40 protein-coding genes (1 of these 40 only partly in view) are annotated in these 41,471 nt (G+C 64.7%); 23 read left to right on the forward strand and 17 right to left on the reverse strand.

What is annotated here, in order from left to right; translation table 11 throughout:
* Window positions 1–79, reverse strand: the beginning of a protein-coding gene (locus BM118_RS32820; RefSeq protein WP_092191070.1) for a phasin. It extends 263 nt beyond the left edge of the window; only the first 79 of its 342 coding nucleotides appear in the window; it begins with the start codon at window positions 77–79; its stop codon lies beyond the left edge, outside the window.
* Window positions 80–218: 139 nt separating this feature from the next.
* Complete coding sequence (locus BM118_RS41870; RefSeq protein ID WP_007601490.1) at window positions 219–404, reverse strand: hypothetical protein; 186 nt, start codon at window positions 402–404, stop codon at window positions 219–221.
* 768 nt (window positions 405–1,172) lie between these two features.
* Between BM118_RS41870 and BM118_RS32835 the strand changes: the two genes are divergently transcribed.
* Window positions 1,173–1,529, forward strand: a complete 357-nt coding sequence (locus BM118_RS32835) for a hypothetical protein (RefSeq protein WP_177234902.1) — start codon at window positions 1,173–1,175, stop codon at window positions 1,527–1,529.
* A gap of 46 nt (window positions 1,530–1,575) precedes the next feature.
* On the opposite strand, the gene BM118_RS32840 is transcribed toward BM118_RS32835, so the two are convergent.
* Window positions 1,576–2,151, reverse strand: coding sequence for a hypothetical protein (locus tag BM118_RS32840; RefSeq protein ID WP_092191074.1), 576 nt, complete (start codon window positions 2,149–2,151; stop codon window positions 1,576–1,578).
* Window positions 2,152–2,197: 46 nt separating this feature from the next.
* Window positions 2,198–2,719, reverse strand: coding sequence for a GcrA family cell cycle regulator (locus tag BM118_RS32845; protein WP_092191076.1), 522 nt, complete (start codon window positions 2,717–2,719; stop codon window positions 2,198–2,200).
* 166 nt (window positions 2,720–2,885) lie between these two features.
* On the opposite strand from BM118_RS32845, the gene BM118_RS32850 reads away from it, so the two are divergent.
* Window positions 2,886–3,494, forward strand: coding sequence for a S24 family peptidase (locus tag BM118_RS32850; protein ID WP_027545883.1), 609 nt, complete (start codon window positions 2,886–2,888; stop codon window positions 3,492–3,494).
* 101 nt (window positions 3,495–3,595) lie between these two features.
* The gene (locus BM118_RS32855; RefSeq protein WP_092191078.1) at window positions 3,596–3,871 is read left to right on the forward strand and encodes a hypothetical protein; all 276 of its coding nucleotides are present in this window, start codon (window positions 3,596–3,598) and stop codon (window positions 3,869–3,871) included.
* A gap of 39 nt (window positions 3,872–3,910) precedes the next feature.
* Here BM118_RS32855 and BM118_RS32860 read toward each other — a convergent pair whose 3' ends face one another.
* The gene (locus BM118_RS32860; protein ID WP_011088878.1) at window positions 3,911–4,885 is read right to left on the reverse strand and encodes a quinone oxidoreductase family protein; all 975 of its coding nucleotides are present in this window, start codon (window positions 4,883–4,885) and stop codon (window positions 3,911–3,913) included.
* A gap of 223 nt (window positions 4,886–5,108) precedes the next feature.
* On the opposite strand from BM118_RS32860, the gene BM118_RS32865 reads away from it, so the two are divergent.
* From BM118_RS32865 to BM118_RS32875, 3 genes are all read left to right on the forward strand, one after another.
* A complete protein-coding gene (locus BM118_RS32865) occupies window positions 5,109–5,309 on the forward strand; it encodes a hypothetical protein (RefSeq protein ID WP_027545881.1) in 201 nt (66 codons plus the stop codon).
* Between the two features lie 148 nt (window positions 5,310–5,457).
* Window positions 5,458–6,405: an AAA family ATPase gene (locus tag BM118_RS32870; RefSeq protein ID WP_025576438.1), complete on the forward strand. Its 948-nt coding sequence runs from the start codon at window positions 5,458–5,460 to the stop codon at window positions 6,403–6,405.
* A gap of 5 nt (window positions 6,406–6,410) precedes the next feature.
* Window positions 6,411–7,787, forward strand: coding sequence for a vWA domain-containing protein (locus BM118_RS32875; protein WP_092191080.1), 1,377 nt, complete (start codon window positions 6,411–6,413; stop codon window positions 7,785–7,787).
* Between the two features lie 26 nt (window positions 7,788–7,813).
* Here the strand turns inward: BM118_RS32875 and BM118_RS41875 are convergent, their stop codons facing one another.
* Window positions 7,814–7,996, reverse strand: coding sequence for a hypothetical protein (locus BM118_RS41875; protein ID WP_027545878.1), 183 nt, complete (start codon window positions 7,994–7,996; stop codon window positions 7,814–7,816).
* A gap of 351 nt (window positions 7,997–8,347) precedes the next feature.
* On the opposite strand from BM118_RS41875, the gene BM118_RS32885 reads away from it, so the two are divergent.
* Window positions 8,348–8,569 (forward strand): hypothetical protein, encoded by a 222-nt coding sequence (locus BM118_RS32885; protein WP_092191082.1) that lies wholly within the window; start codon window positions 8,348–8,350, stop codon window positions 8,567–8,569.
* 8 nt (window positions 8,570–8,577) lie between these two features.
* On the opposite strand, the gene BM118_RS32890 is transcribed toward BM118_RS32885, so the two are convergent.
* The 3 genes from BM118_RS32890 to BM118_RS32900 are packed head-to-tail and all read right to left on the reverse strand — an operon-like array spanning window position 8,578 to window position 12,525.
* Entirely contained in the window at window positions 8,578–9,969 is a 1,392-nt protein-coding gene (locus BM118_RS32890) for an NCS2 family permease (protein WP_092191084.1), read from the reverse strand.
* 13 nt (window positions 9,970–9,982) lie between these two features.
* Entirely contained in the window at window positions 9,983–11,848 is a 1,866-nt protein-coding gene (locus BM118_RS32895) for an adenine deaminase (RefSeq protein ID WP_177234903.1), read from the reverse strand.
* Between the two features lie 8 nt (window positions 11,849–11,856).
* Complete coding sequence (locus BM118_RS32900) at window positions 11,857–12,525, reverse strand: TetR/AcrR family transcriptional regulator (RefSeq protein ID WP_092191088.1); 669 nt, start codon at window positions 12,523–12,525, stop codon at window positions 11,857–11,859.
* 232 nt (window positions 12,526–12,757) lie between these two features.
* Here BM118_RS32900 and BM118_RS32905 point away from each other — a divergent pair, with 232 nt between their 5' ends.
* Both BM118_RS32905 and BM118_RS32910 read left to right on the forward strand, forming a co-directional pair.
* Window positions 12,758–13,771, forward strand: coding sequence for a formamidase (locus BM118_RS32905; protein ID WP_092191090.1), 1,014 nt, complete (start codon window positions 12,758–12,760; stop codon window positions 13,769–13,771).
* A gap of 85 nt (window positions 13,772–13,856) precedes the next feature.
* Window positions 13,857–15,176: a dicarboxylate/amino acid:cation symporter gene (locus tag BM118_RS32910; RefSeq protein ID WP_092191092.1), complete on the forward strand. Its 1,320-nt coding sequence runs from the start codon at window positions 13,857–13,859 to the stop codon at window positions 15,174–15,176.
* A 9-nt stretch (window positions 15,177–15,185) separates the two neighbouring features.
* On the opposite strand, the gene BM118_RS32915 is transcribed toward BM118_RS32910, so the two are convergent.
* Both BM118_RS32915 and BM118_RS32920 read right to left on the reverse strand, forming a co-directional pair.
* A complete protein-coding gene (locus BM118_RS32915) occupies window positions 15,186–16,559 on the reverse strand; it encodes a hypothetical protein (protein ID WP_092191094.1) in 1,374 nt (457 codons plus the stop codon).
* A gap of 125 nt (window positions 16,560–16,684) precedes the next feature.
* The gene (locus tag BM118_RS32920; protein WP_177234904.1) at window positions 16,685–17,944 is read right to left on the reverse strand and encodes an allantoate amidohydrolase; all 1,260 of its coding nucleotides are present in this window, start codon (window positions 17,942–17,944) and stop codon (window positions 16,685–16,687) included.
* Between the two features lie 409 nt (window positions 17,945–18,353).
* On the opposite strand from BM118_RS32920, the gene BM118_RS32925 reads away from it, so the two are divergent.
* From BM118_RS32925 to BM118_RS32950, 6 genes are all read left to right on the forward strand, one after another.
* A complete protein-coding gene (locus tag BM118_RS32925; protein WP_092191098.1) occupies window positions 18,354–19,466 on the forward strand; it encodes a BMP family ABC transporter substrate-binding protein in 1,113 nt (370 codons plus the stop codon).
* Window positions 19,463–20,575 (forward strand): ABC transporter permease, encoded by a 1,113-nt coding sequence (locus BM118_RS32930; protein WP_092191100.1) that lies wholly within the window; start codon window positions 19,463–19,465, stop codon window positions 20,573–20,575. Before BM118_RS32925 ends, BM118_RS32930 begins: the two co-directional genes overlap by 4 nt.
* Window positions 20,575–21,501 (forward strand): ABC transporter permease, encoded by a 927-nt coding sequence (locus tag BM118_RS32935; protein WP_007612833.1) that lies wholly within the window; start codon window positions 20,575–20,577, stop codon window positions 21,499–21,501. Before BM118_RS32930 ends, BM118_RS32935 begins: the two co-directional genes overlap by 1 nt.
* 11 nt (window positions 21,502–21,512) lie before the next feature.
* Entirely contained in the window at window positions 21,513–22,196 is a 684-nt protein-coding gene (gene biuH / locus BM118_RS32940) for a biuret amidohydrolase (RefSeq protein ID WP_092191102.1), read from the forward strand.
* On the forward strand, window positions 22,193–23,725 hold the full coding sequence (locus tag BM118_RS32945) for an ABC transporter ATP-binding protein (RefSeq protein WP_092191104.1): 1,533 nt from the start codon (window positions 22,193–22,195) through the stop codon (window positions 23,723–23,725). Before biuH ends, BM118_RS32945 begins: the two co-directional genes overlap by 4 nt.
* 70 nt (window positions 23,726–23,795) lie before the next feature.
* Window positions 23,796–24,281, forward strand: coding sequence for a nucleoside deaminase (locus BM118_RS32950; RefSeq protein WP_092191106.1), 486 nt, complete (start codon window positions 23,796–23,798; stop codon window positions 24,279–24,281).
* 189 nt (window positions 24,282–24,470) lie between these two features.
* On the opposite strand, the gene BM118_RS32955 is transcribed toward BM118_RS32950, so the two are convergent.
* Window positions 24,471–25,577, reverse strand: coding sequence for a hypothetical protein (locus BM118_RS32955; protein WP_092191108.1), 1,107 nt, complete (start codon window positions 25,575–25,577; stop codon window positions 24,471–24,473).
* Window positions 25,578–26,160: 583 nt separating this feature from the next.
* Between BM118_RS32955 and BM118_RS32960 the strand changes: the two genes are divergently transcribed.
* The 4 genes from BM118_RS32960 to BM118_RS32975 all read left to right on the forward strand — a co-directional run bounded on the left by BM118_RS32960 (window position 26,161) and on the right by BM118_RS32975 (window position 30,866).
* Complete coding sequence (locus tag BM118_RS32960; RefSeq protein ID WP_092191110.1) at window positions 26,161–27,732, forward strand: ABC transporter ATP-binding protein; 1,572 nt, start codon at window positions 26,161–26,163, stop codon at window positions 27,730–27,732.
* A complete protein-coding gene (locus BM118_RS32965) occupies window positions 27,716–28,807 on the forward strand; it encodes an ABC transporter permease (RefSeq protein ID WP_092191112.1) in 1,092 nt (363 codons plus the stop codon). The genes BM118_RS32960 and BM118_RS32965 overlap by 17 nt, the downstream gene beginning before the upstream one ends.
* Complete coding sequence (locus tag BM118_RS32970; RefSeq protein WP_092191114.1) at window positions 28,794–29,711, forward strand: ABC transporter permease; 918 nt, start codon at window positions 28,794–28,796, stop codon at window positions 29,709–29,711. Before BM118_RS32965 ends, BM118_RS32970 begins: the two co-directional genes overlap by 14 nt.
* Window positions 29,712–29,789: 78 nt before the next feature.
* Window positions 29,790–30,866 carry a BMP family ABC transporter substrate-binding protein gene (locus BM118_RS32975; protein WP_028174403.1) on the forward strand — a complete coding sequence of 359 codons (1,077 nt, stop codon included), beginning with the start codon at window positions 29,790–29,792 and terminating at the stop codon, window positions 30,864–30,866.
* Between the two features lie 106 nt (window positions 30,867–30,972).
* On the opposite strand, the gene BM118_RS32980 is transcribed toward BM118_RS32975, so the two are convergent.
* Window positions 30,973–32,322, reverse strand: a complete 1,350-nt coding sequence (locus BM118_RS32980) for an 8-oxoguanine deaminase (RefSeq protein ID WP_177234905.1) — start codon at window positions 32,320–32,322, stop codon at window positions 30,973–30,975.
* A gap of 153 nt (window positions 32,323–32,475) precedes the next feature.
* On the opposite strand from BM118_RS32980, the gene BM118_RS32985 reads away from it, so the two are divergent.
* From BM118_RS32985 to BM118_RS32995, 3 genes are read left to right on the forward strand one after another with little or no spacing between them, the layout of a single operon-like run.
* On the forward strand, window positions 32,476–33,303 hold the full coding sequence (locus BM118_RS32985; protein ID WP_092191118.1) for an FAD binding domain-containing protein: 828 nt from the start codon (window positions 32,476–32,478) through the stop codon (window positions 33,301–33,303).
* Window positions 33,300–36,023 (forward strand): molybdopterin-dependent oxidoreductase, encoded by a 2,724-nt coding sequence (locus tag BM118_RS32990; protein WP_092191120.1) that lies wholly within the window; start codon window positions 33,300–33,302, stop codon window positions 36,021–36,023. Before BM118_RS32985 ends, BM118_RS32990 begins: the two co-directional genes overlap by 4 nt.
* A gap of 22 nt (window positions 36,024–36,045) precedes the next feature.
* Entirely contained in the window at window positions 36,046–37,443 is a 1,398-nt protein-coding gene (locus BM118_RS32995; RefSeq protein ID WP_092191122.1) for a nucleobase:cation symporter-2 family protein, read from the forward strand.
* On the opposite strand, the gene uraD is transcribed toward BM118_RS32995, so the two are convergent.
* The 4 genes from uraD to BM118_RS33015 form a co-directional block, all read right to left on the reverse strand.
* The gene (gene uraD / locus BM118_RS33000) at window positions 37,444–38,331 is read right to left on the reverse strand and encodes a 2-oxo-4-hydroxy-4-carboxy-5-ureidoimidazoline decarboxylase (RefSeq protein WP_092191124.1); all 888 of its coding nucleotides are present in this window, start codon (window positions 38,329–38,331) and stop codon (window positions 37,444–37,446) included.
* Between the two features lie 6 nt (window positions 38,332–38,337).
* Window positions 38,338–39,273, reverse strand: a complete 936-nt coding sequence (gene puuE, locus BM118_RS33005; RefSeq protein WP_092191126.1) for an allantoinase PuuE — start codon at window positions 39,271–39,273, stop codon at window positions 38,338–38,340.
* A complete protein-coding gene (locus BM118_RS33010) occupies window positions 39,274–39,687 on the reverse strand; it encodes a DUF3830 family protein (protein ID WP_008134648.1) in 414 nt (137 codons plus the stop codon).
* A gap of 90 nt (window positions 39,688–39,777) precedes the next feature.
* On the reverse strand, window positions 39,778–40,056 hold the full coding sequence (locus BM118_RS33015; RefSeq protein ID WP_177234906.1) for a hypothetical protein: 279 nt from the start codon (window positions 40,054–40,056) through the stop codon (window positions 39,778–39,780).
* Window positions 40,057–40,058: 2 nt separating this feature from the next.
* On the opposite strand from BM118_RS33015, the gene BM118_RS42475 reads away from it, so the two are divergent.
* Window positions 40,059–40,496 carry a hypothetical protein gene (locus BM118_RS42475; protein ID WP_244550289.1) on the forward strand — a complete coding sequence of 146 codons (438 nt, stop codon included), beginning with the start codon at window positions 40,059–40,061 and terminating at the stop codon, window positions 40,494–40,496.
* The last annotated feature ends 975 nt before the right edge of the window (window positions 40,497–41,471 follow it).

Here is a 41,471-nt window from a genome sequence, read left to right on the forward strand (position 1 = left end):
ATGCCTTTTCCGCCTGGTCGATCGTCTTCTCGGCCAGGTCGCGCAGTTCGGCCGGAACTTCGAGCTTCGGTTCGATCATGGTCACACTCCTCCCTTTTTCTTAGCTGAATACCACACTTGCCCGACCGCCTTCCAGCGGCGAACCCGGGGGCAAACGTCCCCCGGCGGTCCGGCTTGGGCAGGAAAACGAAGGAAAAGGCGTAAGACGTGCGGCCGGCTCAGGACAGGGGGTGTTCGGGAAGGGCTTCTTCGGTGGCGAGGTCTTCAACGAGCTTGATGACCTCGAAACGCTGGCGAGGCGCGAGCTTCAAAAAAGCGCGGAGCAGGCGCAGGCTTTCGACCGTGCCGCTCGCAGGCGCGCCGAGCTTGAGGTGCAGTTCAGCCGCGAAATTGAGGTTCTTCATCTCGCACCTATGACAAGCATCGGTCTTCCTGATCGTCCCACTCGAGAGCCGAACACCATAAGCGGGGTGCCATGGCGAGGACGAACTTTCGGCTGGGCCCCCCGGCGGGTTAGCACACTCGGCTCAACCGAACAGGTTGTACTTATGCCAAGAAACAACCCTTCCGGCAAGCCCGACCAACAGCTTAGCGATGCTTCGTCTGCATCGCACCACCGCAATTCCGGATAACAGGAATATGGACCGTCGTCACCCACCTGCGTCAAGAAGCGGCATCAGTCACGCATACGGCCCTGACTGCTGTCAACGGGCACAGCATTTCGCCTTGTTTCCGGTATGAACGGGCATTGACGCAGGCGACCTAACGCTTCTTCAGCGTATACACGTAATTGTTGAGTCCCACCTCGGCGGTTGTATCGCCGACGAAATGAACGTCGATCTAGCAGCCGGTCTCCAAAGTCCTGATCGGGGCGCCCCCGAAGCCGAGGCGGCAAGCGCCTTGGGATCGGCCTTCTTGTCAGCGCGTTGCATCTCGTCGGAGGCGCCCTGGAAGATCATGTCGGGGCCATGATCCGTCACCTTGTCCTGCGGTCTGGCGCGGGCAAAGGGGCGCGTCCCCGAGATTTCCTTCGCCTTCAGGACGACTGCCGCCGATGAACCGTTGTTCAAGATCGGACGACCAAGCGTTGCGATACGGCCACGCAGATCACGGGCGCCATGGCTGACGGACTCAACCGATTCGGGCGCGCGCCAGCACCAAAGGACGACGGCATGCTTTCTCGCTGCGATCTCATCAAGGGCGCCGCGGTTGCGCTTTTCACCCTCTCGATACAAGGCGCATGGGCGCAGGAGACCAAGATGAATCTGTTCAAGATCGTCACCATCAAGGACGAAATCGTCGTCGGACTGTCGGCGGAGGAACTTCAGGCGCTCGGCAGCAATGACGCGAGCGCGGTTGCGCACGCGCTGGCGCAGAAGGGTGACCTCACCGTCTGGCAATACAACGTGCATCGCGGCCCGAACGGCGAATTGCAGCAGGCGCCGACCGCCAGGATCGGGCTTTTGGCCAACGCCTCGCTCCGTGTCGAGCCCTACACGACGACTTACCAGATTGTGCCGCATCCGTGAGCCGCAGACCGGCACGCCGGCGGCCGAAACCGCCGGCGTGCCGCAATCATCTGCGCTGGTCTGCACGCTGCGCCCCCGCCTCCGTCGCAAAGCCGTAGATCAGTGCCAACCGGTCCAGGCATTCGCGAAACCGCCGCGCGAAATAGTCGTTCCAGCGCTGCGTACGGACCGCGCGACGCTGCCCGATCTGATCCATGGTCAGCCCCAGCACCAGCACGTCGTGCACCAGCGCGGCGCCGTCGGTGCCGAGTTCGCGCTCGACCCGGTTCAACCGCAGCACCGCCTGTCGCTGGCTCTCGGTGACAGGCTCGCGCGTGCGGGCGCCATCGACATATTCACGGGTTGGGTCCATCGCCTGAGGGCCCCGCTCCGCCCGCTCCCAATCGTTCTGGAAGGCGCGCCCGCCGCGGTATTGGGCCTCGTCGATCTGGTGGTGCGAGTGCAGGCGGCCGAGCGGATCGCTGCGGATCGACCGGATCGCCATGATCTTCTCGCCGGGGTCGAGCGCCAGCGGATTGTCGATCTCGACCTCCGCCACTTCCGCATTGAATGGCACCTCGCGCGACCGCCGGTCGTAGATCTGTGGCAATTTGTAGGATCTGTTGCGTCGGACACGTCCCACTCGGATACTCCTTGCAAGATTGACGATTGAACGGGCGAGCGCACTTTCAGGCGGCGGAGACCAGCCTCAGCACGACGGGACCCGCGACACGGGCGGACGCAGCCCCGGAGCGGCGCGTCAGGCGCGCATGCGGCGCGCAATAGCTGGAGCCCGGCTGGCGCCGGTGGCCGCAGAAGGCGATCTCCTCCCCGTCCTTGTCACCGCCATAGGGGTAGCGGCAGTCGGCCGGCGCAAGATCGACCAGCTGGACGAGGCGCGGCTGGACGCCGACACAGCGCAACTTGACCCGCGCGGGCTTCAGTGCAGACTTCGGCGGCAGATTTAACGCCGGCCGGCGCGGCGAAAGGTGACCGGCCTCGCCCGGCAGCGACGGCACGATCGACGGGCTCGTCACCCGTTCCGGCGCAACGAGCCCGAGCCGCTTGGCGCGGCCGGCCACCGCGCTGCGCGTGTAAGCCGTTCCAAACCTTGCGTTAATCCGTCTTCCGATCTCCGCATAAGATATTCCCTTGAGAAAATAGTCGCGAAGCGCGTCGGAGTGCTCCGACGGCCAATGCCCCGGTTCCATGCTGCTGTCCTGTGATGCACCTCCTCCGATCGCACGACCGGGAGGCGAAACACACATTCCGGTATTCCGAAGCTAGAGTCAAGCCGTAATTCTGATATTCATAATTGCATCAATTCCGAATTTCGGATTACAAGAGGCGAGACGATGGGCAATCGAGGGAATCACCATGTTGGACGTTGCAATGATCGAGCGGGGCCTGGAGAAGACAGGCAAAAGCAAGGGGGGCCTGGCGGCAGCGATGGGCGTGCGCCCCGGCGCGGTCTCGGAGATTCTTGGTGGCGAGCGCCTGGTGAAGGCCTCGGAGATCATTCCGATCATGGAATATCTCGAGCTCAATCTCGCGCCGATCATGGGTCGCGTGGGTGCCGGCGCCGTGATTGAGCCGGATTATGAGCAGGTTCCTCCGGAGGGTCTCGGCGACATCGCGCTGCCCTTCCCGATCATGGAAGAAACCATTGCATTCGAGATCGTCGGCGATTCGATGCTGCCCAAATACGAGAGCGGCGACGTGATCGTGGTCTACAAGGACCAGCGTCATCCGCTGTCGAGCTTCTACGGCGAAGAGGCCGTGGTCCGGCTCAAGACCGGCGAACGCTATTTGAAGACCATCGAGCGGGGCAAATCCCCTTCGGTCGTCAATCTCACCAGCTTCAACGCCAAGCCGATCGTCGGCGTCAAGCTCGACTGGGTCGGCGAGATCTGCCTCTCCATGCCCAAGGGTCAGCTCGAACGGCTGCGCGCCAAGTCGGCGCGCCCCCGCAAGAAGGGCAAATAGGCCACCGATTTCCGATTTTTGGAAATCGCACTTGACTTAATTCTGCTTTTCGGAAATACTCTGCCGCGCTCCCGACCATTGGGGCGCGGCAGGATCGTCTCATGCAGTATTTCGTCGTGATGATCGACTACGGGCGGCGCGGCCGCGAGGCCGTCGTCGATCCTGAAATCACGAGGCGCGAGGTCGTCTCCCGCATTGCCTCGGGTGAATACCAGAACATCTCGTTCATCCACGAGATCGCGGAGAGCTCGGTCGAGGACGTCACCGAGGCCATCCTGGCCGAGGCCGCCCTTCCCCACGTTCCGCCTGAAGATGTCGACCTCCAGGCAATCCGCCTCGATCACGTCCGCGACCTGCGCAAGCACGAACGGACGTGACGCAGGCCCGGGCAGTCTGCGCCAGCGTCCGGCAGAACATCACACCAGAAGCACGGTCGATCCCGTCGTCTTGCGCGCGGCAAGATCGGCATGCGCCTTGGCCGCGTCCTTCAGCGGATAGGTCTGGTGCACCTCGATCTTGACCGCGCCGGACTTGACGACGTCGAACAGCTCGCCCGCCATCGCCACCAGGCTCTCGCGCTTGGCGGCATAGGTGAACAGCGTCGGACGGGTGACGTAGAGCGAGCCCTTCTGGGCGAGCAAGCCGAGATTGAGTGGCTCGACCGCGCCGGAGGACTGGCCGAACAGCGCAGCGACGCCGAGCGGCGCGAGGCAGTCCAGCGATTTCAGGAACGTGTCCTTGCCGACGGAGTCGTAGACCACCGGCACCTTCTTGCCGCCGGTGATCTCGTCGACGCGCTTCACGAAATCCTCGCGCGTGTAGATGATGACGTGGTCGCAGCCATGCGCCTTGGCCAGCTTTGCCTTCTCGTCGTTGCTGACGGTGCCGATCACGGTCGCGCCGAGATGCTTGGCCCATTGGCTCAGGATCAGGCCAACACCACCGGCCGCGGCATGGAGCAGGATCGTGTCGCCCGCTTTCACCCGATAGGTCTGCCGGATCAGATATTGCGTCGTCAGCCCCTTCAGCATCATCGCCGCCGCCGTCTTGTCGTCGACGCCGTCAGGCAGCTTCAGCAGACGGTCGGCGGGGATCAGCCGCGCCTCGGAATAGGCGCCAAGCGGCGAAGCGCCATAGGCGACGCGATCGCCCGGCTTCAGGTCGGTGACACCTGGCCCGATCTCCTCGACGATGCCCGCCGCCTCGCTGCCGAGCCCGCTCGGCAGCTGCGCCGGATAGAGACCCGAACGGTTGTAGATGTCGACGAAGTTGAGACCGACGGCGGTGTGGCGGATGCGCGCTTCGCCCGGTCCGGGCTTGCCGACACTGACCTCCTCCCAGACCAGGACTTCCGGCCCGCCGGTCTTGTGAAAGCGAATGGCATGCGTCATGGGGTTGCTCCCTTATCGTTGCAGTGAAGGTCCGAGAACCGGATCGGCCTGTGAAATAGGCATTTGATCTGCCCGTTACAGTACAGAGACGTAACAAGAATGTCACAGCGAACGACAAATGCCCGCCGTTCCGCCTCTGTTCGAAAGAGTTGATGACGGCCTTGCGGCAACCGGCAGTAGCCTTTGCGCGGGGTTTGGTGGTCGCCTGCGAAGGAGAACCGAGATGCCGGCTTATGTACAGCATCATCAGGATGTCGAGATCGCGCCTGTGAATTGCCCCACCTGCATGGGGTTCCTGCCGATGTATGTGCGCGAGGTCGAACCACATTGGAGTCTTGCCAAGATCGACTTCGTCTATGAATGCGCCGATTGCGGCGCCGAGGTCCGGCAGACGATCCGGAAGCCGGAGCTGCTGCGGCACTGACCGCGCGATCGGCAAACCGCTCAAGTATTTGCGTTAAGCGGAAAAAACGCCGTTCACGCGGGTCTGATGTCTCCCAAACGAGGCTTGTTCTTTGCCTGGAACGCAGGCAGAACAAGCCTTAAGCAAGGACCTTTGGGAGCGCCCATTCGTGGCTGAACAGAAGCCCTCGACCGCGATCGAGGCAGTGGAGAGCGGCCTCGCCGCGCAGGGTTACATCGCCAGCCGGCAGATCGCGACCGCCGTCTATTTGTCGCAGCAGATCGAGAAGCCGATCCTGGTCGAGGGCCCTGCGGGCGTCGGCAAGACCGAGCTTGCCAAGGCGATCGCCGCCTGGCGCGGCATGAAGATGATCCGCCTGCAATGCTACGAGGGCCTCGATGAGGCCAAGGCGCTCTATGAGTGGAAATACGCCAAGCAGCTTCTTTATACGCAGATCCTCAAGGACAAGCTCGGCGAAGTGCTCGGCGGCGCGCAGACGCTGCACGCTGCGCTCGATCAGCTCCACGATTTCGGCGACGTGTTCTTCTCCAAGGAGTTCGTCGAGCCGCGGCCGCTGCTCCAGGCGCTGGAGCAGCCGGGCGGCTGCGTGCTGCTGATCGACGAGATCGACAAGTCGGACGCCGAGTTTGAATCGCTGCTGCTGGAAATCCTCTCGGACTTCCAGGTCACGATCCCCGAACTCGGCACCGTCTCCGCCATCACACCGCCGACGGTGATCCTCACCTCCAACAGCGAGCGCGACCTGGGCGATGCCCTGAAGCGGCGCTGCCTGCATCTGCATATCGGCTTCCCCGAGCAGCGGCTGGAGGAGCGCATCGTCGAGAGCCGCGTGCCCGGCATCTCGCAGACGCTGCGCCGGCAGATGGTCGGATTCATCCACGAGATCCGGTCGCTGGATTTGAAGAAGCTGCCCTCGGTCAGCGAGACCATCGACTGGGCGCGCGTGCTGGTGCTGCTTCAGGCCTCCGAGCTCGACACCGAGATCGTCAAGGACACGCTCAACGTGCTCCTGAAATACGAAGCCGATATCGAGGCGGCCCAGCCCCAGATCACGACCTTCATTGCCAAGGCAGCACGATCCAACGTCTTCGGTTGACGCCGATGCGCGAGAACATCCATCGTTTCTTTCGGGCAGCACGTGGCGCGGGCGTACACGTCTCGCCCGCCGAGAGCATCGATGCGATGCGTGCGGTTGCGCAGGTCGGCTTTTCAGACCGAACCATCCTGCGCGACACCCTGCTTCTGACGCTCGCCAAATCGCAGGACGAGAAACTCGCGCTCGGCGACTGCTTTGATCTGTTCTTCAGCCAGCCGGAGCCGCGGCAGGAGCAGCGTGAGGGCACTGACGAGGATGCGTCGCAGGATACGGATCAAGCTCCCTCTTCCGGCGCGGCCAGTGATGCGGGCGGCGGTTCGCCGCAAGAGGAACTAGGCCCGCTCGCGCAGATGCTGCTGTCGCAGGATCGCAATGCGACCGCGGCCGCGATCGCCAGCGCGGCCGGCGCCGCTTCCCTGTCCGACATCCGCTATTCCACGCAGCGCGGCATCTTCTCCAGCCGCATCCTCGACGCCATAGGCCTTCAGCGCCTGCGCGACGACCTCGACCAGCTGACCGCAACCAATCCCGCGCTGGCCGCGCGCCTGCGCGCCGCGCTCGACGCCTTGCGCGAAGCGGTCCGCGACACCGTCTCGCAGGGGCTTGCGCTTTATGCCCGCGAAGAGGCCGAGAACCTGCGCAACGAGATCCTGCGCAATGCGCCGCTTGCGCGCATCGAGCGGCGCCAGGTCGCCGAGATGCGCGCCCTCATCCGCCAGATCGCGCGCCGCCTGCGCGAGCGCTATTCCAAGCCACGCAAGCGCCAGCGCCGCGGGCATCTCGACGTCCGCCGCACGCTGCGCCGCAACGCGGCCTGGGGTGGCGTACCCTTCCTCACCGCATGGAAGCGCAAGCATCGCGACCGGCCGAAAATCGTCGCACTCTGCGACGTCTCCGGCTCGGTGGCGCAGGTCTCCGATTTCTTCCTGCTCCTGATCCACTCGCTGCACGAGGTGGTCGACGACGTCCGCTCCTTCGCCTTCTCCTCGCACCTGATCGAGGTCAGCGACATCCTGGAATCGAAATCGCCGGAAGAGGCGATGGCCGAGATCATGTCCAAAGTCGGCTTCGGCTCATCCGACTACGGCTCGTCGCTGGTCGATTTCGAGAAGGATTTCATGAGCGCACTGACGCCGCAGACGACGGTGATCGTGCTCGGCGACGCCCGCAGCAACAATCTCGATCCGCGCGCCGACATTCTGCGCCGGATCTCCGAGCGCTCGAAGCGGCTGGTCTGGCTCAATCCCGAGGGGCGGCTCGCCTGGGGCTTTGGCGATTCCGAGATGCCGCGCTATGCGACCTTTTGCAGCGTGGTGCGCCAATGCGCCACCGCACAGCAGCTCGAGCGCGCAGTGTCCGACATCGTGGCGACTTATCAGTAGACGGCGATCACGTCCGTCGTCTGGCCTCAGGCGGCTGCCAATTCGGCCCGGACGAGGTTGCACTCCCGAAAGTGGTACGCAATTTCGTCGAGCGCGCGCTGCTCCCATTCCTGGGCCTGCGCGAGCCAGAACACCCGGCGCTCCGAATCCAGCGCGGCGCGCTCCCGGCACAGGAATTCCTGACTGCGAATTTCCACCAGCCTGTTCATGCACTCACACTCCTGTCGTGTGAAGCCAATCCCCTGCGAATCAACGTAGCAAACTCCCGCACCCCCCTCGCCTCACGATTTGTGTGCATATCGCGACGCAGAATGGGACAGCAATACTTCCCGTGCACTGCGGTAGCTCCGCACGATCAAGAGCCAATCATCAATTAGTGATCGCAGATCAGGACGATATTCGTGCGCGAACGATCTTAACTCTTGTGGCGCAACGAAGTGCGGCAATTCGTGAAGAGAAGTTCTAAACCGCCTACCGAATTCCCGACTCATTGTCGTCGCATGGTCTTCATGCAGCGCCGTTAACAGAGGCGCGCGAACGGAACGATCGCTTGAGGCAAGATGAGCAACGATTTCGACTTCGATCTTTCACCCGACCAGTGGGAAGCGCTGAAGGCGCTTCGCAACCCGGTGTCGAACGGTCGCCTCCCGAAGGCTTATGTCGTCGAAAGCCTCGTCAAGCTCGGCCTCGTCGTCGTCGATGACGGCGCGCCCGCGATGACACCGGCCGGCCGCAAGGCGCTGGTGCGCGGATCGTGCAAATTGCTGGATCTCGCGGCGTAGCGCGCGCGTTAAAAGATCTGGGCGATCACGATCGCGTAAGCGATGAACACGACACCGAGCCCCCACACCATCGCCGGAATCTGCGACCGCCGGCCGACAGCCACTTCCAGGGCGATGTAGCTCAGTGTGCCCAAGGCCATTCCGTTGATGAGGTTGTTGGTCAGCACGGTGACGAGCAGCGTCAGCACGATCGAAACCGCGTTGACGAGATCGGTCATGTCGATACGGGCAAGCCCCTGCATCATCAACACACCGACGAGCACCAGCGCGGGCGCAGTCGCTTGTGGCGGGATGATGACGAAGATCGGCCAGAAGAACAGCGCGAGAAAGAAGAGTCCCGCAACGGTCAGCGAAGTCAGTCCCGTGCGGCCACCAGCCTGCACGCCGGTGATGGACTCGATGTACGCCGTGACGACGGAGGTGCCGAGCAGCGGGCCGACGATGGATGCCGTCGCGTCGGTTGCAAACGCGGCGGTGGCGTTCGGGATCGAGCCATCGGGCTTGCGCAAATTGGCGGCGCCCGTGACGCCGATCAGCGTGCCCAGCGTCGAGAAGAATTCGGCACACAGGAAATAGAACAGCAGCGGCAGCGCCACCACGAAATGGCTGAAGAGATAGCCGACGTCGAGCGCCATGAAGGTGCTGGTTGGCCAGCGGGGCCATGACATGATCGCCGAAGGCACCGACGTCACCATCTTGCCGTTGCCGCCGGGAACGAAGAAGCCGATCAGGGTGAGTACCGCGATCGACAGGATCAGCGCCGCCGGCACCCGGCGCGCCACCAGCACCGGCGTGAGCAGGAGGCCAAACAGCGTCAGCAGCACCGGCGGGCTGCGCAGCGATCCCATCGCGATATAGGTCGACGGGTTCTGGACCACGAAGCCGGCGCCGCGCAGCGCAATGAAGACGATGAGCGTGCCGACGGCCGCCTGAATGCCGATCTTCAGTGCCTCCGGAACGTCCTTCGCGACTTTCTCGCGCAGCTTCGACAGGCTGAGGATCAGGAACAGAACGCCGGTGAAGGCAACCATGGCGAGCGCGCCCTGCCAGGGCATGCCCATCTGCTTGACGATGACATAGGTGAAGATGACGTTCGATCCCATCGCCGGCGCAACAGCGAGCGGCAGATTGGCCCACAGCCCCATCATCACCGAGCCGACAATCGCGGCGAGTGCCGTGGCGCTGACGAGATCGGCACGATCCATTCCGGCGTTGGACATGATGGCCGGGTTCACGGCGATGATATAGGCCATCGCGGCGAACGTCGTCGCGCCGGCCATCACCTCGCGGCCGACGCTCGTGCCACGTTCGGTGAGGCCGAAGATGCGATCGAGCGGTCCAGCGGCTGCGCGCGGCGCCGGCTCCGTGGAGGCGGCCTGCGGCTTCGTCATCTCGTTCATGCCAATTCTCCCCCTACCAGACCACCGGGTGTGCTTCGCCGGTCTGCACGTTGATGAAGCCGAGCGGCGCCTGCTCACACGGCGCCACCAGCACCCAGCTCCAGGGCGCGCAGGTCAGCGTCGCGAACATCAGCCGCTCGGGGAATCCCGGATACCAGCGTGGCCGGTAGGTCGGCTCATACATCCAGTCGACCTTGCGCCCCTCCGCGTAGAGCGCCTGCATCTCGGCATCGAGCGCCTGCGCCGAGCGGCAGCTCATCAGCCCGCCGACCTCGAAGCGCACGGTTGCAACGAGCTCGCCCTCGCGCACCAGCGCCCATCCGCCCTGGAGTTCGATGAGCGCGTTCACCGCCTTCGCCATCGCCGCGTCGGACGAGCCGACCACCCAGATGTTGTGCTTGTCGTGCGCCACCGAGCAGGCGACTGCCGTCTCCGGCGTGCGCGGTCCACAACCGCGCCAAAACATCTTGGCGATGCGCCCGTCGCCCGAAAAGCGGTCGACGATCGCAAATTTGGTGATGGCCTCGCTCTCGTCGCGCTGCACGGCACCGTCGCGCACCGGCAGTTCGAGGGTGTAGAATTCGGGATGCCAATGGAAGGGACGAATCACGGCCGCCTTCATCGTGGTACGGCCGGGCTCGGCCCGCAGCTCGAAATCCTGAGGCTTGATCGAGCGCTTGATGTTGACCGTCTTCGTTGCCCAGTCCGGCCAGAGGATCTCGGGCACTTGGCTGACGTAGCGCTTGCCTTCGGAGATCTGGGCGCCATCGGCCCACACTTCGGCGATCGTGAGTTTGGCAACATCCGACAGCAGCACCACGTCGCCAAAACGGCCTGGAGCCAGACTGCCGACGAACGGCGTGAGGCGCATGTGGCGCGCCGGATTGATGGTGAGACACTGGATGGCAGTCTCCGGCGCAAGGCCAGCCTCGATCGCGACCCGCGCATTATGGTCGCTGGCGCCGAGCTCGAGCGTGTGGCTGGCACTGCGGTCATCCGTCGTGAACGCGATCTGCGACCAGTCCTGGAGGCCCTTCGCGAGCAGCCATTTGACGATCTCGTCCATCGCGTAGACACGCAGCTCGATGAACAGGCCGCGCGTGAGCTTGTCCCAGGTCTCCTCCGGAGTCTGCACTTCGTGGTCGGACGCGAGCCCGGCCGCGGCGAAGGCGTTGATGGAGGGCAGATCGCGCAAGCCAGAGGCATGGCCTTCGACGACGCCGCGCGCCGCGAACGTCGCCTCGATCATGCCCCAGAGCCGCTTGTAGGAGGGATTGTCGGGATTCCATACTGCCGGCCAATCCATGACTTCGTCGAGCCCGGTGACCATCAGGCTCTCGCCCATGAAGCGCGCCTGCTCGTCGTGGCCGTACCAACCGCCACCCCACTCATAGGCCGTCGGCGGCACGGCCGAACCCGGCTGCGGAAAGATTTTTAGCGGCGAGCCGCGGCGGCGCGCCTCGAACCAGAATTCGAGATTGCGCGCGCCGTTGACGTTGGAGAACTCATGGCTCGCCTCGCAGGTCCAGGTATTGCCATGCGGCAGCACCAGCGCGGCCTCCCATTCCGGCGTCAGATGCGAGCTTTCGATATGCTTGTGCACCTCGCCGAAGCCGGGCACGGCGGCAAGATCCGGCCGATGCACGCGCTCGCGGACCTCGCCGGGATAGTCGCCGGCAGGCCCGACCCAGGCAATACGCCGGCCCTTGAAGACGATCTCCTGATCCTCGCTCCAGGTGCGGCTATGCACATCGAGCAACCTGCCGACCCGCAAGGAGCGATCGGCCGGGCGGTGTCCGAGCGCCGTCAGCACCAGATCCTGGCGGATGCGAACCTCATCGGGCGCGTTGATCAGGAGATCGTCGGGGATCGCATTCATGGCCTGCCTCACTCTACGCCGGTGCTTTCGCGCGCCGTGGTTCGCTTGCGCGGCGATTTGCCGGCCTTGCCGCTGCGCGCCGCGGCGGCATCGCGCTGACGGACGTCCTTCAGAAGGGTCGTGAGCGCCCACTCGATCGCATCGGCGATCTCGCCGCTGGACATGCCAAAATCCTCGCGCATCGCATTCCAGGCCAGCACGTTGTTGAGATAGGACGCGAGCGCCTCCGCCTGACGGACCTCCTTCGCAGGGAGATGCTGCACCAGCGGCGCCATCGCCTTGCGATGCTGGTCGATCAGATGCCGCCGGAAGCCAGCGCGTACCCGGCGGCCGGCCCGCGTCATCGCAATGGCGCGCGCCAGATGCGGATGGCGGTCGAACCGCTTGCACAGCTTGCGGAAAATCTCCGGCAGCTCGTCGGGCGAGGTGAAGGGAATGTAGCTGAAGACGTTGTCCTCGATCCACTCGCCGGCCGCAGCAAACAGTTCCGCGCGGGTCTTGAAGTGCCGATAGATGGTCCGTTCAGCCACCTTCGCGCGCTTGGCCACCGCGGCCATGGAAATATCGTCGGCCGCCTCGTCCTCCAGCGTCTCGACAAAAGCCGCAACGATGCGCTGCCGCGTCATCTCGGCATATTCGTCACGAAGATTGGCGATATGTCGCTTTGCTGTACTCATGTCATAAGTCTGACATCAGGCGATTTAGAGGGTCAAGCCGAGATTTGAGGCACGCCGCGCCGCAGCAATGGGCGTCGGCACGCTCTGCGGAGGCGGGCGCTCCACGCGAGCACGACTTTCGACCGCCCGCCTGAAAAATGGACTTTTGCGCGTCGTCGAAATCGGATTTGCTCTTCGACGAAACGATGGCGCGCAACGGCGCGGCGCTCTGGTTCCAGCAAGGGAGCTGATCATGAACGGGCTTGGCGGGCTGAACAAATCGCCTGAGGGCGTGGTCATCGGGCTGGTGCAGTTGCAACTGCCGAACGTCGTCACTTGGGCCGATCTGGCAAGGCAGACCGAGCGTATCGTCTGGATGGTCGGCAAGGCGCGCCGTAACCTTTCCAGCATGGATCTGGTGGTGTTCCCCGAATACTCGCTGCACGGCCTCTCGATGGACACCAATCCCGAGATCATGTGCCGGCTCGACGGGCCCGAAGTCGCGGCCTTCAAGCAGGCCTGCGTCGACAACAGAATCTGGGGCTGCTTCTCCATCATGGAGTTCAACCCGCACGGCAACCCCTACAACTCCGGCCTGATCATCGACGATCACGGCGAGATCAAGCTGTACTACCGCAAGCTCCATCCCTGGATTCCGGTCGAGCCGTGGGAGCCCGGCGACATCGGCATCCCCGTGATCGAGGGACCGAAAGGTGCCAGGATCGCGCTGATCATCTGCCACGACGGCATGTTCCCGGAGATGGCGCGGGAGTGCGCCTACAAAGGCGCGGAGATCATGATCCGCACCGCCGGCTACACCGCACCGATCCGCGAGGCCTGGCGCTTCACCAACCAGGCCAATTCGTTCCAGAACCTGATGGTCACGGCGAACGTCTGCATGTGCGGCTCGGATGGCTCGTTCGATTCCATGGGCGAAGGCATGATCGTCAATTTCGACGGCACCGTGCTGGCGCACGGCACCACCGGTCGCGCCGACGAGATCATCACCGCCGAGGTCCGGCCGGACCTCGTGCGCGAGGCCCGCATCAACTGGGGCGTCGAGAACAACATCTACCAGCTCTGGCACCGCGGCTATGTCGCGGTGAAAGGTGGCGCGATGGACTGCCCCTATACTTTCATGCAGGACATGGTCGCCGGCACCTTCCGCCTGCCGTGGGAAGACCAGGTCAAGATTACCGACGGCACCACCTGCGGCTTCCCGGCGCCGACGCGGATGTTCGGCAGAACAGCCAAGGCGGCGGAATAGCCGGTTTCTCGGACGTAACCGCGACATTCTGGCACGGTTGTTGCTCCTTTTTGACGTCCAAGACGCGTCAAAGGGGGAGTCCATCATGTCGACCATCACCGCGGCACCCGCCGTCGAGCCGAAGCCGCTTTACACCTCACTGTTCGTCCAAGTCCTGGCTGCGCTCGTGCTTGGCGTCATCCTGGGGATGGCCGTCCCGGACTTCGCCATCGGCCTCAAGATCCTCAGCGACGCCTTCCTCAAGCTGATTTCGATGATCGTGGCGCCGATCGTGTTCTGCGTCGTCGTCCACGGCATTGCCGGCGCCGGCGACCTCAAGAAGGTCGGCCGGGTCGGCGTCAAGGCGCTGGTCTATTTCGAGGTCATGACGACGGTCGCACTCGTGGTCGGCCTGCTGCTCGCCTATCTCTTCGGACCCGGCCACGGCATGAACATCGATCCCTCGACGCTCGACGCCAAGGCGCTCAACACCTACGCCGACAACGCGCACAAGCTGTCCGGCGGCGGCATCGGCGCCTTTCTGATGAACGTGATCCCGACCACCTCCTTCGATGCGCTGTCGCGCAACGACGTGCTTCAGGTGCTGTTCTTCGCGGTGCTGTTCGGCGTCGGCCTTGCGCTCGTCGGCGGCGAGAAGGGCGCGCTCGTCACCTCCATCATCGACGCAGCCTCCACCGTGCTGTTCCGCGTCATGGGGCTTATCGTCCGTGTCGCTCCACTTGGCGTGCTCGGCGCAGTCGCCTACACCGTCGGCAAATACGGCGTCGGCTCGCTGAAGCAGCTCGTGTCTCTGGTGATGCTGTTCTACGTCTCGGTCGGCATCTTCGTGCTCGGCGTGCTCGGGGGCGTGATGGCACTTGCCGGAATCAACATCCTCAAATTCCTCGCTTACCTGCGCGAGGAGCTCACCATCGTGCTCGCGACGGCGTCCTCGGACGCGGTGCTGCCCCAGATCATGAAGAAGCTGGAGCGCATGGGCGTGAAGGATTCCGTCGTCGGGCTCGTCATCCCGACCGGCTATTCCTTCAACCTCGACGCCTTCTCGATCTATCTGACGCTTGCCGTCGTCTTCATCGCGCAGGCAACCAACACGCCGCTCTCCTTCGGCGACCTCCTGCTGCTGCTCGGCGTTTCCCTGATCACCTCAAAGGGCGCACACGGCGTGCCGGGCTCGGCCATCGTGATCCTGGCCGCGACGCTCAATGCGGTGCCGAGCATTCCGGCGATCGGCCTCGTGCTGGTGCTCTCGGTCGACTGGTTCATCGGCATGGCCCGCGCGCTCGGCAACCTCGTCGGCAACTGCGTTGCGACGGTCGTGGTGGCGGCCTGGGAAGGTGACCTCGACCGCGCCAAGGCGGCCAAGGTTCTCGAGGGCGGCGAGATGGTGGACGTGACGGCGGGCTAGCGCCGAGGATCAGTCATTCCACTGGAGGAGCGGCGTTCCATACGCCCTCCTCCATACGGACAGGAAGCGCGGAAACCAGGAGTGAGCGACGGCGCCCTTGTAAGCCCAGGTGCGATATTTCAGACCATGTTCCGAGATCAGTTCCTGATAACCGCCATGGACCTCGGTCGCGGTCCGGATGTCCTTCAATATTCCCTGGGCGCAGGCCCGGTAGGTATCGCCTCCCGAGAATTCATCATAGTCCAGCATGCGATCGGCAAATTCGACGTTGAACGTCGGCCAGGACGAACGCCCCTGATAGGCGGGAGCCGCGATCTTGTGGATCATCTTGTTCCGGGGATTATCCGCGGACACCAGGAAATGGAACGTGCTGGGGATGCGGAAACGCGGTTCGGCAATGATCAGATCCGTCGTGGCGGCAAACAGCGCGCGCTCGCCGGCCTTGCTCATATCCCAAAATCCGCGATGCACGCCGACGAAGTCCAGGGCGACCGATGACACCGGCGAGCTCACGGGGCCATCCAAGGAGTGCCTGATATAGCCGCCCTTGCCGAACAGGCGGAGCAGGTCCGTCTTGTATTGCGCGAGGTCGCGCCCCAGCAGCCGCTTCAGCTCGTTCTCGTCGACGACCCCGAGCTGCACGCCCCACACGAACGTCGTGTAAACGCAGGCGTTGGTGACGAAACGCCTGCGTTCGGCACGTGTGTCCGTCGCCGCGGAGCGCGGCGCGCGGGCGTCGCAGAGCAAATACCTGACACCGTCGTCGTCGAATGGCTCCAGCTCGCTCGCGAGCTGAAGGATCGCGCGCTTCAGGTCGCCGCCGTATTCGGCCAGCAGCAAGCGGCCGGCATGCGCGCATTGTGACATCGCCAGATAGGACGACGCTCTCTCCTCGGCAGAGATCATCTGCCGGAGACCGGCGAGAATGCCGAGCAGCGTGTCCGACGGGCGCGAGAAATAGTTCACGCCGAGATACCGCGCGCGTCCCGCCGGGACGATGGTCGTCGTGACGACGTTGGCTCGAACCGCCTCCAGCAGAAGATGGACGCTCTTTTCGAGCAGACGCGCCCGCCGCACAGCATCCTGGGCATCCATGATGGTCTCGGGGTCGAGGACATCAGGATAGAACCAGGCGAAGTCGCGCGGATAATAGGCCGATGCGTGCGGCGCGCCCGTGACGAGAAAGGACTCGGTCACCGAGAAGGCGCTGTCCATCGAATACCGGTAGAGGTCCTCGATGGCGGACAACGAATGATGCGATTTTCTCAGGAAACGATCACCGAGGAAATTGACGGCCTGAAGGGCGTTGGCGACGAAGGTCGCGGCGACGCCTTGGTAAAACCGGTTTGCACGACCTGATGACAAGGAGGTATCGCTGTTCATATGCGTCAATCGGCTAATATCTCGTGATCCCGGTGATGCGGCCACCATCCCAAGCCTGCCTGATTCGTATCTCTATCCGATGACTGGCCGGCACCTGACCGGAGGCATCCTCAATCCGCGTCGGCCTATCCCTCCCGCGGCCTGAAATTCTCGATCACCCTGAGCAGCACCCGGGCGCTGGTGTCGGCGTCGGCGAGCTCGACATGCTCGTCCGGGTGATGGCTGACGCCGCCGCGGCAGCGGACGAAGATCATGCCGACATCAGCGATGTCGATCATGGCCATGCCGTCATGCCCGGCCCCGCTCGGCAGCTCGAACACGGAAACGCCTTCCGCGGCAATCGCCTGCGCGATCTGGTCCTTCAGCCAGGGCGCGCAGGGTGCGGTGCGGTTCTCGTGGGTGACATCGAGCTGGAGCGCCAACTGCCGGCGCTTGGCGATCGCCTCGATCTGTCTGACGACGTCGGCGACCGCGCGCTTGCGATGCATGTCGGTCGGCGCGCGCATGTCGATGGTAAAGGACACCTCGCCCGGAATGACGTTGGTCGCGCCGGGCCTCGCCTGGATGTAGCCGACGGTGCCGACCAGGCCGCCCTCGTCGGTCCGGCAGAACTGCTCGATCGCGCCGATGCATTCGGCAGCTCCAGTGAGCGCGTCACGGCGCAGCGCCATCGGCACGGTGCCGGCGTGACCGGCCATGCCGTTCAGCCGAGCGGCCAGCCGTGTCGCGCCCGCAATCGCGGTGACCACACCGACGGGCAGGTGCTGTGCTTCCAGCACCGGGCCCTGCTCGATGTGCAATTCGAGATAGGCGAGTAGCTCGCGCCGGGCTCGCGCGGCCGCGCCGATATGATCGGGATCGAGGCCAAACTTGACCAGCGCATCGCGCATCGACACGCCATCGCGATCGCGCGTGTTGAGAACGCTCTCGTCGAAGGTGCCGGCGACCGCGCGGCTGCCGAGCAGCGTTGAGGCGAAACGCACCCCCTCCTCGTCGGCAAAGCCGATGACCTCGATCGCGAACGGCAGTCGCTTGCCGCGGCGATTGAGATCGGCGACGCAGGCGATTGCCGTGATCACACCCAGCGGCCCATCCCATTTGCCGGCGTCGCGCACGGTGTCGTAGTGCGAGCCGAGCATCAGGCAGGGCGCCCCCGGGCGCTCGCCCTCATAGCGGCCGCAGACATTGCCGATCGCATCGAGATGCGCGCTCATGCCGGCCTCGCGCATCCAGCCGAGGATGAGATCCGCAGCCGCGCGCAACTCCTTGCTGAGATAGATGCGGGTGAGCTTGTCGGTCTCTTCCGAAATCGCACCGAGCTCGTTGATGCGGCGAACGATCTCCTTGCCGAGCGATGCATCTTGAACGGCGGTGGCAGCACCCATCTCGGTCGAGCTTTCCATCTTCTGGGACCGCAGCAGCGGCAGTCCTGGCGACAATCGATACAAGTTCGGTGCCAGCAAAATCACGCGGCCGGCGCCGTCCCGATCAGCGCGTGGTTAGCATGAATGCGCCTTGCCGGCAGACCGTCTGACGCCGGTCATACACATGCGAACGCTGGTTAAGGCTGCTTAACTCCACTGCATACAATGAAATAATATTGCCTATAAATTAATCTGCCATTTTCCTCAGCAGGATTCTTGAAAGCAATAAATACGATATTTTTCAGATACTTATTTCAGACTGCGCGCTTCGTAGCCTCTGGCATAAAGCTTGCGACAACTTAGCCCGGGCTCCGCCAAACCGGCGGTGGCCGCGAGATCAAGGCGGGGCATCCGCCAAGGGGAGCAAGCAATGGATTTTGGCAAGATTTCACGACGTCATTTGTTGCAGGGCGGCGCGGTCCTCACCCTCGGCGCGGCGGCGGGCGTCCGCCCGGCCTTCGCGGCCGACACCACCATCGGCTTCATCTATGTCGGCTCGCGCGACGACTACGGCTACAACCAGGCGCATGCACAGGGCGCGGCGGCGCTGAAGAAGATTCCCGGCCTCAAGGTCGTCGAGGAAGAGAAGGTGCCGGAGACCGACGCGGTCGAGAAGACGATCGAGTCCATGATCAATCTCGACGGCGCCACCCTGCTCTTCCCGACCTCGTTCGGCTATTACAATCCACACATGATCAAGATGGCCAACAAGTACCCGAAGCTGCGCTTCGAGCACTGCGGCGGCCTCTGGACCGACAAGGACCCGAAGAACGCCGGCAGCTATTTCGGCTATATTGACGAAGCCCAGTACATCTCCGGCATCGTCGCCGGCTACACCTCCAAGAGCGGCAAGCTCGGCTTCGTCGCGGCGAAACCGATCCCGCAGGTGCTGCGCAACATCAACGCCTTCACCCTGGGCGCCAGGCTCGCCAACCCGAAGGCCACGACGCAGGTGATCTTCACAGGTGACTGGTCGATGCCGGTCAAGGAAGCCGAAGCCACCAACAGCCTGATCGACCAGGGCGTAGACGTGCTCACCTGCCACGTCGACGGGCCGAAGACGATGGTCGAGAACGCGGCGCGCCGCGGCGCCTTCGTCTGCGGCTATCACACCAACCAGTCGCCGCTTGCGCCGAAGGCGTATCTCACCGGCGCCGAGTGGAACTGGGAAGCGCTCTATCCGAAGTTCGTCAAGATGATCGCCGCCGGCGAGAGCATCCCGAACTTCTTTCGCGGCGGTCTCAAGGAAGAGATCGTCAAGACCTCGCCCTATGGCGAAGCCGTCTCCGCCGAGGCGCGCAAGCATGCCGACGACGTCAAGGCCAAGTTCTTGTCGGCCGAAGGCTACACGATCTTCAAGGGAGGGCTCGTCGACAACAAGGGCAAGACGGTGATCCCCGCCGGCACCGATCGCGGCCAGAAGGATCCCGAACTGGAGAAGATGGACTACCTCGTCGAAGGCGTGATCGGAGCGACTTCGTGACCACGGAAGCGGCGGATTCTGCCGACACGGCCGGGACAATTGCCCCGGCCGCCGACCCCGGCTTTCTCCAACGCCACGGCGGCACGATCGAATATGTCCTGATCCCGGGCGCGGCGCTCGCCGGCGCGCTGGTGGTCTTCGGCATCTTCGTCGCGATGTTCGGCAAGAATCCGCTCGACCTCTATTTCTACATGTACTACGGCGCCTTCGGCACCTGGTTCTCCTGGCAGAACACGCTGACGCGTGCTGCGCCGCTGATCCTCACCGCGCTCTGCACCGCGCTGCCCGCGCAGCTCGGCATGGTCATCATCGGCGGCGAAGGCGCGCTGCTGATCGGCGCGCTGTCGGCGACGAGTGCTGCGCTCGTACTCCAAGGCATGCCGCCGCTCGTCGTGCAGATCGCCATGGTCATCGCCGGCATGATCGGCGGCGGGTTGTGGATCATGCTATCCGGTGCGCTGCGGCAGTATCGCGGCGTCAACGAGACCATCTCGAGCCTGCTGCTCGTCTACATCGCGCTCGCGATCCTCAACCATCTCGTCGAGGGGGCGATGCGCGATCCCGCCAGCCTCAACAAGCCCTCGACCCGCGAGATCGGCGCCGCCAACATGATCGGCAGCATTCCCGGCACCGACGTGCATTGGGGTCTCGTCTTCGGCCTGATCGCCGCGATCGCCGCCTACATCCTGATCTATCACACCGTGTTCGGCTTCGCCGCACGGGTTGCCGGCGGCAACATCCGCGCCGCGAAGATCGTCGGCCTCGGCGTCAGCAAGCTGATCCTGACCGTTTGCTTCCTCGCCGGCGGTGCGGCAGGCCTTGCCGGCATGGTCGAGGTCGCGGCCGTGCAGGGGCGCACCAACGCCAATCTCGCGGCTGGCTACGGCTTCACCGGCATTCTCGTCGCGTTCCTCGCGCGGCAAAATCCGCTCGCCATCATCCCCGTCGCGATCCTGCTCGGCGGCATCAGCGCCAGCGGCGGCCTGTTGCAGCGCCGCCTGGGGTTGCCCGACGCCTCCGTGCTGGTGCTCCAGGGCATCATCTTCGTCTTCGTGCTGGCCAGCGATGCGCTCTACGGCCGCATCGGATTCTTGAAGGGAAGATCCTGATGGCAGACGGATCGATCGGACTCTGGACCGTCCCGCTCGCCGTGCTCGGCGGTGCCATTCGCGTCTCCACCCCGTTCCTGTTCGTGAGTCTCGGCGAATGCATCACCGAGCGCTCGGGCCGCATCAATCTCGGCCTCGAAGGCACGCTGGTGATGGGCGCGATGAGTGCCTACGGCATCTCCTACCTCACGGGATCACCGTGGCTGGGTGTGCTCGCCGCCGGCATCACCGGCGCGCTGCTGGGCGCATTGCACGCCGGCATCTGCTCGCTGCCGCGCGTCAACGACGTCGCGGTCGGCATCGCCTTGATGCTGTTCGGCACCGGGCTTGCCTTCTATCTCGGCAAGCCGCTGATCGAGCCCACCGCACCGCGGTTGCCCGCGATCGATTTCGGCTGGTGGAGCGACATCCCGCAGGTCCGCGCGGCGCTACGCGTCAATGTCCTCTTCCTGATCGGCGTCGCGCTTGCGCCGATCCTGTACTGGGCCTTCCGCACCACGCGCTGGGGCCTCTTGATCCGCACCGCCGGCGAAAGCTCGGACGCCGCACGCGCCATGGGCCATTCCGTGCTGCTGATCCGCCTGCGCGCCACCATGGTCGGCGGCTTCCTCGCCGGCATCGGCGGCTCGTTCCTGTCGCTGTTCTATCCCGGCAGCTGGAACGAGGGCCTGTCCTCCGGACAGGGCATCACGGCCGTCGCGCTCGTCATCTTCGCGCGCTGGGATCCCCTGCTCTGCCTGTGGGCCTCGCTCGCCTTCGGCGGCGCCGCGGCGCTGGGGCCGGCGCTGCAATCGGTCGGCGTCACCTCCGGCTATCACCTCTTCAACGCCGCGCCCTACATCCTGACGCTGGCGATCATGATCATCACCTGCTCACCGAAACGCACGCTGACCGGAGCCCCGGCCGAATTGTCGATCACCCGCTAGAGAGCGAAATCATGCCCGAGCGCTACATCAAGTCCGAGCCCTACGCCTGGCCCTATAACGGTGACCTCCGTCCCGAGAACACGGCGCTCATCATCATCGACATGCAGACTGATTTCTGCGGCGTCGGCGGCTACGTCGACAAGATGGGCTATGACCTCTCGCTGACGCGGGCGCCGATCGAGCCGATCAGGAAGCTGCTCGCGGCGATGCGCGCTCAGGGCTTTCACATCATCCATACCCGCGAGGGCCATCGCCCCGATCTCTCCGACCTTCCCGCCAACAAACGCTGGCGCTCGCGCCAGATCGGCGCCGGCATCGGCGATCCCGGCCCCTGCGGCCGCATCCTCGTGCGCGGCGAGCCCGGCTGGGACATCATCGAGGAGCTTAGCCCCCTGCCGGGCGAGCCTGTTATCGACAAACCCGGCAAGGGCTCGTTCTGCGCCACCGATCTGGAGCTGATCCTGCGCGTGCGCGGCATCGAGAATATCGTTCTCACAGGCATCACCACCGACGTCTGCGTCCACACCACCATGCGCGAGGCCAACGACCGCGGCTTCGAATGCGTGTTGCTGCACGATTGCTGCGGCGCCACGGACAAGAGCAATCACGATCATGCGCTCAAGATGATCAAGATGCAGGGCGGCGTGTTCGGTGCGGTCTCCACCTCCGACGCCTTCATCGGAGCGATTTCGTGATCATCGGCGAAACGCCTCCGCCCTCAGGTGCGTTCGGCGTCGACGCCATCGCCATGACCATGCGCTTCGGCGATTTCCTGGCGCTCGACAATGTCGAGCTGAAGGTGCGACCGGGGTCATTCCATGCGCTGCTCGGCGAGAACGGCGCCGGAAAATCGACGCTCGTCAAATGCATCATGGGCTATTACCACGCAACCGAGGGCGACATCATCGTCGGCGGCCGCGAGCAGGCGATCGCCAACCCGAAGGACGCTCACGCCCTCGGCCTCGGCATGGTCTACCAGCACTTCACGCTGGTGCCGGCCATGACGGTCGCCGAAAACCTCGTTCTGGCCCGCGACAATGTACCGGCCGTGGTGGACTGGTCGAAGGAGATGAAGGAGCTCGAGGCCTTCCTGGCGCGAATGCCCTTCAAGGTCCCGCTCTCGGCAAAAGTCTCCGACATCTCGGCCGGCGAACGCCAGAAATGCGAGATCCTGAAACAGCTCTATCTGAAGCGCCGCTTCCTGATCCTGGACGAGCCCACCTCGGTGCTGACGCCGGCGGAGGCCGACGAGGTGCTCGGCATGCTCCGCGACATGGTCGTCAAGGGCGAGCTGACGATCCTGATGATCACGCACAAATTCCGTGAGGTCATGGCCTTCGCCGACGAGGTCACGATCCTGCGCCGCGGCAAGCTCGCCGGAGCCGGCAAGGTCGCGGAGCTCACGCCGGACGCGATGGCGCGCACCATGATCGGTGCCGAGGAGCTGACCGTGCAGCCGCCGCGCACCGGTGAAGCCGGCCAGGCGCGGCTGGAACTGGAAAAAATTCGCGCGCTCGACGACGCCGGCGCCATTGCCGTCCATGACGTTTCCCTGACCGTGCGCGCCGGCGAGATCGTCGGCATCGCCGGCGTCTCCGGCAACGGCCAGCGCCAGCTCGTCGAGGTGCTGGCCGGCCAGCGCGAAGCCGAGAGCGGCGAGATCCGTGTCGCCGGCGATCCCTATCACGCCAGCCGCGAAGAGATGCGGCGCCACAAGATGTCGCTGCTGCCCGAGGAGCCGCTGAAGAACGCCTGTGTCGGCGGCATGAGCGTCGCCGACAACATCGCCTTCCGCGAGTTCGACCGTGCGCCGTTCGCCAGCGGCGGCTGGTGGCTCAATCGCAGCGCCTTCCGCGACGACGCCAGGAAGAAGATCGGGCAGTACAAGATCAAGACCCGCACGCCCGATACGCCGATCTCGGCGCTCTCGGGCGGCAACGTCCAGCGCGCCGTGCTCGCCCGCGAGCTCGGCGGCGACGTCGAGGTGCTGATTGCCGCCAATCCCTGCTTCGGCCTCGACTTCGCGGCGGTGGCGCAGATCCACGCGGAGATCATGGCGGCGCGCAACCGCGGCGCGGCGGTGCTGCTGGTCAGCGAAGACCTCGATGAACTGCTCGAACTGTCCGATCGCCTCGTGGTAATGTTCCACGGCGAGTTCGTGTACGAAGCACGGACCAGCGAGGCCGATCTCACCGTGGTCGGCCGGCACATGGCCGGACACTGACCAATCGTTTGAGCATGATCTTTTCGGAAGACCGCTGCACACTTTTCCGGATCATGCTTTGGGAGGACCGATGGACGGCGCAGACGAACGCGACGAGCACTTTTTGCGTCTGTCCTTTGCGGTCGCGCGCCGTTCCCTCACCCATGGCAACCATCCTTTCGGCTGCGTCGTCGTCGATGCGGACGGCAAGGTGCTGATCGAAACCGAGAACGGCTACATGCCGGACCGCGACGGCACTGCGCATGCCGAGCGCCTTGCGGCCACGCAGGCCTGCCGCACGCTCAGCCGCGAGGTGCTGGCAAAGGCCACGCTCTATTCCTCGGCAGAACCGTGTGCGATGTGCGCCGGGGCGATCTACTGGGCCGGCATCGGCCGCGTCGTCTATGGCCTCAGCGAGCACCGCCTGCGCGGCGTCACCGGCAACCATCCGGAGAACCCGACCCTCGACCTGCCCTGCCGCGCGGTCTTTGCCGGCGGCCAGCGACCGACGGAGGTCGTCGGGCCGCTGCTGGAGGACGAGGCCGAAGCGCTGCACGACGGCGTGTGGACGAAGTAGGCGCTTCCACAAGCTCCGAACCGTAGGGTGGGTTAGCGCAGCGTAACCCACCTCTTTTGCCTCTGCGGAAATAGACATTGGTGGATTACGCCTTCGGCTAATCCACCCTACCTCCCAGCGCCTCAAACACGAATGGCGCCGCGCGGGTCATGCGCGGCGCCATCGTCTTGGCTTGGAGACTTCAGTCGATTAGAACTTCACAGTGATGCCACCGTAGACCGTGGACTCGGTGCAGCTCTTGGTGCTCTGGCCGGTCGCGGCGACCGTGCAGACACCCGCCATGGCGTTGTGGTCGAGGCCGAACTTGTTCTGCCAGTAGCGGTAGGCAACCCACAGGTCGACGAAATGCGAGTACTTGTCGCCCCAGGCCGCCTTCGAGGCATCGAAGGTCAGGCGGATCGGTTCGCTGTTCAGCTCGGTCTTGGACTTGGTGCTGAAGATGCCTGTGCCAGACAGCGCGGGAAGGCCGTTCGAGTCACCCTTCGGTCCGTACCAGCCGGCGCGACCGCTGATCGACCAGAACTGCATGTTCGGCGGCAGGAAGCCGAGGTCCATGTAGTAGTTGATTTCGACGGCCCAGGTCGGGCGGTAGCTCACATTGCCGTCGGAGTTACAGGTCACGCCGGCGACGCCAGCGCCGAACAGGCCGCACTGGGTGAAGGCGTTGTGGTTGAGGAATTCATAGTACATCAAGGGCGCGACATTGAAGTAGCCCTTGTAGGGAAGGTCGAAGGCGAACTGGAGACCGGCGACGACGTCGCGCTTGGCGGGCGCGAGGAAGTTGTTCTCGGTGTTGGCATCCATGCCGACTTCGAACGAAATGTTGTGCAGCGGCCCCATGGTGAAGGCCTTGGTGTTGAAGATCTCGTTCCAGCCGAAGGTCGAGCGGAACAGGCCGTAGATTTCGGTGGCGCCCGCGCAATCGCTGGCGGTGCCGGCGATGTTCACGCCCGGCGCAACGCAAGGCGAGGCAGGGTCGTTATGGCCCGACTTGAACATCGAGATAGTGAAGAAGTTGGTGCCGTAGGCCCAGAGGTCGAAGTGGGTGAAGGAATAGACCTGCTTGGCGGTGGTGCCGTTGATGCTGCCGTCCGGACGAACGCTCCACATGCCGGGGTCGGTACCCTTGGGCATCCAGGAGAAGGACACGCGGTTGTCGATCACCAGGAAGAACGGGAGGTCGGCCGCCTTCTTGGCAGCCTTGACCGGCAGATCCGCCGCCTGGGCCAGGCCAGAGGTAGCGAGCGTAGCAAGTGACAGCGCGGCGGCTGCAATTGCCTTGAAACGAAACGACATCCTGAATACCCCCAAGTTTGGACACGTAAAAATGAACGTCCCTTGGGTGCGACACTTGCGCCGATCTCCCGGGGTGAGAAGCCTCAACTTCTTTCAAGGCATGCCGCTTGTTTCGGCACGCGGCGGCATTTCACTGCGGAATTCCAGGGATTCCTGTGCGCTCCCTGCCGCCTGCCTACAGCAAGGCAAGGCGGTCTATTGCCGGACATTCCCGTTTGATCTTGTTCGGCTTTCATGTCGGAGCGAACGTGCAAGGCACGATGGTCGGCGGCCGCCGTCACGTCGGTCCGCAACTGCATACGCGCGGTGGCGCGACTTTGCTCAACTTCACATCAAGCCTGCACAGCCGGTTCCGATTTGGCTTGAACCGTCACAAATTTGCAACAGACGTCACGCGCAAGCCGCGCCCGCAAGGACAGTCCAGAGGCGCGGGAGCACGATCCGCACCCGGCCGGAGCGCCGACTCGCCGATATCAACCGCCTGCCGAAGCGTTGAGCAAGGGATGACGCTTTTCACACCTTACGCGGCGGTTCAAACTAGCTCACTATTGAGACACTTCACCCCATGCAAGCGCATCAGCGAATGTTAGATCCGACGCCTAACGGCCTGCATTCCGGCGAGTCCCCGCTGCTTCAGACGCTCGGGCTCACCAAGCGCTATGGGGATTTTCTCGCCAACGATTCCATCGACATCGATATCTGGCCGACGGAAATCCACGCGCTGCTGGGCGAGAACGGCGCCGGCAAGTCCACGCTGGTCAAGGCGATCTACGGGCTGATCCAGCCCAGCGCCGGCGAGATTCGCTGGCAGGGCCAGCCGATCGTACTGTCCGGTCCGTCGGAAGCTCGCAGCCGTGGCATCGGTATGGTGTTCCAGCATTTCTCGCTGTTCGACAATCTCACCGTCGCCGAGAACGTCGCGCTCGGCCTCGACGGCAAAGAGTCCTTCAAGGACATGTCGGCGCGGCTGGAGCAGGTGTCGAAGACCTATGGACTGCCGCTCGATCCCAAACGCGAGGTCTGGCAATTGTCGGTTGGCGAGCGCCAGCGTATCGAGATCGTCCGCGCGCTGATGCAGGATCCGAAATTCCTGATCCTGGACGAGCCCACCGCCGTGCTGACGCCGCAGGAGGCCGACCAGCTCTTCATCGTGCTGGAGCGGCTCAAGGCCGAAGGCCGTGCCATCCTCTACATCAGCCACAAGTTGGAGGAGGTGAAGCGGCTCTGCGACACCGCCACGATCCTGCGCGGCGGCAAGAAGGTAGACACCAGCAATCCCCGGCTCGAAACCGCCGCCTCGCTCGCGCGCATGATGGTCGGCGGCGAGATCAAGGAAGTCAAAGCGCCCGCCGGCCGCAAGACCACCGTGCCGCGGCTCGTCGTCAACGACCTCTCGCTCGCACCGAGCGAAGCGCACGGCGTTCGGCTCGAGCACATCTCGTTCGAGCTGAAGGGCGGCGAGATCCTCGGCATCGCCGGCGTCGCCGGCAACGGCCAGGACGAGCTGTTCGCCGCGCTCTCCGGCGAGCGCCTGTCCAAGGACCCCGGCACGGTGGTGATCGAGGGCATCGCCGCCGGGCATCTGTCGATCACGCAGCGGCGCAAGCTGGGCGCCGCCTTCGTTCCCGAGGAGCGGCTCGGTCACGGCACCGCGCCGCGCATGAAGCTGTCGGAGAACGCGCTGCTGACCGGGCACGCCGCCAGCGGCATGGTCCATCGCGGCTTCATCGACACCGCGGCGACGCTGAAGACCGTCGACCGGGCGACCGAAACGTTCGATGTGCGCAAGGCCAAGCGCGATCCGGAGGCTGCGAGCCTTTCCGGCGGCAATCTGCAAAAGTTCATCGTCGGCCGCGAGATCCTGCGCAATCCGGCGGTACTGGTGGTGAGCCAGCCCACCTGGGGCGTCGATGCCGGCGCTGCCGCCGTCATCCGCCAGGCGCTGCTCGATCTCGCAACCGCCGGCGCCGCCGTGCTGGTGACCAGCCAGGATCTCGACGAGCTCGCAGAGATCGCCGACCGCATCGCCGTGATGTTCCACGGCCACCTGTCCGCGCCGCTCGCAACAAGCGAGGCGACCCGCGAAAAGCTCGGCCTTCTGATGGGCGGCAGCAGCCTGGAGCCGAAGGAGGCCGCGCATGCAGTTGGTGCTTGAGAAGCGCGCCGAGCGCTCCAACACGATCGCGCTGGTCTCGCCGCTGATCGCGATCGGCCTGACGATCGTCACCATGACCATCCTGTTCGCGATCCTCGGCAAGAATCCGCTGCTCGCGCTGCATGCCTATTTCATCGCGCCGCTCACTGACAGCTATTCGCTCCAGGAGATCGCGGTGAAGGCGACACCGCTGGTGATGATCGCGATCGGCCTGTCGCTCTGTTATCTCGCGAATGCCTGGAACATCGGCGCCGAAGGGCAATTCCTCATCGGCGCCGTCGCCGGAAGCTGGATCGCGGTGAAGACGCAAGGCACCGACGCCGGGGCATGGGTGCTACCGGCCATGTTCGTGCTCGCAGCCGCAGCAGGCGCGCTCTATGCGCTGATCCCCGCGATCTGCAAGGTGAGGTTCGGCGCCAGCGAGATCCTGACCAGCCTGATGCTGGTCTATGTCGCCGATCTCTTTCTCGACTATCTCGTGCGCGGGCCCTGGCGCGATCCGCAAGGCTTCAACTTCCCGACCACCGCCGAATTCGATCCGGTGGCGACAGTGCCGCTGCTGATCGAAGGCGGCCGGCTCCATCTCGGGTCGATCATCGCCCTGCTCGTCGTAGCCGCTGCGGCGATCCTGCTCGGGCGAACCATCAAGGGATTCGAAATCCGCGTGGTCGGCGCTGCGCCGCGCGCGGCGCGGTTCGGCGGCTTCAACGCCAACCAGCTGATCATCCTCACCTTCGCGGTGTCAGGCGCGCTGGCCGGCCTTGCCGGCATCATCGAGGTCGCAGGCCCGGTCGGACATCTCCAGCCCGGCATCTCGCCGGGCTACGGTTTTACCGCGATCATCGTCGCTTTCCTCGGCCGGCTGAATCCCCTTGGAATATTAATTGCAGGCCTTTTTCTCGCACTGACCTTTATCGGCGGCGAGCAGGCGCAGATCGCGATGAAGATCCCGTTGGACGTCACCAAGGTCTTTCAGGGCATCCTGCTGTTCTACGTGCTCGCCTGCGATTCCCTCATCCTCTACCGCTTCAAGCTGGTCTTCCCGAACCGACAGGTGGCCCGTGGAACTGGTTGAAGCCATCGTCCTTGCGGTGCTCGCCGCCTCGACGCCGCTCCTCATCGCGGCGACCGGCGAGCTCGTGACCGAGCGCTCCGGCGTGCTCAATCTCGGCGTCGAGGGCATGATGATCGTTGGCGCCGCCTGCGGCTTTGCCGGCGCCTGGCTGACCGGCTCGATCTTCGTCGGCGCGCTGTTCGGCATCGTCGCGGGCACGCTGATGTCGCTGATCTTCGCGCTGATGGCGCTCGGCCTAGCCGTCAACCAGGTCGCAACGGGCCTGGCGCTGACCATCCTCGGCATCGGGCTCTCCGGCTTGATCGGCGCCGGGTTCGTCGGCGAGCGCATCACGCCGGCGGTGCATCTTGCCATTCCCGGCCTCACCGGCATCCCGCTGATCGGCCGCGTGCTGTTCGGCGAGGACGCCTTCGTTTACTTCTCCATCGCACTCATCATCGGCGTCTGGTGGTTCCTGTATCGCACGCGGGCGGGCTTGATCCTGCGCGCCTGCGGCGACAATCACGTCTCCGCGCACGCGCTCGGCTATCCCGTGCTGCGCATCCGCACTTTCGCCGTGATGTTCGGCGGCGCCTGCGCCGGGCTTGCCGGCGCTTACCTGCCGCTCGCCTACACGCCGTTCTTCATTCCCGGCATGACCGCGGGCCGCGGCTGGATCGCGCTGGCTCTGGTGGTGTTCTCGTCCTGGCGGCCCGGCCGCCTCGTGGTCGGCGCTTATCTGTTCGGCGCGGTGACGATCCTGCAACTGCACGCGCAGGGCTGGGGCGTCGGCATTCCCTCGCAGTTCATGTCGGCGCTGCCTTACCTCGCAACCGTCATCGTCCTGGTCCTGTTGTCCCGGGCGCGCACCGGTGGCTCGACCGCGCCGGCCGCGCTCGGCACCGTGTTCGTGCCTGACCGCTGAGTTTTCATTTCCGCGGCGGGCGCGATGGGGCGCGCACGCTGCGGATCGTGGCTTTCCCCGACTATCTGGAGATTGATGATGAGAAAATCACTTCTTGCGCTGGCTGCCGGGCTTCTGCTTGCCGGAAGCGTCAGTGCCGCCTCCGCCGCCGACAAGCTGAAGGTCGGCTTCATTTACCTCGGCCCGGTGGGCGACCTCGGCTGGACCTACCAGCACGAACAGGGACGTCTGGCGCTGGTGAAGGAATTGGGCGACAAGATCGAGACCACCACGCTCGAGAACGTCCCTGAAGGTCCCGACGCCGAGCGCGCCATCGAGCAGCTGGTCCGCGCCGGCAACAAGCTGATCTTCACGACGTCGTTCGGATACATGGATCCAACGCTGAAGGTCGCCAAGAAATACCCGAACGTGCATTTCGAGCACGCCACCGGCTACAAGCGCGACAAGAACATGTCGACCTATTCGGCCAAATGGTATCAGGGCCGCTACATCCAGGGCCTGATCGCGGCCAAGATGTCGAAGTCCGGCGTGCTCGGCTATATCGGCTCGTTCCCGATCCCCGAGGTCGTCTCCGGCATCAACGCGACGATCCTCGCGGCGCAGACGATCAATCCGAACATCAAGGTCAAGATCATCTGGGCCAACACCTGGTTCGATCCGGGCAAGGAAGCCGACGCCGCCAAGGCGCTGATCGACCAGGGCGCCGACGTCATCATGCAGCACACGGACTCGCCGGCGGCGATGCAGATCGCCAGCGAACGCGGCAAGCTCGCCTTCGGCCAGGATTCCGAGATGATCAAGTTCGGGCCCAAGACCCAGCTGACCTCGATCCTCGACACCTGGGGTCCCTACTATATCGAGCGCGTCAAGGCCGAGCTCGCCGGCACCTGGAAGTCCGAGGACACCTGGGGCGGCCTCGACAGCCACATGTTCGCGATGGCGCCCTACACCAACATGCCCGACGACGTGAAGAAGATGGCAGAGGATGCCCAGGCCGCAATCACCGCCGGCAAGCTGCATCCGTTCAAATGCCCGATCGTTGGGCAGGACGGCAAGGAGGTCGAGTGCAAGGGCGGCGCCAATCTCGCTGACGGCCAGATCCTTGGCATGAATTTCTACGTCAAGGGCATCGACGACAAGCTGCCGGGCAAGTAGCACGCTTCTTGCATCGCCCAGATCACCTGCTCCTCCCGGAGGAGGTTCGGAGGGGGTAGCCACAAGCACCCGGCACTTGTGGTTGCCCCCTCTTTCTATTCCGCCCCTATCCCGCCTGCATCGCCCCCGCCGCGGAACTGTGGCGGCGGATGAGATCGGCGACATCCAGTCCCGGAATCGCGCCGTCGATGACGGCCCATTGTCCTGCCACCATGACCCGGTCGGCCCGGTGCGCCCCGCACAGCACCAATGCGGCCAGGGGATCGCCATGGCCGGAGAAGCGCAGCTCGTCGAGCCTGAACAGCGCGAGATCGGCCGCCTTGCCGACGGCAATCTCACCGAGTTCCGGCCGGCCGACACAGGCCGCCGAGCCCTTGGTCGCCCAGCGTAGCGCATCCTTGTGGCTGACCTTCGTCACCCCGTAGCGCGCCCGTTGCAGCAGGAACGCGGCCCGCACCTCCTGCATCAGGTTCGACCCGTCGTTCGAGGCCGAGCCGTCCACGCCGATGCCGATCCCGACGCCAGCCTCCTCCATCTCGCAGACCGGGCAGCAACCGGATGCCAGAAGCTGATTGCTGCAGGCGCAATGGCTGATGGTCGTCCTGGCCTTGCCGAGCCGCTTCATCTCGTCCGGATTGAAGAAGATTCCGTGGGCGAGCCAGGTCCGCGCGTTGAGCCAGCCACATTGCTCCAGATAGTCGAGCGGACGGCAGCCATACATCTGCTGGCAGAACTTGTTCTCGTCCTCGGTCTCGGCGAGATGGGTGTGCAGGCGCACGTCGAGCTTGTCGGCGAGCTCGGCGGTCGCACGCATCAGGGAGGTCGTCACCGAGAACGGCGAGCAAGGCGCGAGCGCAATCTGCACCATCGCATCCGCACCGCGCTGGTGATGCTTTGCGACCACGCGCGCGCTGTCGGCGAGAATCGTGTCCTCGTCCTGCACGACGCTGTCGGGCGGCAGGCCACCGTCGCGCTGCGACAGGTTCATCGAGCCGCGCGTCAGCAGCACGCGCACGCCGAGCCGTTTTGCGACACCGACCTCGATATCGACGGACTCCTCGAGCCCCGCCGGGAACACGTAGTGATGATCGGTCGTGGTGGTGCAGCCCGACAGCAGCAGCTCGGACATCGCCACGGTCACGCCGAGCTCCAGCGCATCAGGCGTCATCCTCGCCCACACCGGATAGAGCGCCTGGAGCCAGGGAAACAGCTCGCGGTCCATCGCCGCCGGCAGCGCCCGTGTCAGCGTCTGGTAGAAATGATGATGGGTGTTGATGAGGCCCGGCAGCACGACGTGTTCGCCCGCGTCGAACACCGCGACATCCGCGGTCGCAGGCACGCCGCCGGCCGGCACGAGCTCGACGATTCGGCCATTCTTCACCACGATCCCGCGCCCGGCGCCGTCGGCGAGGATGGCGAGGGGATCCCTGATCCAGATCGGCTTTGCGTCGCTCATGATCCTGTTTCTCCCCACATCCGCTGACGGCAGACCTGCAAGCCGGAGGCCAGCCCGATCGCATTCCTGCTGCGACTTCTTGTTGCGACTTGGCTCTGGTCTTGCAAGACTTTCTCTCGGTACAAATGACTCGGTGCAAGCGCTGGCGCAGCCATGGACTTGAATACCATCACAGCCGTAGCCCATCCGCAAACGCGCGCGCAGCTGCCCGTTTGGACGCCAGGTGATGCTTGGCTCGCAGGCGGCACCTGGCTGTTCTCGGAGCCGCAAGCGCAGCTGACACGGCTGATCGATCTCACCGATCTGAAATGGCCGGCGCTGACGATCACCGAGAGCCATCTCGGCATTGCCGCCACTTGCACTGTCGCGCAGATCGATGGTTTCGCCTGCCCGCCCGACTGGCTCGCAGCGCCGCTGATCAACCAGTGCTGCCGCGCCTTCCTTGCTTCGTTCAAGATCTGGAAGACCGCGACCGTCGGCGGCAATCTCTGCATGTCGCTGCCGGCGGGACCGATGATCTCGCTCACATCAGCGCTCGACGGCGTCTGCACCATCTGGAAGGCCGGCGGCGGCGAACAGAAGATTCCCGTCATCGACTTCGTCACCGGCAACCAGCGCAACCGCCTGACGCCGGGCGACCTGCTGCGGCAGATCGATATCCCGATTGCCGCCCTGAAGCGCCGCACGGCGTTTCGTCAGATCTCGCTCGCCCCGGTCGGCCGCTCGGCAGCGCTCCTGATCGGCAGCTTCGATCCCGATGGCACGCTGGCGCTGACAGTCACCGCATCGACGGTGCGGCCGATCCGGCTCTCCTTTCCCAAACGGCCGGACGCGAATGCGCTTCGCGACGCGATCGTGCAGCAGATCACGGATGATCTTTACCACACCGACATCCACGGCAAGCCGCTCTGGCGCAAGCACATGACGCTGCGGCTCGCCGAAGAGATTCGCGGCGAACTCCTGGGGGCGACGCCGTCATGAGCTTCGAGATCAACGGCAAGACGTTCCCGCAGGAGCCGCGCGCCGGCCAATGTCTGCGCACGTTCCTGCGCGAGCTCGGTCATTTCGGTGTCAAGAAGGGCTGCGATGCCGGCGATTGCGGCGCCTGCACCGTGCTGCTCGACGGCGAGCCGGTGCACAGCTGCCTGATCCCGGCGTTCCGCGCCGAGGGGCGCGCCGTCACGACGATCGAGGGCCTCGGCGACGACCACGGCGCGCATCCGATGCAGCAGGCCTTCCTCGATGCGCAGGGCTTTCAATGCGGCTTCTGCACCGCAGGCATGATCCTGACCTGCGCCTCGCTGAACCAGGCGCAACGCACCGATCTCGGCGCCGCGCTGAAGGGCAATATCTGCCGCTGCACCGGCTATCGCGCTATCGAGGACGCGCTGCTCGGCAAGATCAATGTCGAGGAGAGCGTCGAGGCCGGCGCCGCCTTCGGCCGCAGTCTTCCAGCGCCAGCAGGTCCCGATGTCGTGCGCGGCAAGGCACGCTACACGTTCGACACGCAGATTAACGGCCTGCTGCACATCAAGCTGCTCCGCTCGCCTCACGCCCACGCCAGGATCATCGCGATCGACAAGTCCGCGGCGCTCGGCGTTCCCGGCGTGCATGCGGTGCTGACGCATGAGGATGCGCGATCCGTCCTGATCTCGACCGCCCGGCACGAGAAGGACTGGATGGACCCGGAGGACACCCGCATCCTCGACGACGTCGTGCGCTTCATCGGCCAGAAGGTCGCCGCCGTCGTCGCCGACAGCGAAGGCGCCGCCGAGGAGGCCTGCCGGCAGCTCAAGGTCACTTACGAGATCCTGCCGGCGCTGATCGATCCAGAGCAGGCGATGGCGCCCGGCGCGCCGGTCATTCATCCCGACCGTACCACCGCGAACCGGGTCGCCGACGCCCAGCGCAACCTCGCGGCTGAGACCCATGGCGAGTTCGGCGATGTCGCAGCAGCACTCGCCACATCCGCCGTCACCTACGAGGCCACCTTCCACAGCCATCGCGTGCAGCATGCGGCGCTGGAGACCCATGGCGGCCTCGCCTGGCTCGACGCTTCCGGCGTGCTCAACGTCCGCACCTCGACGCAGGTGCCGTTCCTGACCCGGCGCGCGCTGTCTGACATCTTCCAGCTGCCCATGGACAAGGTCCGCGTGTTCTGCGAGCGCGTCGGCGGCGGTTTTGGCGGCAAGCAGGAGATGTTCGTCGAGGATATCCTTGCGCTCGCTGCTCTCAAGACCGGACGGCCCGTGAAGCTCGAGCTCACCCGCGAGGAACAGTTCATCGCGACCTCGACGCGGCATCCGATGCGGGTCCACATCAAGGCCGGTGCCGATGCCGACGGCAAGCTCACCGCACTCCAGCTCGACGTGCTCTCCAACACCGGCGCCTACGGCAATCACGCCGGTCCCGTGATGTTCCACTCCCTGTCGGAGTCCATCGCCGTCTACAATTGCCCGAACAAGCGGGTGGACGGCTACGCCGTCTATACCAACACGGTGCCATCCGGCGCGTTTCGCGGCTATGGCCTGCCGCAGACGCTGATCGCGATCGAAGCCGCGATCGACGAGCTGGCCAGGCAGCTCGGCATCAGCCCCTACGACATGCGCCGGCGCAACATCGTCAAGCCGGGCGATCCCATGCTGTCGCCGCCGCCATCCGAATTTCACGACGTGCTCTATGGCTCCTACGGCCTCGACCAGTGCCTCGACCTCGTCGAGCGCGCGATGCAGGCGGATGGCCCGCAGCCGGAGCTGTCGCCGGAATGGCTGATCGGCGACGGCATCGCACTGACCATGATCGACACCGTGCCGCCGGCCGGCCACATCGCGGACGCCATGATCGCGCTCAACGACGACGGTGGCTTCGACCTCACTGTCGGCACCGCCGAGTTCGGCAACGGCACCAGCACGGTCCACCGCCAGATCGCGGCGACGACGCTCGCGACCACCGTCGACAGGATTCGTCTGCGCCAGTCCGACACCGCCCATGGCGGCCACGACACCGGCGCCTATGGCAGCGCGGGCACTTTCGTCGCCGGCAAGGCGACGCATGAAGCCGCCATGCAGCTTGCGACCGAGCTGAGGGCCGCGGCCGCGGACGCCTGGCTGTGCGACGTCGAAAGCTGCACGCTCGAGGGCGAGGCCGTCGTCAGCGGCGTACGACGGATGTCCTTTATGGACCTCGCGAAGCTTGCGCGCGAACGCGGCCAGCCGTTCGCAGCACACGGCAATTCCGGCGGCACGCCGCGCTCGGTCGGCTTCAACGTACAGGGCTTTCGCGTCGCGGTGAACAAGGGCACCGGCGAACTCAGGATTCTCAGGAGCGTGCAGGCCGCCGACGCCGGCGTCGTCGCCAACCCGATGCAGTGCCGCGGCCAGGTCGAGGGCGGCGTCGCGCAGGCGCTTGGCGCTGCGCTCTACGAGGAGATGGTGATCGACGCGGCCGGCCGCGTCACCAACCCGAAGTTCCGCGACTACCACCTGCCTTCTTTCGCCGACGTGCCGCGCACCGAGGTCTTCTTCGCCGAGACTTCCGACACGATCGGCCCGCTGGGCGCGAAGTCGATGAGCGAGAGTCCGTACAACCCGGTCGCCGCCGCGCTCGGCAACGCGATTGCAGACGCCACCGGCATCCGCTTCACGGCACCCCCTTTCAAGCCGGACCGGCTGTTTCCGGCGCTGCACGACAAATTTGGTTAGGCCTATTTCGGGGGATACATTCATGAGCAGCGAGGTCCATCCCGTCGACGAGGTCCTGCCGGTCCCGCGCCTGCTCGCGCTCGGGCTCCAGCATGTGCTGGTGATGTATGCCGGCGCGGTCGCAGTGCCGCTGATCATCGGACGCGCGCTGAAGCTGCCGCCCGAGGACGTCGCCTTCCTGATCAGCGCCGACCTGTTCGCCTGCGGGCTTGCGACGCTGGTGCAATGCCTCGGCTTTCCCGGCGTCGGCATTCGCCTGCCCGTGATGATGGGCGTGACGTTCGCCTCGGTCGGCCCGATGCTCTCGATGGCCGCCGCGCCCGATATCGGCCTGCTCGGCATCTACGGCTCCGTCATCGCCGCCGGCATCTTCGGCATCGTCGCCGCGCCCTTCGTCAGCCGGCTGCTGCCGCTGTTTCCGCCCGTCGTCACCGGCAGCATCATTCTCATCATCGGCATCTCCCTGATGCGGGTCGGCATCAACTGGGCCGGCGGCGGCCTGCCGACGCTGACGAAGGTGGTCGACGGCGTCGCCGGCAGCTTTCCCAATCCGGCCTATGGGCAATTGCAGGGGCTCGGCATTTCGCTGTTCGTGCTGCTTTTCATCCTCGGCCTGATCAAATGGGGCACCGGCTTCCTCGCCAACGTTTCCGTGCTGCTCGGCATCGTCGCCGGCGCCGTGCTCGCGACCATTCTGGGCGTGATGCATTTCGACAAGGTCGCTGCCGCCTCCTGGGGCGCGCTCGTGATCCCCTTCCGCTTCGGCATGCCGCAATTTCATCTGGTGCCGATCATTACCATGTGCGTCGTCATGATCGTGGTGATGATCGAGTCGCTCGGCATGTTCCTCGCGCTCGGCGACATCACCGGCAAGACGGTCGACCGCGAAGCCCTGAGCCGCGGCTTGCGCGCCGACGGCGTCGGCACGCTGCTCGGCGGCATCTTCAACACCTTTCCCTACACCTCGTTCTCGCAGAATGTCGGCCTGGTCTCCGTCACCGGCGTACGCTCGCGCTGGGTGACGGTGACGGGCGGCAGCATCATGCTCGGGCTCGGACTGCTGCCGAAGCTCGCCGCGCTGGTCGAGGCGGTGCCGGTGGTCGTGCTCGGCGGCGCGGGCCTCGTGATGTTCGGCATGGTCGCGGCAACAGGCGCGCGCATCCTCACCTCGGTCGATTTCCGCACCAACCGCTACAATCTCTTCATCGTCGCGATCTCGATCGGCTTCGGCCTGATCCCGCTCGCCGCGCCCGGCTTCTTTCGGAACCTGCCGCATGATCTCCAGCCGCTGCTGGAGTCCGGCATTTTGCTTTGTGCGGTGGTCTCGGTGCTGCTCAATGCCTTCTTCAACGGCTTGAGCGGTGGCGCTGCAGCCGAGGCAGACGCAGCGGCAGCCGCATCATCCGCACAACATGTCTAGCTAGCTGCCGCGATAGGTCGCGTAGCTCCAGGGCGTGACCAGCAGCGGTACGTGGTAGTGGTTTTCCGGCTCGCTGATCGCAAAGCGCAGCGGGATCTCGTCGAGAAACGGCGGGTCCGACAGCGGCACGTTGCGCTCGGCGTAATATTTGGCGACGCGAAAGCGAAGCTCGTAGCGGCCGATCGGAAGCGGGCGCCCGCCGATCAGCGGCTGGTCGGTCCGTCCATCCGCATTGGTGACGGTGCGCGCGATGACGCGGCTCTCGCCGAGCGCGGAGAGCTCGATCAGCTCCACCGGGATGCCCGGCGCGGGCTTGCCGGCGTGGTTGTCCAGCACGTGCGTCGAGAGCCGGCCGTACACCTTGAGCTTGTCGTCGGCGATGACGAGCTGATCGAGCCGCAGCGCCGAGATGCGGCCAATCTCCTCGATCGCTCGTCGCGTCTCGGTCTTGGCAATATTGAGCAGCCGCGTCTCAAAGTCGCGCAACACGGAATCCCTGGTGTGGCGGCGCACGCAGACGATATAGGGGAAGCCGAACTTTTCACGGTACGCATTGTTGACGCGCTCGAACGCGGCATATTCGGCGTCCGACAGCCGGTCGAGCCCGGCGCTGTTCTGCTCGTCGGTCGATTCCGCCGTGAGGCCCGCGGCGCGCTGGGTCTTGTTGGCGAGATCCGGATGCGCCCGGATCAGCGCCAGCTGCACGTCGGGTTCGGCGCTCTGAATCGCTGCCATCAGCGCGGTGTGCAACTGGTTGATGCCGGTGAATGGCCGCTGCCCGGCGAGTATCTCCGCAATCCACGGCGAATATTCGACGACATTGGCGAGCGCCGCGACGAAGCCGGCCTTGTCAGCGGCGTTGAGATCGGCGAGCGAGATTTGCGACATCGTTGCTTACCCGATCTCGAACGCGTCGGCGGCAAGGTGCGCGTGCTTGTCGTGCCAATGCTGCGCGATCTGGAGCCGCGTCGGCACCCAGACGCGTTCATGCTTGCCGATGTAGTCCAGGAAGCGGATCAGCCCCGCAGCGCGACCGGGGCGGCCGGCGAGGCGGCAGTGCAGCCCCACCGACATCATCTTCGGCGCGGTCTCGCCCTCCGCATAGAGCACGTCGAAGGCGTCCTTCAGATAGGTGTAGAACTGCTCGCCTTCGGCAAAGCCCTGCGGATTGATGAACCGCATGTCGTTGGCGTCCAGCGTATAGGGAATGATCAGCTGCTTGCCCGTGGCGCCCTTGACCCAATACGGCAGATCGTCGGCATAGGAGTCGCAGAGATAGAGGAAGCCACCCTCCTCCATCAGGAGACGGTTGGTGTTGATCGAGGAGCGTCCGGTGTACCAGCCAAGCGGCCGTGATCCGGTCGCCTCAAGGTGCACGCGGATCGACTCGACGATCTCGGCGCGCTCCTGCGCCTCGGTCATGTCCTTGTGCTCGATCCATTTCAGGCTGTGGCTGGCGATGTCCCAGCCCGCCTCCTTCATCGCAGCAACGATTTCCGGATTGCGCTTCAGCGCGGTGGCGACGCCGAACACGGTGGCCGGCCACTTCCGTTCGTTGAACATTCGCCACAAGCGCCAGAAGCCCGCGCGCGAGCCATATTCGAACATCGATTCGATATTGGCGTGGCGCTGGCCTGGCCAGGGCTGCGCGCCGAGCACGTCGGACAGGAAAGCTTCCGAGGCGCGGTCGCCGTGCAGGATGTTGTTCTCGCCGCCCTCCTCGAAATTGACGACGAACTGCACCGCAACCCGCGCGTTGCCGGGCCATTGCGGATGCGGCGGATTGCGGCCGTAACCGCGGAGATCGCGCGGGTAGCGGGCGTCGGTCACTCAGACTTCCTCGAAGCGGATCGGCAGCGCGCCCTTCCACAGCACGCTCTTGCCCAGCGTCGCCAGGTTCTCCAGCCCCGAAGTCACCGTGATGAAGTGATTGCCGGCGAGCTGGCCCATCTTGCTGGCGAAGCTCACGCCGCCATACGCCATCAGGATCTCGGTCTCGCTGATGCCGCCGGGATAAAGGATGATCTGGCCCGGCGCGGGATAGCTGGTGTGGTTCTCGTAGCCGACGCCGAAATCGAGGTCGCCGAGCGGCATCCACACAGCCTCGCCGCTCCAGCGCACATGGATGATGTGGCTTTCGAACGGCATGGCCTTGCGGAACGCGGCAACGGTCTTGGGCGCCGCTTGCTCCTCGAAGCGGGCATCGAAGGTGTAGTCGCCGGCACGGATAACGAGTTTGCTCATCTCATCTCTCTGGATCGGGGGCTAAAGGCCCCACGGGGAACTTTCAAGCAAAGAGCATTCCATCGAGCTTCGCGCAAGGGGCGCGACACCTCACCTGCGGTCGTAGGACCAGCCGAAAATGCCGCTGCGCCGCGTCTCCGGCTCGGGCTCGGCGGCAGGCGGCGGTGCCTCCTTGAGTTCCGCCTGCGGCGGGGGTGGAGGCGGTGCGGGAAGGTTCTCGCATTTCATCGAGTAGACCAGCTTGCCGTCCGCGGTCCGCCCGATTGGCGCGCAGGGGTCCGGATGCGCCGCCGAACTCCTCGGAGTGGGCTTGACCTGCGCCGCAGCCGGCGCGGCGATCAGCAGAAGGACCAGCAGATATCTCGACATCGTTGTCGCCTGAAAACCAATTCGCCCCATTCAACCGGATTGCCGGGGGCAAGTCCATCGGGCCCGACCGGGCGATTGCCGAATATTTAGCCGGGACCAAAAAATTTGCTCGCCGCAACGTGAAGGTGGCGCCGCTGATATTCGCCAGGCCCCATCGCCATGTCAGCCGCGACGACGAAAACATTTCTCACAGCCGGAGCGTCGTCACGGGAGAAACAACGATGCGAAAAACCTTCGCCATTCTCGGCGCCACGCTGATGGCCGCCGCCACCATCCAGACCGCCGCAGCGAGCGACCGCCACCACAGCCGCAAGGCGCAACCTGCCCCCATCACCCAATCGGTGCGCGACTCCAACGCCGCGCTCTGGCCGTCGCAGCCCACCGCGCCCGACTGGTCGCGCTACACCAACGGCGCCATGTCGGCACCGGCGGGGCGGTGATGCTGGAAGCGTAGAGCACAACTGCTTCAACATCGTCATTGCGAGGAGCCCTTGCGACGAAGCAATCCAGACTGTCACCGCAGAAGGATTCTGGATCGCTTCCGCCTTCGCTAAAGATTCGGCGGACAAATCGCTGCGCTCGCAATGACGACATTAGTTCCGTCATCCTGAGGTGCGAGGCATGGGACGCAACGCGTCCCATGGGGAGCCTCGAAGGATGCACGGCCCCGATGCAGCCGGGCCGTCGCCCTTCGAGGCTTGCTCAGCGGCGCGCTTGCGCCGCTGAGCGCGCACCTCAGGGTGACGGTCGTGGAGGAGAAATCGCTGCTCCAACATCGTCATTGCGAGCGCAGCGAAGCAATCCAGAGTCTTTCCGCGGAGGGATTCTGGATTGCTTCGCTGCGCTCGCAATGACGGAGTATGAGGCATGGGCTGGTTCTCCAGATGACGCTGTCATTCCCCGCGAAGGCGGGGAATCCAGTACGCCGCAGCCTCTCCGCTCCATCACAACCGCCTCTGGAATACTGGATCGCCCGCCTTCGCGGGCGATGACAGCGAGTGTATGGTCGTAGACACACCTTCGCGTTCTCGCGGCTCAATTCGCCCGAGCTTTGCTCCGTCGCTCCACCCTCTAAGCCAAGAGGGCGCAGGGAAGGCCGGGTGCTGACCTGGCACCCGCGGTCTGCCGCGCGAAAGGCACACGCAGAAAACCGCACAGCAGCATACAGGTGTAGCCAATCACTCGGCCTTCCCTGCGCAGTGGTTGGACGGCTTATGCCGTGCTCTCCCGGGAGCCGAGTTCGTTCTGGCCTCCCTCGCCTTCGCGGAATTCACCGGCACCGCGCCGGTTGACGCGACTGCCGCCTCCGCAAGAGCTTGACCGTAGCAACGACGGCCAGGACCACACGGTTTTGCCGTACGCACGGCCCGCCATTTCGCCGCGGTTTTTCCAGCCCTGTCGACGGAGCCGGAAAC

It is taken from the genome of Bradyrhizobium sp. cf659, assembly GCF_900113725.1.
GTDB lineage: Bacteria > Pseudomonadota > Alphaproteobacteria > Rhizobiales > Xanthobacteraceae > Bradyrhizobium.

Coding starts and splice junctions, on each gene's coding strand:
- BM118_RS32990 (WP_092191120.1), top strand. CDS start 33,300: ATGAGCTTCGAGATCAACGGCAAGACGTTCCCGCAGGAGCCGCGCGCC.
- BM118_RS32850 (WP_027545883.1), top strand. CDS start 2,886: ATGTTGGACGTTGCAATGATCGAGCGGGGCCTGGAGAAGACAGGCAAA.
- BM118_RS32950 (WP_092191106.1), top strand. CDS start 23,796: ATGGACGGCGCAGACGAACGCGACGAGCACTTTTTGCGTCTGTCCTTT.
- BM118_RS32895 (WP_177234903.1), bottom strand. CDS start 11,848: ATGAATGCGATCCCCGACGATCTCCTGATCAACGCGCCCGATGAGGTT.
- BM118_RS32835 (WP_177234902.1), top strand. CDS start 1,173: ATGCTTTCTCGCTGCGATCTCATCAAGGGCGCCGCGGTTGCGCTTTTC.
- BM118_RS32845 (WP_092191076.1), bottom strand. CDS start 2,719: ATGGAACCGGGGCATTGGCCGTCGGAGCACTCCGACGCGCTTCGCGAC.
- BM118_RS32865 (WP_027545881.1), top strand. CDS start 5,109: ATGCCGGCTTATGTACAGCATCATCAGGATGTCGAGATCGCGCCTGTG.
- BM118_RS32980 (WP_177234905.1), bottom strand. CDS start 32,322: ATGAGCGACGCAAAGCCGATCTGGATCAGGGATCCCCTCGCCATCCTC.
- BM118_RS32920 (WP_177234904.1), bottom strand. CDS start 17,944: ATGGGTGCTGCCACCGCCGTTCAAGATGCATCGCTCGGCAAGGAGATC.
- BM118_RS32935 (WP_007612833.1), top strand. CDS start 20,575: ATGGCAGACGGATCGATCGGACTCTGGACCGTCCCGCTCGCCGTGCTC.
- BM118_RS32890 (WP_092191084.1), bottom strand. CDS start 9,969: ATGAACGAGATGACGAAGCCGCAGGCCGCCTCCACGGAGCCGGCGCCG.
- BM118_RS32965 (WP_092191112.1), top strand. CDS start 27,716: ATGCAGTTGGTGCTTGAGAAGCGCGCCGAGCGCTCCAACACGATCGCG.
- BM118_RS32985 (WP_092191118.1), top strand. CDS start 32,476: ATGGACTTGAATACCATCACAGCCGTAGCCCATCCGCAAACGCGCGCG.
- BM118_RS33010 (WP_008134648.1), bottom strand. CDS start 39,687: ATGAGCAAACTCGTTATCCGTGCCGGCGACTACACCTTCGATGCCCGC.
- BM118_RS32855 (WP_092191078.1), top strand. CDS start 3,596: ATGCAGTATTTCGTCGTGATGATCGACTACGGGCGGCGCGGCCGCGAG.
- BM118_RS32910 (WP_092191092.1), top strand. CDS start 13,857: ATGTCGACCATCACCGCGGCACCCGCCGTCGAGCCGAAGCCGCTTTAC.
- uraD (WP_092191124.1), bottom strand. CDS start 38,331: ATGTCGCAAATCTCGCTCGCCGATCTCAACGCCGCTGACAAGGCCGGC.
- BM118_RS32915 (WP_092191094.1), bottom strand. CDS start 16,559: ATGAACAGCGATACCTCCTTGTCATCAGGTCGTGCAAACCGGTTTTAC.
- BM118_RS32975 (WP_028174403.1), top strand. CDS start 29,790: ATGAGAAAATCACTTCTTGCGCTGGCTGCCGGGCTTCTGCTTGCCGGA.
- BM118_RS32995 (WP_092191122.1), top strand. CDS start 36,046: ATGAGCAGCGAGGTCCATCCCGTCGACGAGGTCCTGCCGGTCCCGCGC.
- biuH (WP_092191102.1), top strand. CDS start 21,513: ATGCCCGAGCGCTACATCAAGTCCGAGCCCTACGCCTGGCCCTATAAC.
- BM118_RS41870 (WP_007601490.1), bottom strand. CDS start 404: ATGAAGAACCTCAATTTCGCGGCTGAACTGCACCTCAAGCTCGGCGCG.
- BM118_RS33015 (WP_177234906.1), bottom strand. CDS start 40,056: ATGTCGAGATATCTGCTGGTCCTTCTGCTGATCGCCGCGCCGGCTGCG.
- BM118_RS32905 (WP_092191090.1), top strand. CDS start 12,758: ATGAACGGGCTTGGCGGGCTGAACAAATCGCCTGAGGGCGTGGTCATC.
- BM118_RS32860 (WP_011088878.1), bottom strand. CDS start 4,885: ATGACGCATGCCATTCGCTTTCACAAGACCGGCGGGCCGGAAGTCCTG.
- BM118_RS32925 (WP_092191098.1), top strand. CDS start 18,354: ATGGATTTTGGCAAGATTTCACGACGTCATTTGTTGCAGGGCGGCGCG.
- BM118_RS32955 (WP_092191108.1), bottom strand. CDS start 25,577: ATGTCGTTTCGTTTCAAGGCAATTGCAGCCGCCGCGCTGTCACTTGCT.
- BM118_RS32960 (WP_092191110.1), top strand. CDS start 26,161: ATGTTAGATCCGACGCCTAACGGCCTGCATTCCGGCGAGTCCCCGCTG.
- BM118_RS32885 (WP_092191082.1), top strand. CDS start 8,348: ATGAGCAACGATTTCGACTTCGATCTTTCACCCGACCAGTGGGAAGCG.
- BM118_RS32900 (WP_092191088.1), bottom strand. CDS start 12,525: ATGAGTACAGCAAAGCGACATATCGCCAATCTTCGTGACGAATATGCC.
- BM118_RS32875 (WP_092191080.1), top strand. CDS start 6,411: ATGCGCGAGAACATCCATCGTTTCTTTCGGGCAGCACGTGGCGCGGGC.
- BM118_RS41875 (WP_027545878.1), bottom strand. CDS start 7,996: ATGAACAGGCTGGTGGAAATTCGCAGTCAGGAATTCCTGTGCCGGGAG.